The following is a 45,359-nucleotide window of genomic DNA, read 5'->3' on the forward strand; positions in this document are numbered from 1 at the left end:
CGAGCCCCAGGATCAGCGCCCCACCGCGGCCATTCCCCAACTACGGGAGATGGCGCCGCAGCGCCGCCGGGACCCCTCGGCGCTGCCGCAGACGGGAGCGGACCCCTTCGCGCCCTCGACCGATGCCGCCCGAGCGCCGGCGCCTGCGCCGGTGCCCGACCCGGCGCCCGACCCAGCGCCCGCAGCCGCGCCACAGCGTCCCGCCGAGACGCCCCTTCGCGTGGAGAAGCGCAGCCCATGAGCCGAACAGGCGGCCGCACAGGCGCGTCGACGGCGATCCCCCAGGCTCGGGCGGGCTGAGATGCCGGAGCTGCCGGAAGTCGAGACCAGTCTGCGCGGCATCGCCCCCCACCTGCGGGGCCGGCGCATCGTGCGCCTCCTGGCGCGGGAGCGGCGGCTGCGCTGGCCAGTGCCCGAGAGCGTGGACGCCGCCGTCGCGGGCCAGCCCATCGAGGCGGTCTCCCGCCGCGCCAAGTACCTGCTGCTGCACCTCCCGCGCGGCGCCGTCATTCTGCATCTGGGCATGTCCGGCAGCCTGCGGGTGCTGCCGGCGGCCACGCCGCCGGCGCTGCACGATCACATCGACCTGGTACTGGACGACGGCCGCTGCCTGCGGCTGCGCGACCCGCGGCGCTTCGGCAGCCTGCATTGGGCGGCCCCGCCCGTGGAAGCCCATCCACTGCTGGCGCAGCTGGGGCCCGAGCCCCTGTCGCCCGGCTTCGACGGCGCCCACCTGTATCGGCTGAGCCGCGGCCGCCGGGCGCCTGTCAAGACCTTCATCATGGACAGCCATGTGGTCGTCGGCGTCGGCAACATCTATGCGAGCGAGGCCCTGCACCGCGCCGGTATCCATCCGCACCGCCCGGCCGGGCGGATCGCGCTGCCGCGCTACGAGCGCCTGGCGGCGAGCATCAAGACGGTGCTCGCCGCGGCCATCGCCGAAGGCGGCACCAGCCTGCGGGATTTCGTGCAGGAGGACGGCAGCCCGGGCTACTTCGCCCGTGCGCTCCAGGTCTACGGGCGCGCGGGCCTGCCCTGCCCCGGCTGCGGCGAGCCCGTGCGCCAGCGCCGTATCGGTCAGCGCTCCAGCTTCTACTGCCCGCGCTGCCAGCGCTGAGCCGGGTGCGGCTCTGCGAGCAGCCAGGCCGCGGTGGACGCGCTCTTAGTCGAACAACTCCCGCACCGCCAAGGCCAATCCCGGCAGGACGCCCGGCTCCTCGATCACGTCGTCCTGCCCGTAGATTCGGGCCTCGTCCGGGGAGCGATAGCAGGTCACGCGCCGGTTGCGCGGGTCGATGATCCAGACGGCTTCGACGCCGCAGGCGAGGTACTCGCTGACCTTCTCATCGATCTCGGCCCAACGGTCGTTGGGCGAGACGACTTCGATGGTCAGCTCCGGGGGGACGTCGAGATAGCCGTCGGGCTGGGCTTGGGCCAGGCGCTCGTTGGAGATGTAGACGACATCGGCACCGCGGACCGTGTCGGGGTCATGCTGGGTGATGATGCCGACCTCGCCGGGCATGACCTTGCCGAGCGCTTGGCGCTTCACGAAGCTCCCGAGCTCCCTTGCGATGTTCCCTTCGACGCTGGCGTGCGGATGGCCGGTGGGCGGCCTCTCGATGAATCTCCCTCTGACGAGCTCTCCCGGCGCAGTGGGGCCATGCCGCCAGAGGTCTTCAGCCGTGAGCATGGGGTCGGCATGCGGGGGGCTTGGGGCCGCGATGGACATTGCGAAGCCTCGGCTTGCCGGTTGCGATGGGATCAGCTTAGGGGATGACGGCGATTGCGGGTAGGGCCTCGGGTGCGGGATCGTCTCCGCACGCAGCCCGTCAGGGCGGCGTCGCCGCCCTCAGCTCCGCGGCCAGCGCATCCAGGTCCCGCGCGAGCCGGGCGATGGCCGCCTCCGGTTGGCGTCCGCCCGCCACCGCAGGACCTCGCGCTGCGCGGCGTGATTGAGATATTCCTCCGTGAAGCGGCTGCGGTAGTCATTGCCGGTGCAGAGAAAGGGGCTGCGGCTCGTGGGTGGCCTGCCCGGGATGGCAAGCGCTGCCGGGTGCCGAGCGGGCGCTCCGAGTGCCCCCCCGGATGCGCTCTGCAGGCACCGGACGCTGGTCATTGCGGCTGCTGGATGCCCGTGATCAGCCAGTCCCCATCCGGGCTCGCCCAGTCGTGGGCGACGTGCCAGATCTCGTCCAGCGGCTTCGCCGGGGCCTGCTCGTCCTCGCGGATGAGACCGGTGAAGCGCACGCTCGCCACCACCTGGTCGCCGTCGCGCTGAACGCCGAGGAGCTCGGCGTTCAGGGTGACCACCTCGGTGTAGCTCGGCGCATCGCCCAGTGACTCGCGCTCGCGCTTCAGCTCGGCGAAGAGCTGGGGCGCGGTGTACTCGCGAATGTCGCGGAAGTCCGCCTGGTCCCAGGCGGCCTGCAGGCGGATGAAATGGGTCTTGGCGCCCTGCGCGAAGCCGTCGGCGTCGAGCCAGGCGGGGGCCTCTGCGGCGCCGGGCTCGGCCACCGCGTTGGTGGGGCTGCCCTGCTGCGACTCCGAGCTGCCGCCGCCAAAGAGGCCGCCGAAGGACGGCGCCTCACCGGGCTGGGTGCCCGCCTGTGCACCCCCGTGACCGCCTGGCGTGAAGCCGGCGGGCGCCGGCCTCGGCCCGGGTGCGCGCTGCTGGCGCAGCATCCGGAACAGGAAGATGCCGCCGATGACCAGCGCCGCGATGATCAGGAAGTCGAAGGGTTGGAAGCCCTCGAAGGCGCCGCCGAAGAACAGCGACGCCAACAGCCCGCCGGCGGCGAGCCCGGCGAGGGGACCGAGGAAGCCCATGCCGCCGCGCGAGCGCTGGCCGGCCGCCCCGGCCTGGTTGGCGCGTTGATCCGCCGCCTGCTGGCGCTGCGGCGTCTGCGGTCGCTGCGCTTGCCGCGGCATGCTGTATTGCTTGCCGAGGCTGCGGCCGCCGCCGAAGCGCCGCGCATCGGCATCCTGCGGCAGCACCGTGGCGCCGACGACGAAGAGGCTCAGCATGGCAACAATGAAGGTCTTCATGGTGTCGTTCTCAGTGGCTGTGTCTGTGGTTGTGACCAATGGTTGGACGCGCCGGCGACGGGGATGGTTTCGATCAGCGCCGCGGCGCCGATGCCGCGCGGGTCGCTGGCAGCCTCGACCCTGTCCTGCGCGCGCTGCCAGTGCACCAGCTGCATGTTGCCGTAGCGCCGGTCCGCGGTGGTCAGTGCATGGCCGCGGCGCTCGAGGCTTTGGCGCACCGCTGGTGACAGGGCCTGCGGCTCCACCACCACCTCGTCGGGCAGATATTGATGATGGAAGCGCGGCGCTGCCACCCAGTCTGCCGCGCTGCTCCCGGCGGCCGGCTCCAGCCCGGTGGCGGCGAGGATGCCGTGCAGGACCATGGTGATGATGCGGCTGCCGCCGGGGGTGCCGAGGATCACCACCTGCTCGTCGGACTCGACGAAGGTCGGGCTCATGCTGGAGAGCATGCGCTTGCCGGGGGCGATGGCGTTGGCCGCCCCGCCGATCAAGCCGTAGGCGTTGGGCACGCCGGGCTGCGCGGCGAAGTCGTCCATCTCGTCGTTCAGCAGCACCCCGGTGCCCGGCGGCACGAAGCCGGAGCCGAAGGGATAGTTGATGCTGAGCGTCGCGGCTACCCGGTTGCCGTGCGTGTCCAGGATGGAGAAATGCGTGGTGTCGGCGCCCGCGGGCCGCGCGAGGTCGGGCGGGCGGCTCGCGGTCGCACGGTCCATGCGAAAGTCCCGCATCAGCCCGGCGGCGTAGAAGGGATGGGTCAGGCGCTCCACCGGCACATCCACCTGATCCGGATCGCCCAGAAATACCGCCCGGTCGCGGTAGGCGCGGCGCATGGCCTCGATGATCACATGGGCGCGGTCGGCCGGATCCAGAGCCGCAAGGTCGAAGCCGCCGAGCATGTTCAGCATCTGCGCCAGGGCTACGCCGCCGGAGGACGGCGGTGCGGCGCTGACCAGGCGCCAATGGCCGGTTGGGGTATCGAAGCGGGCGGTGACCGGGGCGCGCTCCACCACGCGGTACTCGGCGAGGTCGCGCAGGCGCCAGATACCGCCGGCTTCGCGCACGCCAGCCACCAGCTTGCGGGCCAGGGCGCCGCCGTAGAAGCCGTCATGGCCCTCCCGGGCGAGGCGCAGCAGGGTCGCGGCGAGGTCGGGCTGGCGCAGTCGGGTGCCGGGCGCCGGTACGGCGCCGTCCGCCAGAAACAGCGCGGCCGCCGCCGGCGAGGCGGCGATGACGTCGCGGCGCCAGCGGGCGAGCCGGGTGTAGACCGGGTCGATCTCGAAGCCGTCCCGGGCGAGCTCGATGGCCGGCACCAGGCTCGCCGCCAGCGGCAGCCGTCCATAGCGCTCGGCGATGTGCACCAGCGCCGCCGGCGCCCCCGGGATGCCCGCCGCGAGCGGGCCGTTCAGGGAGCGCTCGGGCACGAAATCGCCGTCGGCGTCCAGGTACATGTCGGCGGTGGCGGCGAGCGGTGCGCGCTCGCGGCCGTCCACCATCACATCCCGACCGGTGTCCGCGACATGCAGCAGCCAGAAGCCGCCACCGCCGAGCCCGGAGCTGTAGGGCTCCACGACGGCCAGTGCGGCGCTGACGGCCACGGCGGCATCGAAGGCGTTGCCGCCGGCGCGCAGGATGTCGCTGCCTGCCGCAGTGGCCAGGGGATGGGCGCTGGCGATGGCCGCAGCCGGCGGCCGGGGTGGCGCCGCTTGTGCCGCCGCAGCCGAGAAGGCGAGCGTGAAGGCCAGCGACACAGCCATGAGCGCCATTGCGTACATCGGCTTGCCGCCGGGCGCTTCAGCGGCGCGCAGGACGAGCCGCCGGCGGTTGGGCATCGACATCACAGAAAAAAGGCTCCGCGCGGGAGCCTCGATGCGAGTGGGCTTGAGGCGTCGCCCCCGGCGATCAGCCACCGGTGTCGCCGGTGATCCGCTCATACTTGGCGCGCAGCTCTTCTTCGGTCTCGGTGTTGTCCGGGTCGACGATGATGCAGTCCACCGGGCAAACCTCCACGCACTGCGAGGTCTCGTAGTGGCCGACGCACTCGGTGCAGAGATCCGGCTCGATGACGTAGATCTCTTCGCCCTGCGAGATGGCACCGTTGGGGCACTCGGGCTCGCAGACGTCGCAGTTGATGCACTCGTCGGTAATGATCAGGGCCATGGCGATACTCCTGGAGGTAGCTTGGCTGTTCGAGCGTGGCTCTCGCGCCGGCACATTGGGATTGCCGGGAGTTTATCCAAACCGCTTTCGCAATGCAGCATGGACGGCCGGCGGGACGAAGGTGGAGACATCCCCGCCCAGGCGGGCGATCTCCTTGACCAAGGACGAGGAAATATAGGCGTACTGCTCGGCGGGGGTCAGGAACAGGGTCTCGATATCCGGGGCCATGCGGCGGTTCATGCCGGCGAGCTGGAACTCGTACTCGAAGTCCGACACGGCCCGCAGGCCGCGCATGATCACGTGCACCTGCATGTGGCGCGCGAAGTCCACCAAAAGCCCGGAGAAGGCCACCACCTCCACGTTGCCGAGCCCGTTGCAGACGTGCTCGGCCAGGGCGACGCGCTGTTCGATCGTGAAGGTCGTCTCCTTGCCCGTATCACGGGCAACCGCGACCACCACGCGGTCGCACAGGTGAGCGGCCCGCGCCACCAGATCGGTATGCCCGTTGGTGATGGGGTCGAAGGTACCAGGGTAGACGACGCTGCGCATCATGGACGGGTCGGGCTCCGCGTAAGCGACCGGCGACGGCTGCATGGTACCGGCGCCGCGGGAGCGCAGAGCATAGCAGAGTCGCCGCCGCCGACAGGCGGCGAATGGCAGATGCGCGGTATAGGCGTCAGGCCGGCGTCAATCGCACCAGGGCATAGCACACTTGGCCTGCGGTGCGCTCGCGGGCGATGTGCCAGTGCTCGGGCAGCGCCGGCATCGGCGTGGAGGCCGGGGTCTCCAGATAGACGGCGGCGGCGGGCGCGAGCCAGCCCTGCGCCAAGCGCTGACAGGTCTCCGCCAGTACGGCATCGTCGAAGGGTGGATCGAGAAATACGATGTCGAAGGGCCTCGGCGGCCGGGCCGCCAGCCATTGCAAGGCGTGCGCCTGCACCACCTGCAAGCGCGCCTGCGCCAACATATCATCCCTGGCAGCGGCTGCCCGCAGGGTCTGCGCATTGGCGCTGAGACCGGCGGCTACCCGCGCGGCGCGCTCGATAAGCACGACCTCCGCGGCGCCGCGTGAGAAGGCCTCGAAGCCCAGGGCGCCGGCGCCGGCGAAGCAATCGAGACAGCGGCTGCCGGGGATGTCCGCCGCCAGCCAGTTGAACAGGGTCTCGCGCACCCGGTCGGTGGTGGGCCTGAGCCCCGCCTGCTGCGGAACCGGCAGCCGGCGCCCGCGCAAGCGCCCACCGATGATGCGGATGTGCCCGATGCCGCCGCGGGCCGGTGGCGTGCGCGCGGCCTTGTGCCCGGGCTTGCGGCCGGCGGCGCCCTTGCCGCCGGCGGAGCGCTTACCGCCGCGACCCGTCGCCACCGGCAGGCGCGGCTGCGGTCGTCGGATCGGCGGCTGCGGCATTGGATGCCGCCTCCGCGGCGGCCCCGGCGTCCTTGCGGCTGCCGGTTTCGGTCGAGGCGCTCGCCGCGGCGTCGATCTCGGCCACGGACCCGCTGCCGGCGTCGCCGCCCACCATCACCACCGCCAGTCGCTGCGGATGCACACGGCGGCGGTAGGCGTCGCGGATCTGCTCGGCGCTCACCGCACGCACCCGCTCGGTGAAGCGGTCCAGGTAGTCGAGGGGCAGATCGTAGAACCCGATGATGGAGAGGTATTGGACAATCTTGCCGTTGCTCGCGATGCGCAGCGGGAAGCCGCCGGTGATGTTCTTGATGGCCGCCTCCAGCTCGTCCGCCGTCGGCCCCTCCTGCACGAAGCGCTCCAGGGTGTCCAGCATCACCTGCCGAGCCTCGTCCACCTGGGCGTTCTTGGTCTGAAGGCCCATGATCATCGGGCCGCGCTCCGCCATGGGCGCAAAGTAGCTGTAGGCGGAGTAGGACAGGCCGCGGCGCTCGCGCACCTCGTCCATCAGGATGGACACCAACCCGCTGCCGCCGAGGATGTGGTTGCCGACGTAGAGCGGGAAGTAGTCCGGGTCGCCGCGGCGCATGCCGGGCTGGCCCATGTAGAGATGCGTCTGACTGGACGGGAAGGCGATGCGCTCCACGGCGCCGGTGTCCAGGTCCGCCACAGGCGGCAGGGGTGCCGGCGGCTCCGCCTCGGGCAGGCCCGCCGTGAGCACCTCCGCGAGCACCTCCGCCTGGGCCCGGTCCACGGCGCCGACAATGGCGACGGTGGCATTGGACGCGGTGTAGTAGCGCTGGTGGAAGCGCACCAGGTCCTCGCGGGCCATCGCCGCCACGCTGTCGCGGTTGCCGTCGGGGTCCGTCGCATAGGGGTGCTTGCCGTAGACGGCGTGGTAGAGGGCGCGGCTTGCAACGCTGCCCGGGTCCTGCTCCTGCTGGCGCAGCCCCACCAGGGTGTTGGCCCGTACCCGCTCGAAGTCCGACTGCGGAAATTCCGGGGCCGCGAGCACCTTGGCGAGGATCTCCACGGCGGTGCCCAGGGTCTCGGGCTCGGTCAGGCTGCGCAGGCTGGCGTAGGCCATGTCGCGGCCGGCGCCGGTGCCGAACTCGGCGCCGACGGACTCCACGCGCTCGGCGATGGTGTCCGCGTCCAGGCCGCCGGCGCCCTCGGTGAGCATGTTGGCGGTCATGCTCGCGAGGCCCGGCTGATCGCCGTCGCGGGCGCTGCCGGCGTCGAAGGCGATGCGCACATCCACCATGGGCAGGTCGGGCGCCGCGGCGTAGAGCACCTCGGCGCCGGAATCCGTCCGCCAGGTCTCGATGTTGGGTGTCGCCGTCACCGGCGCGCTGAGTCCGAGCGCCAGGCAGGCAGCGCTCAGCAGGGCGGCGGGGAGCAGTCTCGTCGGCTTAGCGTGCATCGGCCAGGGCTCCGGTTGCGTTGCTGTTGTCGGCGCGGCGCTGTTCGCCGTTGCCGTCACCGTCCAGGGGCTGCGGGTCGAGCCGGGCGACGGTGCGCACCTCCGGCACCAGGTATTTGCGCGCGACGCTGCGGATCTGCTCCGGCGTCACGGCTGACAGTGCGTCCACGTAGCTGTCCACCAGCTCCCAGCCGAGGCCGACGGTCTCGAGCTGCCCCAGCTGCATGGCCTGGTAGAAGACGCTGTCCTTCTCGTAGACCTTACCGGCGATGAGCTGGGTGCGGATGCGCTCCAGCTCGTCATCGGCGACCAGCTCCGTGCGCACGCGCTCGATCTGCTCGAGCAGCGCCGCCTCCAGCTCCTCGACGCTGTGGTCCTTCGCCGGTGTGCCGCTCAGACGAAAGAGTCCGGGCAGCCGCGAGAAGGCGTTGTAGCCCGCGCCGGCACTGGCGGCGATGCGCTCGCCGCGCACCAGCTCGCGGCTGAAGCGGGCGCTGGCGCCGCCGTCCAGCACGGAGGCGAGCATCTCCAGCGCATAGGGCTCCCAGTCCTGCTCGGCATTGGCGAGCACGGGCACCTTGTAGCCCATGATCAAGTACGGCTCTTTGGCCGGCGCCTTGACCACCAGCCGCCGCTCGCCGCGCTGCTCGGGCTCGCTGCGGGGTTTGGGCGGGGCCACGGGCTCCGCCTCCAGGGGGCCGAAGTGCTCCTCGGCGAGGGCGAAGACGGCTTGGGGGTCCACGTCACCCACCACCACGACGGTGGCGTTGTTCGGTGCGTACCACTTTTGATACCACTCGCGCAGGTCGTCAACCTGCATGGCCTCCAGGTCGCTGGGCCAGCCGATGATCGGGTTGCGGTAGGGCGAGGCCTGGTAAGCGACGGCCTGGAACTGCTCGTAGGTGAGAGATTGCGGGTCGTCGTCGGTGCGCAGGCGACGCTCTTCCTTGACCACTTCCAGCTCCTTGACGAACTCTTCCTCCGGGAGGGTGAGGCGGCGCATGCGCTCGGCCTCCAGCTCGAAGGAGACCGCCAGCCGGTCGGCGGCCAGCGTCTGGAAATAGGCCGTGTAGTCGGTGCCGGTGAAGGCGTTCTCGTCGCCGCCGTTGTCGGCGATGATCTGCGAGAACTCGCCGGGCTCCAGATTCTCGGTGCCCTTGAACATCATGTGCTCCAGCACGTGGGAGACCCCGGTGATGCCCCCCGGCTCATAGCTGGAGCCCACCTTGTACCAGACCTGGGAGGTGACGATGGGCGCGCGCCGGTCCGGCTTCACCAGCACCTTGAGCCCGTTGTCGAGGACGCGCTCGTAGACTTCGGCCGCAGCGGGGCCGCTTATCCCCAGCAGCAGCACGAGCGCGAAAGGAAGCAATGGCATAGTTGGAACACCCCTGTTGATCGCTGCCGCACCACGTGGCGGCCCTTGTCTATTGATACAATGCAGCGTTCCCCCGGCAGCGGCAACCTGACAGCTTGGTAACTTGCCGGCGTGCGTGGCGGCTGCATGCTGGCCCGCACGCCACGCTCGCGCCTGCATCGTCCCGTAGCTTGCCGCTGCAATGCCGCAAGCCCCGGCTCTCCCGCTGATCTACAGATTCACACCATGTTCGGATTCGGAAAGAAAAAGCCCCGGCCTCCTGCGCAGTCCGAGGCCGACGCGGCCCCGGGCGAAGCCGCGCCGTCCGCGCAGACACCGCCAGCACCGCAGCCGCCGTCGGCCCCTGAGACTGCAGCCCCGGCCGAGGCATCGACGTGGGCACCCGCTACCGAAGACGGCGGCGATTCCGGCCGCCTCGCACAGGCCATCGCCGAGCGTGCGAGCCGCCAGCAAGAGACCGAGTCGGGGCGGAGCTTCTTTCGCGGCCTGCGCAACGGCCTGGCCCGCACCCGCGAGGTGCTGAACGCCGACATCTCGGAGCTGGTGACCGGGCGCAAGGAGATCGACGAGGACCTGCTGGAGGAGCTGGAGATGCTGCTGGTGGCCGCCGACGTGGGCGTGCCCGCCACGACGCGCATCATCGAAGACCTGGCCTATCGCGTGAAGCTCCGGGAGGTTTCAGACCCCCAGGGCCTGCTGGACGCCGTGCGCCGCCAGCTGGCGGACATCCTGCACCGCGCCGACTCGCCGGTGCGCCAGCCGGCCCCCGGCAGGCCGCAGGTGATCCTGATGGTGGGCGTCAACGGTGTCGGCAAAACCACGACCATCGGCAAGCTCACCAAGCAGCTGCAGGCGGAGGGCAACAAGGTCATGCTCGCCGCCGGCGACACCTTCCGCGCCGCGGCGGTGGAGCAGCTCCAGGCCTGGGGCGAGCGCAACGACGTGCCCGTCATCGCCCAGCATGCCGGCGCCGATCCCGCCTCGGTGGTCTACGACGCACTGCAGGCTGCCACCGCGCGCGGCTTCGACGTGCTCATCGCCGACACCGCCGGACGGCTCCACACCAAAACCAACCTGATGGAGGAGCTGAAAAAGATCGTGCGGGTGATGCAGAAGATCGACCCGGACGCCCCGCACGAAGTCATGCTGGTGGTGGACGCCACCACGGGCCAGAATGCCCTGCACCAGGCCGTACAATTCAACGAGGCCGTGCCGATTACCGGCATCACCCTGACCAAGCTCGACGGCACCGCCAAGGGCGGTATTCTCTTCGCCATCGCCGAGCGACTCCAGGTGCCCTTCCGCTTCGTCGGCGTCGGCGAGAAGATCGAAGACCTGAAGCCCTTCGAGGCGGATATGTTCCTCGATGCGCTGATGTCACCTTGAGGATGAGGGGCGAGTAACGAGTAGCGAGGCTCGAGGCGAGACAGCCGACCATCCGCACATACCTACATCCATCCTCACTGGCTCCTCGTTACTCGCCACTCGTTACTCGTTACTCACCACTAGCCACTCGTTACTCGCATTAGCCACTCGCCCCTCCCCCACCGTGATCGAATTCGAGCACGTCAGCAAACGCTACCCGGAGCGGGGCGACGCGCTCAAGGACCTGACCTTCCGGCTCGAGGCCGGCGAGATGGCCTTCCTGACGGGCCACTCCGGCGCCGGCAAGAGCACCCTGCTCAAGCTCATCGGCCTGCTGGAGCGCCCGAGCCGCGGCAGCGTGCGCGTCGGCGACGACGACCTCGCGCGCCTGCCCCGGCGGCGCATCCCGGCCCACCGGCGGCGCATCGGCATGGTCTTCCAGGACCACCGGCTGCTCGCCGAGCGCAGCGTCTTCGACAACGTCGCTCTGCCGCTGGTGACCGCCGGCATGACCCGGGACGACATCGGCAAGCGCGTGCGCGCCGCACTGGACCAGGTCGGCCTGCTGAAGCTGGAGCGGGCCCTGCCACTGACGCTCTCCAGCGGCGAGCAGCAGCGCGTGGGCATTGCCCGCGCCGTGGTCGGGCGCCCGGAGGTCATCCTCGCCGACGAGCCCACCGGCAACCTGGACCCGGAGCTGTCCCAGGAGATCTTCCGGCTGTTCGAGCGCTTCCACCAGCTCGGCGTGAGCCTGCTCATCGCCACCCATGACCTGGACCTCATCCAGTCCCTGGGCCATCGCACCCTGGTGCTGAAGCAGGGCCGCCTGGTGGCCGATGCCATTCCCAGACCGGCGGCGCCGGAGCCAGGGCCGGAGTCCGACCCGGCGCCGGCGCCTTGAGCCGGCGCACGCCCCCAAGGTACCCGTGAGCAACCGCACACCCCGCTGGCTGCGCCGCGTCGGCACCTGGGCCGGCAACCACCGGCGCGCGGCCACCGAGACCCTGGACCGACTCATCCGCGCTCCGCTCGGCACGCTGATGACGGTCGCCGCCATCGCCATCGCCCTGGCATTGCCCGCGACCTTGCTGGTGAGCACCGACAACCTGGAGGGCCTCGCCGGCGACTGGCGCCGCGGGGCGGCCCTGTCGCTGTTCCTGTCGCCTGAGCTGGACGAGGCCGCCGGCGAGCGGCTGGCGGCGGCCCTTCGCAGCCGCATCGACATCGAGCGCGTGGCGGTCGTCTCTCGCGCCGACGGCCTCGCTGAATTCCGCGAGTACAGCGGCCTCGGCGGCGCCATCGACCAGCTGCCTGGCAACCCGCTGCCCGTGGTGCTCGCCGTCTACCCGGCGGCGGACCTGAGCCCCGGCGAGGACGTGGACGCCCTGCTGGCGGGCCTCGCCGCCCTCCCCGGCGTGGACTTCGCACAAGCCGATGCGCAATGGGTCAAGCGCCTGCAGGCCATCCTGTCGCTGCTGCGCGAGGGCACCTGGCTGCTCGGCGGCATGCTGGCGCTGGGCGTCGTGCTGGTGGTGGGCAATACCATTCGGCTGGAGATCGAAAACCGCCGCGACGAGATCCTGGTCATGGACCTGGTGGGCGCAACCGGCACCTTCATCCGCCGCCCCTTCATCTACGCCGGGGCCTGGTACGGCATGCTCGGCGGCATGCTCGCCTGGGCGCTGGTGGACACGGCCATTTGGCTGCTGCAGCGGCCCGTGGACCGGGTCGCTGCCCTCTACGAGGCCGAGCTGCGGCTGGTCGGCCTCGACCTGCATCAGTCCCTCGCGCTGCTCGCCCTCGGCACCCTGCTGGGCATGGTCGGCAGCCGCATCGCCGCGGGCCGCCACCTTCAGCGACTGCGGCCGGTGTGAGGCGGCCCGGAGCGCACCTGGAACCGACGTCCATGGTGGCCGAGCCAGCGCGCCAGCGCTGCATCGTCCGGGGCGGCGACCGCCAGCACCGGCGTCACGCCCGGCACGACCTGCGCCGGCGCGCCGGCCACGCGATTGCGCGGGATGACGGTGACGCTGCCCCAGCGCGGCAGCGTGGCGTAGTCGATGAACGCGGCCGGGGTCTCCAGCCACACATGCGGCCTAATGGGGTGGGCAGCGACGCCGCGCGGGCGATACACCACCTGTCCCACCCGCAGCCGCGCCGCAATGCCCTGCTCCGCCAGCAGCGCCTGCCCCGCGAAGGCGTCGTAGAGACAGGCGCGCTTCCTGGGCCAGTGCTGCGGGCAGGTGACCGCCACCCGCGCTTCGACGGCCGGCGCCAGGCTGTTCACGAGGGCCATCAGCGGCAGCTCGTCCGCCGGCGCGGCGGCGGTGAACACGGCATGGCAGCGGCCGGCGTCCATGGCATAGGCGATCAATGCCCGCTCCTCGGGCGCGACGATCCAATAAAACGGCACGCTTCCACCCGGCCCGACTAGGCCAGACCATGCTCGAAGCGACTCAGGGCTGCATCAACCTTAAGCCAACAGTCAGCCCCGAAGCATCAGCATGTCCAAAGGTGTCGTCAGCGCTCTACTGCGGCAACGCGCTGGACATCTCCCGCAGCATCACGTCGATATAGCCCGCCCCGTCCATCGTCAGCACATGGCGCTTGCGCAGCTCGGCGCGCTTGCGCTGGTCGGTGCCGTTGAGCCACTTTACCTGCTTGAGGGCGGTGTCGGTCACGATGAAGGCCAAGACGGGAAAGCCCAGCTTCTGCGCGAGGGCGCCGCGGATGAAGTTCAGCAGGTCGAGCTTGTCCTGCTCCTGGTGGACGACCCCATGCGGTTCGACGAAGGCGAGGGTCTGCGCATCGCCGCGCTGCATCCAGAGCATGAAGTCGGGATAGAAGCCGCCGGTCTGGAAGAAGCCGATGCCCCGCTTCGGCAGGTTGCGCAGCAGGAACAGCTCGATGCCATCCCAAGCCGGGTCTTCCCAGGCGTCGTACCAGTAGCCGCGCAGGTCTTCCACGAAGCGTCGCTCGCTGCCGACGAGCCCTGTCGGTACCGACTTGACGACCTCGGCGCCCTCCGGCGGGTCCTCAGTTGCCAGCAGCAGCGGCGCATACAGGTGCTCGTCCAGGTGCAGGCGTGGCAGGGGTTCCTGGGTCTCTTCGTCCAGGCGCTTGCGGCGGTCGTCGAGGATGGCCTGAACAGCCGCCACCAGCTTTAGCGGCACATGCAGTTCATACGCGGGTGCCGGCGGTTCGCCGGTGCGCGGGATATTGGCGTGAGCGTTATCGAACAACCCCAGTTGGGCGTTCTGCGTCTCCTCGGCCCGCTGGCGGCGCAGATAGAAGCGGTCGATGCCCTGCTCGATCAGGGTTCGCGCGGCGTTGGTCAGCCGGTCCACGTCCTTTGGTGAGCGCGGCGCCAGGACCTCGGGCGGCGCGGCAAGATGGGCGCTTTGGGTCAGGAAGGCGTCGATGTCCTCGCGGGCAATGAACAGGTTGCCCCATTCCTTGCGGGCCTTGTGGGTGAGGGCGTGGCGGTACAGCGATTCCATGGGCAGGAGCCCGCACACACCGGCGAGCGTCTGATACCTTACGGGCTGCGCGGCGGCCGTGAACCCGTCCTTGTCGCCGATGCCGAGTGTCGGCATCAGGTTCAACTGTGCCGTCACAGCCGTCGGGTCGAAGCGGATGCTCAGGTCCATGAAGCGGAAATCGTCGCGCACCTTCGGGTACTGCAGGCGTGCGCCGCCGAGCCCCGGCTCCACCTCGATGGGCAGCCGCAAGACAACCGAAGGCTCCAGGTCTTCGCGTTGCAGCGTGTTCAGGAAGGTGGCGAGGTACTTCGCGCGCAGGCCGAAGATGTTCAGCGTCTCCAGCAGCGGCAGGTGGGCCGGGTGCTCGCGGGCGAGTGCACCATCCAGCGCGGTGGAGCGGCGCATGGAAAACTGCAGGCCCTTGAGCCGGATGCCGCGCCCGAACAGTTGCAGCACTTGCGCGCCGGCGTTCTGGCCCACCTTCAGCAGCCCCATGGTCGACACGCGCCAACTGCTCCAGCCTTCCAGAAACTTCTTGGAGCCCACCAGGAAGGACAGGTTGCTGTCGCCACTGTCGAGCCCCTTGAACAGCGACGGGCTGATGCTATCGTCCTCGTCGGTCGGGACTTCGGTCTGCTCCGCAACCCGCTTCAACAGGTTGCTTGCGTCGCCTACGTTGATGACACCGCAGTAGGCATCGGCGGCACCGGCACGGGCACGGATGCCGATCTCGCCGTCGGCGCCCTTGATCAGGTGCAGGCTCAGGCCGCTGTCGGCATCAGCGTCGGCCAGAAACAGGTCCCGGCGCAGGTCCGCGACCACGCGCGCGGGGCTCAGGTTCAGCGACGCCAGGTACGGGAAGCGGTCCGCGAACAGGTCGGCGCCGTCCGGACGGGTCAGCCCGGACTCGGCGCCGAGCACGCGCGCGGCGAGGCCCACGGCCCATGGCGTGTCCCGGCAGACCCGATCCAGAAAGCGGACGACCTCCAGCACCTCGGGCGCCTTGCCGGCGCTCACCTTGTCGCCGATGAACACCATCAGCGGCGGCTCGATCAGGTAGTGACTGCGCGCTTCGGGCTCGGCGTCGAAGTACCGGCGCTGCTGGTAGAAGGCCAAGAGTCCGCCCATCAGCAGCAGATCCTCGTGGGTGTTGCCCTGGTCACCTTGCAGGTTGGCAACCCAATAGTCCTTGCCGTAGCCGTCCAGGTAGAAGCTGCGGTAGGCGTAATCGAACAGGATGCAGCGGGCGTACTCGGCGTGCAGCGCGTCGTCCTTCTCGGCCACTTGGGCGAAGGTGGCGCTGTATTCGATGGTGAAGCCGCCGTGCGCGGCCAATGCCTCCCGGATGCTCCGCCAGGCGCGCTCCTGCTCGGCGTCCACCTTGCTTTCGGTGCCCTTGTGGCCCTCGTCCACCAGCAGCAGATTCGGCCCCTCGAAGTGGTCCGTCGGCAGGCTCTCGCCGGAGCGCGGGCTGTCCATGCCCGGCCTTGGCACGTAGAGCTTGGTGATCTCCAGGACCTGGATGCCGGCGTAGCCGGCGCAACTCTCCAGCGCGTGGCAGGCGGGGATGCCGCTTTGCTCCAGGTCGGACAGGTGTTGCTCTGCCAGCCCGCGGTTCGGTGCCAGCAACAGGACATTCGCGGGCCTGAACAGCCCGTAATGCTGGAACTGCAACACGTTCAGGTGCAGCAGCAGGGTCTTGCCGGCGCCCGTGGCCATCCAGAAGGCGAGCTTCAGCAGGTCCTTGGGTGTCAGGGGTGTCTGGTGGGCGAAGCGGGCCTTGCGGAACGCCTCCAGGTCCAGCAGCAGTTGTCCGGCGTCGCTGGTCAGTCGGTCGAGAAAGACCTCCGCATAGAGCAACGCCAGGTATTGGAAGAACTTGAGCCGGAAGCCGCCGCGGCGCTGGGCGAGGCGCGCCTCGTGGGTCAGGATGTTCAGGTCATAGCGGCGCAGGGCGTCCAGGTCGAGCGCGGGTGTCAAAGGCCCCGCGGCGAGCTTGGACGCGCGCCCCTCCAGGATGCCGTACCAATGGCTCTGACCGTCCGCGCGGCGACCGTGGTCGGCGCCCCTGCAGGCGGCGGACAGGGCCGGGAAGTCCCCGCCGAGCGCCGCGGAGACGAGCTCGAACAGCAGCAGGTCGCGATGCAGCTTCATCGGCTGGCCATCAGCAGACGGGGAGCGGGTACGCGCGCACTGCCGGATCGACGGTGGCGAGTGTCAAGCCATGCTCCAGGGCTTGGCAGACGAGCATGCGGTCGAACGGATCGCGATGTAGATCCGGCAAGCCGGACAGCCGGGCGACACTCGGCTCGTCGAGGGGCAAGGTCTCGATGCGGTGCCGCCGCCGTTGCTCGGGGAGATAGATCTCGGGTGACGCCGGCAGGGCCAACTTGCCGAGCCGGTACTTGACCAGCGCCTCCCAGATCGACACCGGGCTCAGGTAGACCTCGTTTGCCGGGTCTCGAATTGCGTCCCGCAAGTGCGCCGGGAGCGCCTTCGCGCCGGTGAGATGCCACAGGAAGATGTGCGTATCCAGCAGCAGTCTCATTGCTCGAAGGTGCTCAGGACGTCGTCGGGCAGCGGGGCGTCGAAATCGTCCGGCACCTCGAACTCCCCGGCACAGAGGCCGAAGGGGCGTGGCTCCTCGCCCCGCGCCGGGGCGCGTTGCTTGATGAAGGCGGCGAAATCCAAGACCTCGCGTTGCTGCGACATCGGCAACTCGCGCAGGGTGGCGAGCAGCTCATGTTCCAAGGGTGTGGCTGGGACTGACATCGAGGGTACCTCGGGGCGTCATCGAATGGGGTACTTCATGATAGCGACCAGCTCCGGACAGTCAGCCGAGCGCGTGCTCGTCGCGCTCGTTCATGCGGCGGTGAAATTCGCCGTCCAGGCTGCGGCCGTTCGGGATGCTGCTGTCGCCGTTCACATACACCGTCGCGTATTCGGCGAGCCTGGGGTATTCGCCCGCGACGAAAGCACGGTCCCGAGCATGGTCGAAGCCGGCCATGTCGCGCCAGACCACCAGCACCGGCCGGCCGTCCTCCAGCGCCTCGACGATGCGGTAGGGGCGCTTGCCGTCCGCCAGGGCGCGGATGCGCTGCACGTGGAAGCCCATCAGCAGGTTGAAGGTCTCGATCAGGTCCACCGCGACCTCGCGCAGGCCGTCGTTGCCGTGCACCCGCAGCTTGTAGTCGAAGGGGTGCTCAAGGGCGCGGGTGTTGAGCCGAACGGGGGCACCCTCGGTCTCGGCGTCGAGCATGTACTTCAGCAGGTAGTCGTCGCCGAAGATGTCCTGCTGGCCAGCCAGGCGGGCGTTGCGCTCCTCGGGCAGTTCCAGCGCGTTCAGCGAGTTCTCGAAGGATTCCAGGCGCAGGACCTTGACCAGGCGGGGGGAGCGTTCGACCCAAGCGTGCTCGTCGGTGTCATCTTCTTGCGTTCCGTTCTTCCATGTGGGCCATGACATCACCTTCGCCGTTCGCTTGCACAGCGTGGAGTGGAAATAGGTGCCGTAATCTACTGCTAGGAATCGGCGCCTCGCTCCGTCACCGCGATTCTGCTCGATTACTGCCTGAACGGTAGCGCCGGAGCCGGCAAAGAAGTCGGCTACAAGATCCGAGTCGGCGGTGACGAAGCTGATCAGCTTCTCGATTAGCGCCACCGGTTTCGGATTCTTGAATATCTCCCGCGAACCGAACAGACTCTCTAGTGCATTTGCACCGACCCTGCCATCTAGCTCTATAACACCCTTGAGAGAGCCGCGATAATCTCGCAGATACTCTTTGATCTGAAGTTTCAGGGTTCCGCCGCAGTCAGACGTAGCGCGGGCTAGGGCTTCAGGATTTTCGGCGGGGTTTGCGCGAAACCCCGCAAACCCTGCCAAAACTCCCCCTACCTGCTCGCGCAGGCCCCCGAAAACCGCGAAACTCCAGTCTTTGATCTGCACGATCTGTTTTTCATCGTCGCCAAAAAGAAACTTATCGGCCGCCCTCAGCTTCGCCGCCGTCTCAGACGGAAACCTATAACCGCGAGCCGGTTGAACGCACGGTTTTCCGTTCGGGTGAAGAATGTTGTAACGGTATCCTTCTTTGCCGGGATTATGCACCTTACGACTCCCGGTATAGGGTCCAACATCGTCAACCCGGTCATAATGCGTGAGCGGGTTGAGAAGTTGCTTGTTGTTCTTGATGAACAGACGGAATGCAGTCTGTATTTCCTCCGGGCTCCCCAATGTCTCCTTCAATCGCTCATACTCAGCCAACATTAGGTCTCGTGCGTCAATGTCGGTGCTGGACCAAACAGGAGCGTTGGTTTCCGCGTCCCGTACGAAACACTCGATGTACTCATGCTCAAATTGGACTCGCGTCGGATTATTGTCAGTCGCCCCCTTCCAAACGATTGTGCCCACTGAGTTTGCCTTACCGAAAATCCGCATAAGAAGTTCGTGCAAGACGGCATATTCGTTGGAGTCGATGCTGCAAAAGAAAACTCCCTCGGAAGTGAGCGCTTCGCGGATTGTCGGCAACCGCTCCTCCATCATCGTCAACCAGGTCGAATGCCGCGAAAAATCGTCCTTGTACAGAAACTCGTCACTGCCGGTGTTGTACGGTGGGTCAATGTAGATGCACTTGACCCGCCCGCGGTAGCGGTACTCCAGCGTGCGCAGCGCGGCATAGTTCTCGGCGTGCACCAGGAGGCCGTCCAGGGCCGCGTCGATGTCGTCGTAGCAGGCCAGCAGGCGGAGCTTGAAGGGCTCGTCGAAGTGGCGGGTGTCCACGACCAGGGTCGGGTACTGCTCCAGTGTCTTTTTGGTGATGGTGCCTTTCAGGCCGAACAGGTCGCGCCAGGCGTCGATCTGTGCCGGGTTCTTGAGGATTTCGGGCCAGAGCGCCCGGTCCAGCAGCCGCACGGGGGCCAGGTAGTCGGCGCGCAGCACGAACTTGCGCTTCTCGAACAGCGCGGCCTGAAAGGTCTCGATCTGGTCCAGGAAGCCGATGATGAGCCCACCGATGGTGCGCAGGGCCTTGAGCTTGATGAGCCGGTCGGACAGCACTGCGGGGTCGGTGCTGCCGGCGATGGCGTCGAGGTCCAGAAACTCGTTCTTTAGGTACCAGTCCAGCTCGGCACGCAGGAAGGCACCGAGATTGGGGTGCACGAGGTAGTCGGTGCGGTGCTTGCGGGCATAGCGGCGGATGTGGCGCTCCAGGGTGGCGCCGTCGAGCCCCGGCTTCAGGCGTGTCTTGAGCGGCGCCAATAGGCCGTCGATGATCTGTTCCTGTGCGCTGCCGTTGCCTTTGAAACGCTCTTCTTCCTGCTTGGTGAGCGGGCGGAAGACGAAGGGCAGGCAGGCGGTGTGCTTGTCCGCGTCCACGTCGAATCCCGCGGGCTGCGGGAAGAAGTAGCGGGTCTTGCCCTTGACGTTGTCCTGTTCCTGACTGGCCTCGGCGAGCTGGAGCTCGACGGTCCAGTCGCCGTCGCGGTAGCGGTAGCTGGTCAGCTCCTCGGTGGTCTTGACGTAGTGGCTGCCGCGTCCGCGCCAGTGGAAGTGCACGTCCTCGCCGTTGTAGGCGACGCTGTAGCGGCCGTCGCGCCCGCGGCGGGGTTGGCGCACGAAATCGCCGTCGGCGTAGTAGCGCGAGAAGAACAGGTACAGATGGTTGTAAAGCCGGTCTTCTTCAGACTCGGAAAAACCGGCGGCTGCGGCAAGGTGCTCGCGCTCGGCGGTCAGCTCCAGCCAGCGCCTGCCGGCGGGCATCTCGGCGACGCGCGGGTCCAGCTCGCCGCCGGGCGTGAAGGGCGCGGCAATGCCCCACATGCCCGCCGCCTTGTCCAGCTCGCCGCGGACGGTCTCCAACGCGTTGTCCACCTCGGCGAGCCGGTCCGCCGCCTGCCCCTCCAGGGCCTTGCCCATGATCTCCGGCAGCTTGGTGTCGAAGAAGGCCCGCACCTCGTCGCGACGATACTTGAGGATGCGGTAGAAGCCGAAGTCCAGATCGGCAAGATCCACCTTGAGCAGATCCTGGTACAGGAGGCGGAGGAACTTCTCCTTGCTGGACGACGCTGAGCTGGTCGGCATGTCGGGCGCGCGGCGGGTTGGTCCTGGTGGGCGATCTCCGGGAGCGCATAGGATACCGGTTGGCCGGCGCACCGCGCTCGGGTATACCGCCGACGGTCACGCCGGAGCGGCTTGGGACCTGAGGGAGCCCAAGTTTGAGGGTCGAGAAAGCCATGACCAAGTGATGGTTCAGAAAGAACCGGCACACGCACGGGATGGCGCGAGCGCAGCGAAACCCGACATCAAGGGCATCGACATCGCCGTCGGGATCGGCATCGGGGTCAGGATCGGAATCGAAATCAGGCCTCGGTCACGACTCCATCCCTGCGCGGGCGCACCCTGCGTGGCCCGGGCTTCCAGCCCTGATTGTGTCAGGCCAGAATGATCTGACTACGCAGTAAGCGGCCAAGTCGTTCGGAGTGATGATCACTGCCCGAAATCGTCTTCGGGATCGACGCGATGTGATACTGGCTACGGCGATGAGAGGTGCGATTTCGATCCCGATTTGGCGGGCATCGCCGGCTTTCCAGCCGACTCGGCGTTAGCGCGGCTCGATGCCGCGCCGGTGCCGTCGGGGCTGATACGAGGGCAGATGCGCGGTCGCCCGTCCAGCGGTGCGGCATGGGCGGTCCCCCGGCTCCAGCACCGCAGGTTCCGCGCCGGGGGCATTACGCCCCCCGGCGGGCGAGGCCGGCCGAAAGCCGGTACCACGCCTCAGTTGTTCTGGATGACGATGCGCGGGAACTTGGCGGCGTAGTCCTTGGCCTGGAGCGAGAGCTTGGCTGCGGTCTTGCGGGCGATCTCGCGGTACATCTGGGCGACGCGGCCTTCGGAATCGGCGACCACGCTCGGCTTGCCGGAGTCGGTCTCCTCGCGGATGTGGATGTCCAGCGGCAAGGAGCCCAACAGCTGGATGCCGTACTGCTCGGCCATGGACGTACCGCCGCCTTCGCCGAAGATGTGCTCCTCATGGCCGCACTTGGAGCAGATGTGGATGGACATGTTCTCGACGACGCCGAGCACCGGCACCTCCACCTTCTGGAACATCTTCAGGCCCTTGCGGGCGTCCAGCAGGGCGATGTCCTGGGGCGTGGTGACAATGACCGCGCCGGACACCGGCACCTTCTGCGCCAGGGTCAGCTGGGTGTCGCCGGTGCCCGGGGGCAGGTCGATGACCAGATAGTCCAGCTCGGACCAGTTGGTGTCGTTCAGCAGCTGCTCCAGGGCCTGGGTGACCATGGGGCCGCGCCAGATCATCGGCGTCTCCTCTTCGATGAGGAAGCCGATGGACATGGCCTGCAGGTCGTAAGCGGTCATGGGCTCCAGACGGTTGCCGTCCTTGGACTCGGGCTTGCCGGAGATCCCGAGCATGCGCGGCTGCGACGGGCCGTAGATGTCCGCGTCCAGAATGCCGACGGTCGCGCCCTCGGCGGACAGCGCCAGCGCCAGGTTCACGGCGGTGGTGGACTTGCCGACACCGCCCTTGCCGGACGCCACGGCGATGATGTTCTTGATATTGTCAATGGGCTTCAGGGATTTTTGCACGGAGTGCGAGCGCACTTCCCAGTCCACGTCCACCTGGGCCGCGGATACGCCCTCCACCCCTTCCACCGTCTGCTTCACCGCCTCGGCGATGGCGTCGGCGGCACCCTTGGCCGGGAAGCCCAGGGTGACCTTGACCTTGACCTGATCCCCTTCGATGTCTATGGACTTGATGGACTTGCTGCTGACGAGGTCGCGGCCGAGATGGGGCTCGACATAGTCTTTGAGGGCGGCCTCGACGGTCTCGTTGGTGGGTGCGGACATGGGAAACTCCGTTGTCTGGGTGGCCGCCCGGCGCCGGGCGGGCCTCAGTCTGTATCTATAGCCCTGTAGCTGGGGCGCGATGCCTGGGGCGCCTGACGCCGCTGGGTGGCGCCTACGGTGCCCGCTCAACTGGTATCAGTGCTTGCTAATTCAAGGCGGCGGCCGTGCGCCGAGCACCGCCAGCCGGCGCGGCGCGCTCAGGGCTGATCCGTATCGGCGATGATCACGCGGTTGCGTCCCGCGGCCTTAGCACGATAGAGCGCGGCGTCGGCGGCTCGCAGCAAGTCATCGCCATCCGCCCCAGCGCGGCTATAGGCGACGCCGAAGCTCGCACTCAGCCGGCCGTCCACGCCCTCGATCTCGGTGCGCTCGAAGGCGGCGCGGATACGCTCGGCCACGGCGACGGCGTCATCGAGGTCGCCTTGGGTGAGCAGCACGCAAAACTCCTCGCCCCCCAGGCGGGCCACCAGGTCGTCGTTGCGAGTGTTGGCGCGCATGACCGCCGCGAAGGTCACCAGCGCCTTATCGCCCACGGCATGGCCATAGGTGTCGTTGACGGACTTGAAGTGATCGATATCCGCGACGACGGCACCCAGTCCTACGGCAGCCTTGCCGTCGGCAGAGACCTCCCGAAAGCGCTCATCGAGGGCGCGCCGGTTGGCCACCCCCGTGAGCGGGTCTGCGAGCATCAGCCGGCGGATCTCCTCCTTGTCGCGCCGCAGCCTGCGATTGGCCCGCACCAGCTCGCGCTGCGCCTCGGCCAACTGCTCGTTCAATTGGGTCACGGCCGCGCTGAGTCGCTCCAGGTCGGCGATGTCGTGCTCGGCAAGCAAGAGCAGGCGCCCACCGCGCCGCCACACCTCCCCACGAACCGTGCGCGCGAAGCGGGCGCCGTCGCCGACGCTGAGATTGCCGGCATAGGCCGCGCCGTCCGCGGTGGCCGCGAGCAAGGCACCGAAGCCGGGCTGCTGAAACCAAGGCGCAATGGACGCCGACGGCGGCGGCGGGCCGTCTGACTCCAGCAGATAGGCGAAGCCGCGATTCGCGTCCAGGCAGCGGCCGTCCAGATCCATCACCGCCGCCACGACCGCGGTCAGGTTACGGAGAATGCTCGGGATGCGCTCGGCCTCCAGGCCGGCTTCGGCCAGCATGTCATAATCCGCGCCTTCGCGCCGGCTCGCGGACGCGTCGCCCGCGAGCCCATCATCAACGCTGCCGTAGCTCAGGGCATCGACCCGCTCGCGCTCAGACATCAGCGATCAGGTCGACGCAGCGGCCATGGCCTCCCGTACATCCCGGAACCAGGCGTCCGCGCCCAGGGTGTGCGCTGCGGCCTCGAGCTGACTCACCAACAAGCCGCCCACAACCACCTGCGGCGCGGCGTTGCCCAGCTCGGCGCGCAGGCGCTCGATCAGCGCCCGCAGCAGCGGCAGCTGCGGCGGCATGCTGACCGACAGCCCCAGCAGCTCCGGGCGCTCTGCATCGCAGAAGTCCACCAAGTCGCGATTGGGGACATCAGCCCCCAGAAAGCTCACGTCCCAGCCGGCCAGCTCGAAGGCGTCGCTGACCATCCGCAGGCCCAGCGTATGCAGATTGTCTTGAACGCAAGCGAATGCCGCCGTACGGCCGTTGGGGGGCGCCATATCGGCGGCGGCGAAGCCCGTCACCATCGCGGTCTGAGCGATGCTGGTGGCCAAATGCTCCTGTGCCACTGTGATACGGTTCTGTTGCCACAAGGCACCGACGTGGTAGAGCGCGGGCTGTAACAAGTCCACAGACACGTCCACCAGCGCCGCGCCCTCGCGCATCGCCGCCAATACCTGCGCCTCGGCGCCGGCGCGCTCTCCGGCCAGCAGTGACTGACTCATGGCGAGCGCCGGCGCCCCTGGCTCCGCCAGCACCAGCCCGACCCCGGATTCCGCCGCCGACAAGGCTGCGATGCCGTGCTCCAGCAGCGCGAGCACATCGGCAACCCCGGCGTCCTGGATGTGGACTTCGATCCAGTCACGAGCCACCTTTAGCGCATCGGCGGTATGCGCAACCGCCAAGCAACGGCTGGCGAGGACACTTTGCAGCCAGCGCAGATAGGCAGCGAACACCTCGGCATCCCCCAGCTGCAGGGCCGCCGCGAGCTGAGCCAGGTGGCTGCTCAGGTCTTCCCGGCAGCGCTCTGCCACCCGTAGCCGCTCCGCCTCGGAGGCCGGGGGATGACGCTCAAAATAGTCCGCGATCACGGCGGCATGAAGCGGCTCCCGAGCGGCGTGCAGCCGCTGCAAGAGGCGCGTCGGCGCCGGCGCGAGCCGTGGAGGCGAGTGTGTCTGCATGGCTGCGTCCTGATGGGACCAGTGCGGGCTTTGATGGCGCGCTGCTTTCGGCGGCTCGTCTGACAAGGGGCGGCGCAGCCCCGTCAACGGGGCCGAGCGGGATCTCCCTCGTGTCAGTATAGGAGGAATGCCGATGCACCATGCGCTCGGGCGCGGATTTCCGCTATTCGGTCGCAGCGTCGCCGCCGGCAGCGATGTTGGGCGCAGCGACGGCGATCGCCTGTACAATCGCCCCAGCACCGCCGGGGCAACCTTGCAGCCAAGCCCCGACCCGCTCCGGGAATCGCCGCGCGACAGGCATGATCAAGCTACGGACGTACATCTACATCGACTCCCTGCAACCTCAGCTGGCCGAGTACATGGCCACGGTTTCCCAGGGCTTTCTGCCCATCCCGGGCGATGCCTGCTTGTGGGTGGAAGTCTCTCCGGGTATGGCCATCCACCGCCTGACGGATACGGCGCTGAAGGCCACCCGCGTGCACCTGGCGCAACAGGTGGTGGAGCGCGCCTTCGGCTCCATGGTGATCCACCAGCGCGATCAGAGCGACGTGCTGGAGGCCGGCCGGATTCTGCTGGAGAACCTCGGCGCCGAGCAGGACGACCGGCAGAAGTGCCGGGTGGCCTGGAAGGAGATCATCCGCGCCATGACGCCGGACCACACGGTGCTCATCAACCGCCAGAACCGCCGCGGCTCCATGATCCTGCCCGGACAGAGCATGTTCATCCTGGAGACCGAGCCTGCGGGCTACATCGTCTACGCCGCGAATCAGGCGGAGAAGGCGGCCAACATCACCATCATCGACGTGCGGGCGGTGGGCGCCTTCGGCCGCCTGACGCTGTCCGGCACCGAAGCCGATGTCGACGAGGCCGGCGCCGCTGCGGTCAAGGCCGTCGAAGTCCTCTCCGGTCAGGAGCGGCCGGTGATCTCCCACCAGCACTGACCGCAGCACCGGACAAGCAGCCAGCGGCCAGGCCGCGAGCCGGCGACGGCCGTCGCATCATCAGGTCGCATCATCAGATTGTCAGGGACGCCGGCGATACTGCCTCAGTCTCCCAGCCATCGCCGACAGATCGACACGCCACGCCGCTCAGCACGCCTCGCAGAGCTCGATCTCGGCGGCCACCGGCCTGTCATCGCTTTGGGCCCACTCCATCATGGAGCCGTCGTAGAGCTTGGCCTCTTCGTTGCCGAGCACGGCATAGGCCGCAAACCAGGTCAGGGCGGCGCGGTTGCCGCTGTGGCAAAAATGCACCTGTGCTTGGCTCGGGTCGATGCCGCGGGCCTCGAACAGCTGCGCCAGGGCACCGGCGCTGCGCAGCTTGGCCCCGCCGTCGGCGGCCACCCAATCGTAGGGCAGGTGCCTGGCGCCGGGGATGGTGCCCGGGCGCTCGTCGCTGTCGCCGGTGTAGATGCCGACGAACTCACCCTCGCTGCGGGCGTCCACCAGCTGGGCGTCGGCGGCGCGGGCTGCCTCCACCGCGGCGGCGTCCGGGATCAGCTCCGGGCGCAGCGCCGGCTCGAAGGTGCTCGCCGCTCGGCGCTCCGGCCCCTTCACGAGGCGGCCGCCGGCATCGGCATAGGCCACGAGCCCGCCGTCGAGCACGCTCACTGCATCGTGGCCCAGCACGTTGAAGGTCCAGAAGACGCGTGCCGCAGCGGCCAGATCGCCGGCGCCGCGGCCGGTGGCGACAATGACCACGTGGTCGTCGTTGCCGACGCCGGACTCGCCGAGCATGGCCGCCAGCGCCGCCACGTCCGGCAGCATGGACTCGAGCAGCGCCGGGTTTTTGTTGCCCTTGGGCGCACTGGTGCGCCAGCGATCATAGGGCAGGCTCACGGCGCCCGGAATGTGGAAGCGCTGGAAGGCCTTCGGCTCCTGCAGGTCGACGACGACAATGTCGTCGGCGTGGGCCTTGAGCCAGGCGGCGTCGACGAGTGCCGGCGCTGTCTCGGCGGCGGCGATGGGCAGGGCGAGGGTCAGCGCCGCTGCGAGCAGCCAGTGTCTGAGCCAGTTTCTGAGCCAGTGTTTGAGCATGGTGGGCTCCCGGCCGGATAGGCCAACGCGTGGAAGACGCCGCGAGATGGTGGCCGCAGCCACGGCGATTCAAGCGACACCGACATGGTGCCGCGCCGGCGCCACGCGGGCGCCGCCGCCGGGGTGGCGGCGCTCATTCGGCGTCGCCGCCCTTGCCGGTGCCGCCGGTGCTCCCGCTCAGGCCGGCGGCGAAGAGCTTCTGCATCATGTCCATGCCGGCAAGGCTGCTCGCCATGTACGGTTGGAAGAGCTTGAGCGGGTCATAGCCCTCGGCGCCCGCCTGCATGCGCGCGCGGATGTCATCCAGCAGCTGTTGCTGGAAGGCCTCCACGTCCGGCAGGCCCATGAGCTTGCGCATTTCTTCGGGGGTGATGTCCAGGTCGACGTGGATCTTCATGCGGTGGCTCGCAGCTGTGTGTGTTGGGGGGAATGGACTTGCGCGGTGCCGGCAGCCATGCGCACTCCGACGCCGGGCGGCGCGCAGCAAACGCGGCTGCCGGCGGCCTCCGGCATCGCCCGGGCCGACATCGCCCGAGCCCACCGGCTCAGTGACGGCTCGCGCGCGGCGGCAGCTCCTGCGGTAGGGGCTCCTCCACGGCGAGCCCCCGGCGGACGCGGCGGCCGAGCAGCACGCAGGCGCGCTCGAAGGTGCGCTCGGCCTCGCGCAGATGCCAGTTCCAGTCCAGCGGCGGCGCATTGGTGCGCACGGAGAAATGCCCCGTGGTGATGACGCGACCGATGCGCACCTCCACCGCCCAGTCGTGCCAGACCGCCTCCGGCTCCGCCTCGTCGGCGAATTCCTGCTCCACCAAGCGCACGGCGGCGCCGCCGGTATCGTCCATCACCACCAGCTCCGAGAGCAGGGTGGACTCATCGACGCAGCTTTCCCAACCGGTGTGCACGCCGGAGGCGTTCTCCATCAGGGCGTGCACCAGCAGTGCGGGCGTGATGCGCAGGCTGAGCGGCATGTCCCAGTCGGGGTCCGCGGTCTCTGAATAGGCGGCTGGATCGTCGTTGGTCATGGGGTGCTGCGGTGGTCTGGAAGCTCAATGGTCGGCACTCGGCACTCGGCACTCGGCACTCGGCACTCGGCACTCGGCACTCGGCACTCGGAATGCTAGCTTAAACCGCGAACGCCGCCGCTGTCGTCAAGCGCAGACCGCCCCAGTACGCTCCGCTTTCGCGTAAAGTGCGCACCATGGCGGCGATGGCCGCCCGCCGGCGGTCCGCACAGACCGCCCAGACCCCGCCCACAGCCACCCCCAGCGACTCGAGCTGAGCCCGGTGTCGGGCATGTCCAATTGCACATCCATGGAGTAGTCCACATGAAGGTCGCGGTGTTCTCCGACGTCCAGGCGGTGCTTCCGGCACTGGAAGCCGTCATCGAGCACATCGAGGCCTGGCATCCCGACATGGTGGTGATGGCAGGCGATCTCGTGAACCGCGGCCCGGACAGCGGCGGCTGCCTGGCCCTGTTCGACGCCATGCGCCGCGAGCAAGGCTGGCTGCCCGTCTATGGCAACCACGAGGTCTGGGTCCTGCGCTGCGGTGAGGAGGCACCGGCCTCCGAGGGCGAGCGCGACATTCGCCGCTTCACGGACTTGGCCTGGCAACAGGTGGCAGACCAGGCAGAGCGCCTGCATGGCTGGCCCGATCACCTCTGCCTGCATCCGCCGGACGCCGACGCCTGGCTGCACGTCACCCATGGCACCATGGCCGGCAACCGCGACGGCATCACCCCGGGGCGCTCCGATGAATCCCTGGCGGGCAAGCTGCCGCAAGGCGTGGCGCTGTTCGTGTCCGGGCACACCCACCGCGCCCACCAGCGCCGGACCCAGGGCATGGACGTGGTCAACGTGGGCTCCGTCGGCTCCCCCTTCGACGGCGATGTCCGCGGCAGCTACGGGCGCTTCACCTGGCGCGGCGGGCGCTGGCACACCGAGCTGGTGCGCTTCCCCTACGACCGGGAGCGGGCCGCACGGGACTTCGAGACCTCGGGCTTTCTGGACCAGGGCGGTCCCTTGGCGCGGATCGTCTACCTGGAATGGGAGCGCGCCGAGCTGCTGATCGCCGGCTGGCGCGAGCGCTACCAGGATGCCGTGCTGCGCGGCGAGATCACCCTGGAGAGCTCCGTGGAGCGCTATCTGCGCACCATCACCTGAGCACGACCGCCTCGGCGGCTGCGCCCACCCCCGCCCGGGCGCCGCCGAGACCGCGGCGGCGTCAGTTCCAGCCCACCACGTCGTAGCCGCGCTCGCGCAGGCAGCGATTCACATAACGCTTGAAGGTGCTGCTCGGCTCGCTGCTGCGGCTGGCGCCCCGCAGGAGCCCCACCGCTGCGCCCGCGGCGGCACCGGCGGCGGTGCGATTGCCGACGTCGTCGGCACCGCGCACGGCACCGTAGATGCCGGTGGCCGCACCGCCGGCAGCGGCCCCTAAGGCCGTATCCCGAGCGATGCGCCCGCCGTCGGCACCGCCGGCACCGGCCTCCCGGGCCAGGCGTCGGCACTCCTCGATATCCGCCTGGGCCACTGGGCCGCCGCCGTAGATCACGGGCTGTGACGTGCATCCGGCGAGTGCGAGCGCGAGCACGAGCCCCAACGCCAGCGCCCCAGCCGGCCAGCGCCGGAGCCAGGCCGCCGGCGCAGGCGCGCGCCGGCATCGCGGCAGCCCCGCCGCCGCAGCCAGGCTGCGGCGCTTCGCCACTGTGTCGATTTGCATCTGCTCTGTCCCTCCCGGGCATGGCGCGCGGCAAGCGCCCGGCGGCTGCCGCTTCGTCGCCAATGATACTGTCATCACAGGCCACGCAGGCACAGCGCCCGCCCCGACATCACCCGCAACGCCGACGAGCGGGCCCTGCTCCGGACCGCGCGCTGTTGCACCGGCGCAGCCGATGCATTGTCATCCAACCCGATGCAAAATAGGCTAATGGGCGCGGCGGCTGCGTGTCCCGCGTCAGCGCCCGACACCAAGAACCAGTGGCTGGTCGGGCTCGACCCGGCGGGAGTCTCTAGCCCATGGCAACGGCACAGAGTCACCATTCGCAGGCGTCTTCTTCAACACGGTCGCTGCATGCCGCCGAGCGACGAGCAAGGTCGTCGACGGCGCCGCCGCCCGTGATCCAAAGCCTGTTGGAGCCCACCGACGTGCGCATCAACGGCAATCGCCCCTGGGATATGCAAATCCACGACCCGAGCGTCTATCAGCGCACGCTGCGCGACGGCTCGCTCGGCCTCGGCGAGGCTTACATGGAAGGCGCCTGGGACAGCGAGCAGCTAGACGAGACCTTCGCCCGGCTCTTGCGCCACGACCTCGACGGCGCGCTCAACAACGCGGCCAAGCTGCATTTCGCCTTCCAGTGGGTCAAGGACCGGGTCATCAACCGCCAATCGCGCTCGCGCGCCTTCACCGTCGGCGAGCGCCACTATGACATCGGCAACGATGTCTATCGGGCGATGCTGGACCCCACCATGAGCTACAGCTGCGGCTACTGGCGCGATGCCGCTACCCTGGAGGAGGCACAGCTCGCCAAGCTGGACCTCATCTGCCGCAAGCTGGCGCTCACTCCGGGGCAGCGGCTGCTGGACATCGGCTGCGGCTGGGGCGGGCTCGCCGCCCATGCCGCCGAGCACTTCGGCGTCCAGGTGGTCGGGGTGACGGTCTCCCGCGACCAGGCCGAGCTGGCCGCCGAGCGCTGCCGGGACCTGCCCGTCGACATCCGGCTCCTGGACTATCGCGACCTACCCAAGACCGTGGGCGGGCGCTTCGAGCGCATCGTCTCCATCGGTATGTTCGAGCATGTAGGCGTGCGCAATTATCCCGCCTACTTCGATGTCGCCCGCCGCCTGCTCAGCGACGACGGACTCTTCCTGTTGCATACCATCGGCAACAGCACGACCTCCCCAGTCACCGATGCCTGGACCGACGCCTACATCTTCCCGAACGGCAAGATCCCTTCGGCGCTGGAGATCACCCGGGCGCTGGAGGGTCGCTTTTTGGTCGAGGACTGGCACAATTTCGGCCCCGATTACGACCCCACACTGATGGCCTGGTGGCAGCGCTTCGATGCGGCCTGGCCGGAGCTGCGCGCCCACTACGATCATGCCTTCTACCGCATGTGGAAATACTACCTGCACGTCTCGGCGGGCTTCTTTCGCTCGCGCCAGGGACAGCTTTGGCAAATCGTCCTGGCCAAGCGCAGCCGCGCGGGCGCCTATCGCTCAGTGCGCTGAATCCGGGAGCGCTGAATCCGGCAGGGCCGAGTCCGGCAGCGCTGGCTCGGCACTTCGGGGCCGCGCGGGGGCGCCGGCATGAGCGCCGCCCGCAGCGACCCGGCCACGGGCGTGCCGCAGCCCGACACCCTGCACCGCTTCCTGTTCGAGCAGCTCGGGGTGCGCGGCCAGCTGGTATGCCTGGACGCCGCCTACCAGGCCGTGCTCTCGCGCCACTCGTATCCAGCGCCGGTGCAGAGTCTGCTCGGCGAAGCACTGGCGTCGGTGCTGCTGCTCACCGCCACCCTCAAATTCGAAGGCTCCCTGACCCTCCAGGCCCAGGGCAGCGGCCCGATCCGCACCCTGGTCGTCCAGGGCAGCCACAATGGCAAGGTACGCGGCCTTGCCCACTGGGACGGCGACGTACCCGCGGGCACGCTTGAAGAGCGCTTCGGCACCGGCCACCTGGCGCTGACCTTGCAGCCGACTCGGGGTGAGCACTACCAGGGGATCGTGCCGCTGGAAGGCCCGGGGCTCGGCGCCGCCATCGATGCCTATTTCGGCCACTCCGAGCAGCTGCCCACGCGCTTGTGGCTCGCCGTGGACGGCAGCCGGGCGGTGGGCCTCATGCTCCAGCGCATGCCGGGCACCGTCGAGGACGCCGACGGCTGGGAGCGCACCGTCACCCTGGCAGGCACGGTGGAGGCGCGCGAGCTGCTGACCCTGCCGGTGCAGAGCCTGCTGCGCCGGCTGTTCCACCAAGAAGACGTGCGCCTGTTCGAGCCCGAGCCGGTTGCCTTCCGCTGCGGCTGCTCGCGCGGGCGCATCGAAGAGACCCTGCGGGCGCTGGGCCGGGCCGAGGTGGACGCCATTGTGGCGGAGCAGGGGGATATCGCTGTCACCTGCGAGTTCTGCAACCGCGACTACCGCTTCGACGCCGTGGACGCCCGCGAGCTCTTCAGCGACAGCGTCGTCCCCACGGGCGTGGGCGACTCCAAGCACTGATTCGCCGCGGCCGTCGTCCGCGCCCAGCCCAGGCCAATCCGGCCCAGCCCAGCCGGTCCGCTGCGATACGGGCCGCCGCCTGCGCGGACGCGCACGCCGCAATCGCATCGAGCAGCCGGCACAGGGCGGCGGTATCCTGTGCGCCGGCGGCAGCCTTCTGCCCCATCCCCGGCAGCAACCAACCCGGAAGAGCGCATGTCAGCAGCCAAGCCCTTTGTCCTCGTCCTCTATTACAGCCGATTCGGCGCCACCGCCGAGATGGCCCACCAAGTCGCGCGCGGCGTCGAGGAGGCCGGCATGGAAGCCCGCCTGCGCACGGTGCCGGCGGTCTCCACCGTCTGCGAGGCCGTCGAGGACAGTATCCCGGACGCCGGCGCCCCCTACGCCGAGCTGGACGACCTGCGCGACTGCGCAGCGCTGGCGCTGGGCAGCCCAACACGCTTTGGCAACATGGCCGCGGCGGTGAAGTACTTCCTGGACGGCACCTCGCCGCTATGGCTCGCCGGTGAGCTGGTCGGCAAGCCCGCCGGCGTGTTCACCTCCACGTCTAGCCTGCACGGCGGCCAGGAGACGACCCTCACGTCCATGATGCTGCCGCTGCTGCACCACGGCATGCTGCTCCTCGGCCTGCCCTACAGCGAGACGGACCTGCTGCACACCGACGCCGGCGGCACACCGTACGGCCCGTCCCACGTGGCGGGCATCGACAACGACAACCCCGTCACCGACGCCGAGAAGCGCCTCTGCCAGGCCCTGGGACGGCGGCTCGCCGCCACCGCCGCGGCGCTGGCGGACTGATGCACCGCAGCTCGGCTCGGCTCCTTGTCGAGCGGCGCGCGCGCAGGCGGCCATGAGCACCGCGCCGGAGCAGCTGTGCCTGGCGCTGCGGCTGCCGGAGGCCGGCGGCTTCGAGCGCTTCGTCGCCGACGGCAACACCGCCGTGGTCACGGCGCTGCGCCACTGGGCGGCGGACCCGGCGGCCGGCCATGTCCTGCTCCACGGTGAGGCGGGCACCGGTAAGAGCCACTTGTTGCATGCGGCCTGCGAAGGTGCCACCGCCGCGGGCGCCAAGGCGCGCTTCGTGCCGCTGGACCTCGAGGGGCTCGCGCCCTCGGTGCTCGAGGGCCTGGAGGACTGCGACGCCGTGGTGCTGGACGCCGTGCAGGCCGTCGTCGGGCAGCGGGACTGGGAGCTCGGGCTGTTCAACCTCTACAACGCCCTCGGCCAGCACGGCGGGCGGCTGCTGCTGGCGGCGCGCGCGCCGGCGCCGGCCCTGGGTCTGACGCTCCCGGACCTCGCCTCCCGGCTCGCCGCCTGCGCCACCTATGCCGTGCAGCCCTTGGACGACGCGGGCCGCGCCCGGCTGCTGGAGCGCGAGGCCACCGCCCGCGGCCTGACGCTGAGCGAGGAGACCCTGCGCTACATCCTCACCTACAGCCCGCGGGACACGGCCTCGCTGCTGGCGCTGGTGGCGGCGGTGGATGCCGCCTCCCTGCGCCTGCGCCGGGCGCCGACGCCGCGCTTGGTGGGCCAGCTGCTGCAATGCCGCCTGGACGCCGCGACACCCGCCGGCGGCCCCTGAGGGGAACCGGCGGCAGGCCTTGCGCCGCCGCGCGGCTGCGCGACAATGGCGCCCTGCCGTCGCCGTCCGCCGCCAGCCCGAACACCGCCCAACGCACAGGACCGCACCCATGGTGCTGATGATCGACAACTACGACTCCTTCACCTACAACCTGGTGCAATACCTTGGCGAGCTGGGCGCCGAGGTCCGCGTGCTGCGCAACGACGAGGCGAGCGTCGAGGAGGCGCTGGCGCTGGCCCCGGAGCGCATCGTCATCTCCCCCGGCCCCTGCACGCCGGACGAGGCCGGCATCTCCGTGGCGCTGGTCCGCGCCGCCGCCGGCCGCGTGCCCGTGCTCGGCGTCTGCCTGGGCCACCAGTCCATCGGCCGAGCCTTCGGCGGCGAGGTGATCAAGGCGCGAGCGGTCATGCACGGCAAGACCTCGCCCATCCAGCACCAGGGCGAGGGCGTATTCGCCGGGCTGGAGACACCCTTCGAGGCCACCCGCTATCATTCGCTCATCATCGACGCCCAACACCTGCCGGCGGATCTGGAAGTGACGGCCTGGACCTGCCGCGACGACGGCAGCCGCGACGAGATCATGGGCGTACGCCACCGCGAGCTGCCGGTGCAGGGGGTGCAGTTCCACCCCGAGTCCATCCTCACCCGTCACGGCCACGATATTCTCAAGAACTTCTTGAACGACCGAGCCTGATCGGACCCGCCCTCAGCCCTCAGCCCTCAGCCCTGACGCGAAAGGGCTGAGGGCTGAGGGGGGCCGTGATCGAGTGAACAACGCAAGCAAGCCGCATCCCCATGGACATCAAACAAGCCCTCGCCCGCGTCATCGACGGGCACGACCTCACCGGCGACGAGATGACCGGCTGTATGCGCGCCATCATGACCGGCGGCACGACCCCGGCCCAGATCGCGGCCTTCCTGGTGGCGCTGCGGCTCAAGGGCGAGACGGTGGACGAGATCGCCGCCGCGGCCGCGGTGATGCGCGAGCTCGCCACCGGCGTCGACATCGGCGACCTGCCCCATGCCCTCGACATCGTCGGCACCGGCGGTGACTCCGCAGGCACTTTCAACATCTCCACGGCGAGCATGTTCGTCGCCGCCGCCGCCGGCTGCCACGTGGCCAAGCACGGCAACCGCTCGGTGTCGTCCAAGTCCGGCAGTGCGGACCTGCTGGAGGCCGCCGGCGTCAACCTGAGCCTGACCCCGGCACAGGTGGCCCAATGCGTGCGGGAGCTGGGCGTGGGCTTCATGTTCGCCCCCGCCCACCACGGCGCCATGAAGCACGCCATCGGGCCGCGCCGGGAGCTCGGCGTGCGCACGCTGTTCAATGTGCTCGGGCCGCTCACCAACCCGGCCGGAGTGCGCCGGCAGGTGCTCGGCGTCTTCGCCGAGCCGCTGCTGGAGCCGCTGGCGGCGGTGCTGGCCAACCTCGGCGCCGAGCAGGTGCTGGTGGTGCACGCCGCCGACGGCCTCGATGAGATCAGCATCGCCGCCCCGACGGACATCGCCGAGCTCAAGGACGGCGCGATTCGGCGCTACCGCATCGAGCCCGCGGACTTTGGCCTGGAGGCGGCGCCCCTGGATGCGGTGCGCGTGGACGGCCCGGCCGCGAGCCTGCGGCTGGTGCGCGCGGCGCTCTCCGGCGAGCCCGGCCCCGCACACGACATCGTGCTGCTGAACGCCGGCGCCGCCGTCTATGCCGCCGGCGTCGCCGACAGCCTGGAAGACGGCGTGGAAGCCGCGCGCTCAGCCATCGAGCAGGGGGCGGCCATGGAGCGACTCGAGCGCCTTGCGGCACTCACCCAAGGCTTCGGGGCGCCGGCGCCATGAGCGACACCCCGGATATCTTGAAGCGCATCGTCGCGCACAAGGCGGAGGAAGTCGCCGCCTGCAAGCGCCAGCGCCCGCTTGCCGACCTTGCCGATGCCGTCGGCGCGGCCGGCCCCACCCGCGGCTTCGCCGACGCCCTCGCCGCGCACATTCGCGACGGCGCGGCGGGCGTCATCGCCGAGATCAAGCGCGCGAGCCCGAGCCGCGGCCTGCTGCGGGCCGATTTCCGCCCGGCGGACATCGCCGTGTCCTATGCACGCGGCGGGGCCGCCTGTCTGTCGGTGCTAACGGACCGGGACTTCTTCCAAGGCGACCCGCAGCACCTAATGGACGCCCGCGGCGCCTGCGCACTGCCCGTGATCCGCAAGGACTTCGTCATCGACCCCTATCAGATCCACGAGGCCAGGGCCATGGGGGCCGACTGCATCCTGCTCATCGCCGCCTGCCTGGAGGATGCCGCGCTGAGCGATTTCACGGGCATCGCCCGCGAGCTCGGCATGGACGTGCTGCTGGAGGTCCACGACGGCGACGAGCTGACGCGGGCGCTGGCGGTGCCCGCCCGCCTCATCGGCATCAACAACCGCAACCTGCGCACCTTCGACGTGAGCCTCGGCATCACACTGGATCTGTTGGCGCAGGTGCCCGCGGACCGCCTGCTGGTCACCGAGAGCGGTATCCACACCCGCGACGATGTGGCCCTGATGCGAGCCCACGGCGTACACGCCTTTCTGGTCGGTGAATCCTTCATGCGCGCCGAGGACCCGGGCGCGAAGCTGGCGGAGATGTTTTAGGGCGAGTATCTAGGGGCGAGTATCGGGGGGCGAGTATCGAGGGGCGAGTATCGAGTGTCGAGGGGCGAGTAGCGAGGGGGCGGCAGGACGATGACGGCGAACATCATCTATCGCTGCTCGTCCCTCGTCACTCGCCACTCGTCACTCGAAACTCGTCACTCGAAACTCACCGGGTTCCATAGACCACGATGGTCTTGCCACTGACGCTGATTTGCTCCTGCTCCTCCAGCGCCTTTAGCACCCGCCCGGCCATCTCGCGCGAGCAGCCCACCATACGCCCGAGATCCTGACGGGTAATGCGGATCTGCATGCCGTCCGGATGCGTCATGGCGTCCGGCTGCTTGCACAGCTCCAACAGGGTCCCGGCGATGCGGCCGGTGACGTCGACGAAGGCGAGATCGCCCACCTTGCGGCTGGTGCGCTGCAGGCGCGTCGAGAGCTGGCGCCCGATGGCATGGAGGATGGCCAGCGCGTGGTCGCGCAGCTCGCGCTCGAGCGCCTGCTCCAATCGGCGGTAGCTGATCTCCGCCACGCGGCACTTGGTGCGGGTGCGCACGATGACGCTGCGGGTCTGCTGCGGCAAGAAAAGGCCCATCTCGCCGATGAACTCACCGGCATTGATGTGCGCCAGGGTGAGCTCGCGATGATCCTCGTCCTCGATGAGCGCGGCCACCGAGCCGTCCACCAGATAGTACAGCGTCTCGGCGGGCTCGCCGGCATGGATGAAGTCCACGCGCTTGTCGTATTGCTTGGTGTGACACTGGCTCAGGAAAGGCTCCAGCCAGTCCGGATCGGTTTGGGGCACGATTCTCTGCATCATGCGGGGGTCGCTCGGTTGCGTTCTGGGGGCTGCCGCACCGCCCGTGGCGACGCGGCTGCCGTGATAGCCTGTGGACACTGTCCAAGGTGGCCCTGGACACCGTCCGCACGGCACCGGGCCGCCGGTTACCACGGATGCCGACATGCAAGCATTGACAAGATACGCGAAAAACGCCGATACCGCAGCGATGAGAACGCCCGATACCGTCATACAAATTCCCCCCCAGTATTCTCCCCAGTGTTCCCCCCATCTTGGCGCCCGGCCATGAAAGCGCGGGTCAAATGGGTGGAGGGTACGGCCATGGTCGGCGAGTCCGGCAGCGGCCACGCCGTGGTCATGGACGGCCCGCCGGAGGCAGGCGGCCGCAACCTGGGCGTGCGGCCCATGGAGATGCTGCTGCTCGGGCTCGGCGGCTGCACCGAGTTTGATGTGCTCCTGATCCTGCGCCGCGGACGCGCCGAGGTGACCGATTGCGTCGTCGAGATCACCGCCGAGCGCGCGGCGACGGACCCGAAGGTCTTCACCCGGATCCATGTGCATTTCATCGTCACCGGCCGCGACCTGAAGCCCAAGCAGGTGGAGCGCGCCATCGACCTCAGCGCAGAGAAGTATTGCTCGGCGTCCATCATGCTCGGGGCCGCCGCCAAAGTGACCCACGACTTCGAGATCCGCGATGCCTGAAACGGCGGCGTTCGACGGCCTCGCGCGCAAGTTTTTCTCCGGCTGGCTCCGCGTCCACCCGCAGCCGGCACTCACCACCGGCATCGGCGACTACGGCGGTCTGCCCGCACCCAATCGGATGACGATCAGGCCGCCTTGGGCAGCCTGCCGGAGAGCTTGATCGTCGCCCTGCGGAAGCTCGACCACGGCGCTCTGGACCCGGCCCGGCGCCTCGATTCCGTCCTCGCCGCTTTGCTGCGCAACCCGGGCGATGCGCTGGCCGCCGCCCGCGGCCAAGCGCATGTCCGCACCCTGGCGGCCGCGCTTTGCGCAGCGGACCAGGCACCGGCCTGAGGCGCGCCGCGGATACTCATCGGCCGATCCCAAGCACTCCCGCGAAGTCCCTTGCAATGCACCCCAGGGCGGGCGTAGCTTGCGCGCCTTCGCGGGTGCCGGCGCCCCGCGTGCCCGCGTCGGGCAGCCGGCTCGCAGCGGCGCGCGGCCAGCGCACGACCTGCCGCCGTCGGCGTTCCGTCGCGCGCGCCCAGAGATCGGCAGGGCCGCCTGCCCACACGGAAACCCAGCGGCCGGGAGCAGCACAGCACCATGCCCAAGACCTCAAGAAAGCTCCAGCTGCACGGCTTCAACAACCTCACGAAGTCGCTCAGCTTCAATATCTACGACATCTGCTATACGGACTCCGACGAGCAGCGGGCCGCCTACATCGCCTATATCGACGAGGCCTACAACGCCGAGCGCCTCACCGGCATCCTCACCGATGTCGCCAACATCATCGGCGCCAACATTCTGAATATTGCCCGTCAGGACTACGAGCCCCAGGGTGCCTCCGTGACCATGCTCATCGCCGAGGAGCACACGCCGGAAGAAGGGCTCACCAACTCGGCAACGCCGGGCCCGCTGCCGGAGGCCGTGGTCGGCCACCTGGACAAGAGCCACATCACCGTCCACACCTACCCGGAGAGCCATCCGCACAACGGCATCAGTACCTTCCGGGCGGACATCGATGTGTCCACCTGCGGGCTGATTTCACCCTTGAAGGCGCTGAATTATCTGATCCACGCCCTGGAGTCGGACATCGTGATCATGGACTACCGGGTGCGCGGCTTCACCCGCGACGTGCGCGGGCGCAAGCACTTCATCGACCACAACATGAGCTCCATCCAGAACTATCTGACGCGCAGCACCAAGAGCCGCTATCAGATGATGGACGTGAACGTCTACCAGGAGAACATGTTCCACACCAAGATGGTCGTCAACCGCTTCCAGCTCGACGACTATCTATTCTGCATCGACGTCAAGGATCTGTCGGACAAGGAGTACAAGCGCATCCAGCGCCTGGTGCGGCGCGAGATGATGGAGATCTTCTACGGGCGCAATCTAAAGCGCGATATCGAGGGCTGGAACGAAGCCCGACCCTGAAAAAGCTTCAAGGACGAAGCTGGATAAAGGGGCGAGGGGCGAGTAGCGAGTGGCGAGTAGCGAGTAGCGAGTAGCGAGTGACTAGTTTCGAGGGGCGAGGGCTGGCTCCTGCTCGCTCCTCGTCACTCGAAACTCGTCACTCGAAACTCGAAACTCGCCCCCAAGCTCAGACCCAGTAAGCGCCGCGGGTCATCACCTTCGACACCGTCTTCATGGCAAACCTCACCGGACCCGGCAGCTCGGCGCCGCCGGCTGCGTGGGCAACGTCGGCGTGGTGGATCTCGTCCGCTTTCATCTGCTCCAGGATGGCGCGGGTGCGCTGATCGTCCCCCGGCACCTGGCTGAGGTGGTCGTCCAGGTGATCCTCCACCTGCCGCTCGGTCTCCACCACAAAGCCAAGGCTCCACTTGTCGCCGGCGAGGCCGGCGGCGGCGCCCATGGCAAAAGAGCCGGCGTACCACAGCGGGTTCAGCACACTCTTGCCTGCGCCGAGCTCGTCGAGGCGCTGCTCGCACCAAGCCAGGTGGTCGTTCTCCTCCAGGGCGGAGCGCTCCAGACTATCGCGCACCTCGGCGAGCCTGGCCGTCAGCGACTGCCCCTGGTACAGCGCCTGGGCGCATACCTCGCCCGTGTGGTTGACGCGCATCAGCCCGCCGATGTGGCGTCGCTCGTCCTCGCCCAGGTCCACATCGGCGTGCTGTTCCGCCGGATTGGCGCGCTCGGTCACGCGCGGTCGGCCGAACACCGTGCGGATGGCCTGATCGAGGCCCATCAGGGCTTGGTCAACGTGGGTGTAGTCTCTGGTGCTCATGTGGGTCATCGTTAGAGGCTTGGTGATCGAAGATGCCGCCGACGTGCTGGCGGCCCTGCCGAAGGCAAGGGTCCCAGGGCGGCAGCATAAAAGAATCGCCGGCTTGCGCAACAGCTCCTCACTCGCACCCGAGCGAGCGCGCCAGCAACACCACGGGATGCAGCACTTCCAGCTCCAATCCGGCGTCGCGGGCCGCCGCCGCCAGGTGCGCGGCGCAGCCGGTGTTGGTGGTCACGAGCCAGCGCGGGGCGAGCCGGCTCAGCGCAGCCACCTTGTCCGCCGCCAGGGCCAGGGCCGTTTGCGGCTGATCGAGCAGATAAGTGCCGGCGGCGCCGCAGCAGGACTCGTTGCCGGGCAAGGCCACCACCCGCAGCCCGGGAATGCGCCGCAGCAGCTCATAGACGGCAGCCGTATCGCGCAGCTGGTTGCGGTGCGAGCAGGGCTCGTGCACGGCGACGGTCCCGTGGAGCGATGCCAGCTCGAGCCCTGCCGGCCAGGGGCGCTCCAGAACAGCCCGACACAGCTCCGAGGCCGCGAGCGCCGGGCGCAGCTCGGCGACACAGGCGCTGGCACCACCGATGACCGCCGCATCACCAAAGGCTGCCCGGTTGCGCGCCAAGAGTCCATCGGCGCGCTCCGGAAAGCCGTTGTGGCGATGCATCGCACCGCAGCAGCCCTGGCCGTCCGGCACCTGCACCTGTATGCCGAGCCGGTGGAGCACCCGGAGCGCGGACTGGGCGACATCCGGCTCCAGCGCGCGGGCCACGCAGCCGCGAAAGAGCGCCACCGGCGGTGGGCCGGCGTCGGGGTCTGCGTCTGCCGCCGCCGTCGCCATTCGCAGCGCCCGCGGCGGCACGGGACGGCGCAGGCGCAGCGCAAGCCCATGCAGCACCCGCAGCCGCGGCCATCGCAGGAGACCCGCCCGATGCACGAGCGCCGCTAGGCCAAAGCGCCGGTAGGCACCCGCGAGCAACCCCAGCAGCGCCAGCAGGCGGGTCCCGCTCAGCAGATCCAGGCGCAGCCGCCGCCACCAACGTCGCCACCACGGGAGCTTGGCCACGCGCGCCGCTCGCGCCGCATCCATGAGCGCACCGAACTGCACCAGCGATGGACAAGCCACTTCGCAGGCCCGGCATTCGAGACACCCGTCCAAGTGTGTGCCGAGACGGGCATTGTCACTGAGCTGGCCGGTGATGAGCCCCTGGATGAGCGCGACGCGCCCGCGTGGCGAGTCCGCCTCGTTGTGCTGCAGTCGGAACGTGGGACAATGCGGCAGGCACAGACCGCACTTGACGCACTGGTCCGCGAGACGCAGCAATTCGCGGTCGTTCAAGGTGTTCTGCGCAGAATGGCACGGGATGGGTGTGGGGGACTGCACGGGCGCCGACAGATGCGCTGCCAGGCGTGAACAAGGCCGTACGCTCAAGGCGTGAGTCCGCGGACAAGGGCCGGCGCGACGATCGCATACGCTTGCAATGCCCCGGCCCGCTAGGGACCAGGCGCGCGCCGCGCGAGGACTCGGCCCTCCAGCTTGGCCCGACGCCCGACTGGCGCCACCTCTCGCAGCTGCGCCGGTCGGGCCCCGGCCCGACTGGCCGGACTGCCTGCCCCCCATCTTAATGACTCGCGCCGAGGGAGCGCCAGACCATGACCACACCGACGCCCTATTACAAGTATCACGTCTTCTTCTGCACCAACCTGCGTGCCGACGGCAGCCAGTGCTGCGAGCAATGCGGCGCCCAGGCCTCCCGCGACTACCTCAAAAAGCGCACCAAGGAGCTCGGACTCACCGGCCCCGGCGGCATTCGCGTCAACAACGCCGGCTGTCTGGACCGCTGCAGCGAGGGGCCGGTGGCCGTGGTCTACCCCGAGGGTATCTGGTACACCTATGTCGACACCGAAGACCTGGAGGAGATCCTGCAAGCCCACCTCCTGGGCGGTGAGCCTGTGGCGCGCCTGCGCCTGGCAGGCTGAAGTCGCAGGGCCCGGCCAGCAATGCCGGGCTCACCAGGGCCCCGGCGCCGGCTCGGCCCAGCCCCCGTGGCACCCGCCGGCGTGGCGAGCCTGAATGGAGCCCGCATCAGGGTGTTGCGCTGAGTCCATCCAGACTCCTATAATGCACGGCTTTCTCGGGCCCGCACGCATCCCCGCGCGCCCGGACCTTGCCTTTCGCAGCGACGGGCGGAGTGATGGATATGAGCACAGAAAGCGCAAAGCCGGCAGAGGTGCGGCGGGCCTGGTATCTCGTCGACGCCGAGGGCAAAACGCTCGGGCGCCTGGCGAGCGAGATCGCCAGCCGCCTGCGCGGCAAGCACAAGCCGCAATACACCCCACACGTGGATACGGGCGACTACCTCGTGGTGGTCAACGCCGAGAAGATCCGCGTCACGGGCAACAAGCGCCAAGACAAGATGTACTATCACCACACCGGCTGGATTGGCCATCTGCGCTCGCGCTCGCTGCAGCAAATGCTGGACGATCACCCGGAGCGGGTGCTCGAAGCCGCCGTGAAAGGCATGCTGCCGCACAACCCGCTCGGCCGCGCCATGTTCAAGAAGCTCAAGGTCTACGCGGGCCCGGAGCATCGCCACCAGGCGCAGCAGCCCCAACCCCTCGAGCTCTAGGCTGCGCGCCCGATGCCCAAATGGCCCCACGAGCTGGCCCCACGAGAGGGCCCCACGAGCGGGCCCCAATAGCGAGCGAGCAGTATGAGCACGCGCTGAGCATGAACAACGTTGCGGGCATGATACAAGCCACTTCCCAGCGGGCCGCTCCCGAGCGCCTCGAGGGTCTGCGGGCACGTCATCCCAGCCATCCGCCAAACAGCCATCCGTCAACCAGCGGATCGACCTCCACCACGGACAACTGAGCTATGCCGGAGTACCATTACGCCACCGGGCGCCGCAAGAACGCTGCCGCGCGGGTCTTCCTGAGCCTTGGCAGCGGCCGAATCACGGTGAACAACCGCGACCTCGACCATTTCTTCGGACGTGAGACCGCCCGTATGGTCGTCAGGCAAGCGCTCGAGGCCGCCGAGCTCGGCGACCGCATCGACGTGCGCGCCACGGTCAGCGGCGGCGGCGCCTCCGGCCAGGCCGGCGCCATCCGCCACGGCATCGCCCGCGCCCTAGTGGACTACGACGAAAACCTGCGCATGCCCATGCGCCGCGCCGGCTTCCTCACCCGCGACGCCCGCGAGGTGGAGCGCAAAAAGATCGGCCTGCACAAGGCGCGCAAGCGCCCGCAGTACTCGAAGCGATAGTAGCGAGTATCGAGGGTCGAGTGTCGAGGTGGAGGCGCTGCGCAACCTGGAGGTCTGGCAGCGAGGGTGCCGGCTTGCGGTAAGCACATACCACCTTAGCAGGGACTGCCGAGACTTTGGGTTTAGAGATCAGTTGACCCGCTCAGCATTGTCGATTCCGTCGAACATCGCCGAGGGTTACGAGCGGGAAAGCAATCGAGAGCGTGTGCGCTTCCTGAGGATCTCGAAAGGCTCCTGCGGTGAATTCTGGACCCAGCTTCTGATTGGTATAGAAGCCGGGCTGATCCCCAAGGACCAAGCTCAGCCCCTGCGCACGGAAAGCGCGGAGATTGCGAAAATGCTGAGCGGTTTGATCAAACACTTTGAAGTTCGTGACGAAGACGGCATTCCTCGATACTCGTAACTCGCAACTCGTAACCCGCCTCTTGGGGGATCGTCTAGCGGCAGGACAGCGGACTCTGACTCCGTTAACCTAGGTTCGAATCCTAGTCCCCCAGCCATTTGATGTCGCGAGAACAAACGCCCGCCCGGACCCAGTCCGGGCGGGCGTTTTTCGTGCAAGCGCGAGCTTGGTCCGAGCACCAACGCTTTGGCAATCTTCCCGCTCAGCCACCCCAGCGCGGATATGTTTCTGCCGAATCGGTTGCGCATCAGCGCTCGACACTGTGGACTGAGCGCGCTAGGCTCACGTCTTACTAAGATCTTACCGAGGTAGCCAATGGAGATCACACGATTGTCGTCCAAGGGCCAAGTCGTGCTGCCGAAGACGATCCGGGATGCCCACGGCTGGGTGCCCGGTACCGAGCTGCTGATCGAGGATGGGCCCAACGGCGTGCTGTTGCGCCCTCGCACGCACTCGGAGCCGAGCAGTCTGGAGACCGTGGCCGGCTGCCTTCACGATGTTACAAGTCCGGCGCGAACAGTCGATGAGATGGACGCCGCCATTCGAGCGGAGCTACGCCGGCGCCATGATCGCGGTCGATACTAACGTCCTGGTGCGGCTCTTAACCTGGGATGATCCGGAGCAGGCCGCCGAGGCCAAGGCCCTGTTCAACGCGAACGAAATCTTTGTCGCAAAGACCGTGTTGCTGGAGACCGAGTGGGTGCTGCGCAGCCTTTACGCGCTGGACACTGGGCGCATCGCAGCGGCTCTGCGCGGCCTGCTCGGGCTGCCCCGGCTGCGTTGCGAGGACCGCAACGCCGTGGAGATGGCGCTGCGGTGTTATGAGCAGGGTCTGGATTTCGCCGATGCACTGCATCTGACCAGCAGTGTCGGGGCAGGCAAGCTCGTCACCTTCGACCAACGCTTCCGCAAACGCGGCCGCGGCGTCTGCCCCATCGAGATCTTCACGGTCGCGGCGGTTCTGGATGGAACATGACAGCGCGGCCGGAGCATTGGTGATGGTCCAGCGCGTTGCACCTGGACCTGATCGAGGGGAAGAACCGCAAGGCTGGCTCACCGGCGCAGATGGTCGAGTTACACATACAAGGCGCTCCCTGAGCATTTTGTGGCCACAGCGACAGGCTCAGCGTTGAAGGACCGAAGCCCCGACATCGAGGGCTTCCCATCGGGCGCGAACCGAGTGGACGGCAAGGGCTGAGGGCTGAGGGCTGAGGGCAAAGGATCGAGAGGCTCTCGGTCTCCTCGGGAAGGGCTCAACGGCAACTGACGCAGTGAGCACCTGGGGGCGGGCAAGCAAGCGCATGCATCAGGAGCCGGGGGTGGCGGATGCGCTTCGCTTATCCGCCCTCCCATGCAGGAGTCACTGAGTCCCAGCAGCTCGCAGGCGTTCGGCCTCCTCGCCCCTCGCCCCTCGATCCAAATCATTCAACGACCTGCTCAACCGTCAGCCCCATCGCCTCCGCAAGCCGCTGGAGGGTCGCCTTGCGTGGCTGGTTGGCGCCGGATTCCAGGCGCGCCAGCGCCGACTGCTGCATCCCCGCCGCCTCCGCGACCTGCTGCTGTGTCATCCCAAGATGTTCCCGCCAGGCGCGCAGCAAGGGCACGTCGTGCAGCACATGCGCCTCGACCACCGCTTGCGGTATGCCGAGACCACGTCGCTCGCGCTCCAGCAGCGGGCGCACCCGCTCCCAGTCTTCGATGGGGACCAGCACATAAACCGGCTGCCCGTCGCGGACTACGGTCTGGTAGTCGGTAGGCTGATAGTCAGTAGGTTCGTTCATCACGTTTCTTGACTGCTTCGATACTCACGATGCGCACCGAGTGCCGCACGTCGAAGAAGACCCGATAGTCGCCGACGCGCAGGCGATAGCCGAACCGATGCTCGGTGAGCTGCCTGACGCCGGCCACGTCAGGGAAGGCCGAAAGCCCAGCGGTGGCTCTCAAGATGCGCGACTGCAACCCGCGGTCGCCCAGCTTCTTGAGCTGCTTGAGCGCCCTCGGCTGCCATTCCACCTGCATCATGCCGAAAATATAACACGATATAACAAGTGAAAGGGGCGAGGGGCGAGGG

General features: G+C 68.6%; 47 protein-coding genes, 1 tRNA gene and 1 pseudogene. 24 read left to right on the top strand and 25 right to left on the bottom strand.

Translation table 11 applies throughout. The features are described from left to right. Together CKO31_RS26520 and mutM are read left to right on the top strand one after the other, a co-directional pair. A pseudogene (locus tag CKO31_RS26520) lies at nt 1-241 on the top strand (hypothetical protein); the annotation flags it as partial. A gap of 60 nt (nt 242-301) precedes the next feature. Next, nucleotides 302-1,117: a bifunctional DNA-formamidopyrimidine glycosylase/DNA-(apurinic or apyrimidinic site) lyase gene (gene mutM / locus CKO31_RS16390; RefSeq protein WP_200239634.1), complete on the top strand. Its 816-nt coding sequence runs from the start codon at nt 302-304 to the stop codon at nt 1,115-1,117. A gap of 45 nt (nt 1,118-1,162) precedes the next feature. Here the strand turns inward: mutM and CKO31_RS16395 are convergent, their stop codons facing one another. From CKO31_RS16395 to CKO31_RS16430, 8 genes are all read right to left on the bottom strand, one after another. Further along, the gene (locus tag CKO31_RS16395) at nt 1,163-1,729 is read right to left on the bottom strand and encodes a Uma2 family endonuclease (RefSeq protein WP_200239636.1); all 567 of its coding nucleotides are present in this window, start codon (nt 1,727-1,729) and stop codon (nt 1,163-1,165) included. A gap of 383 nt (nt 1,730-2,112) precedes the next feature. Next, entirely contained in the window at nt 2,113-3,045 is a 933-nt protein-coding gene (locus CKO31_RS16400) for a Tim44 domain-containing protein (RefSeq protein WP_200239638.1), read from the bottom strand. After that, a complete protein-coding gene (gene ggt, locus CKO31_RS16405) occupies nt 3,042-4,808 on the bottom strand; it encodes a gamma-glutamyltransferase (protein ID WP_200239713.1) in 1,767 nt (588 codons plus the stop codon). Before ggt ends, CKO31_RS16400 begins: the two co-directional genes overlap by 4 nt. A gap of 136 nt (nt 4,809-4,944) precedes the next feature. Beyond that, nucleotides 4,945-5,202, bottom strand: a complete 258-nt coding sequence (locus tag CKO31_RS16410; protein WP_200239640.1) for a YfhL family 4Fe-4S dicluster ferredoxin — start codon at nt 5,200-5,202, stop codon at nt 4,945-4,947. 72 nt (nt 5,203-5,274) lie between these two features. Beyond that, on the bottom strand, nt 5,275-5,751 hold the full coding sequence (coaD, locus tag CKO31_RS16415) for a pantetheine-phosphate adenylyltransferase (RefSeq protein ID WP_200239715.1): 477 nt from the start codon (nt 5,749-5,751) through the stop codon (nt 5,275-5,277). A 127-nt stretch (nt 5,752-5,878) separates the two neighbouring features. After that, nucleotides 5,879-6,607: a 16S rRNA (guanine(966)-N(2))-methyltransferase RsmD gene (rsmD, locus tag CKO31_RS16420; protein ID WP_200239642.1), complete on the bottom strand. Its 729-nt coding sequence runs from the start codon at nt 6,605-6,607 to the stop codon at nt 5,879-5,881. Beyond that, nucleotides 6,543-8,030 (bottom strand): M16 family metallopeptidase, encoded by a 1,488-nt coding sequence (locus CKO31_RS16425; RefSeq protein ID WP_200239644.1) that lies wholly within the window; start codon nt 8,028-8,030, stop codon nt 6,543-6,545. The genes rsmD and CKO31_RS16425 overlap by 65 nt, the downstream gene beginning before the upstream one ends. After that, nucleotides 8,020-9,408 (bottom strand): M16 family metallopeptidase, encoded by a 1,389-nt coding sequence (locus CKO31_RS16430; protein ID WP_200239646.1) that lies wholly within the window; start codon nt 9,406-9,408, stop codon nt 8,020-8,022. Before CKO31_RS16430 ends, CKO31_RS16425 begins: the two co-directional genes overlap by 11 nt. Before the next feature lie 225 nt (nt 9,409-9,633). On the opposite strand from CKO31_RS16430, the gene ftsY reads away from it, so the two are divergent. The 3 genes from ftsY to ftsX all read left to right on the top strand — a co-directional run bounded on the left by ftsY (nt 9,634) and on the right by ftsX (nt 12,647). Then, nucleotides 9,634-10,794 (top strand): signal recognition particle-docking protein FtsY, encoded by a 1,161-nt coding sequence (gene ftsY, locus CKO31_RS16435; protein ID WP_200239648.1) that lies wholly within the window; start codon nt 9,634-9,636, stop codon nt 10,792-10,794. A gap of 163 nt (nt 10,795-10,957) precedes the next feature. Continuing rightward, entirely contained in the window at nt 10,958-11,674 is a 717-nt protein-coding gene (ftsE, locus tag CKO31_RS16440; protein WP_200239650.1) for a cell division ATP-binding protein FtsE, read from the top strand. A 25-nt stretch (nt 11,675-11,699) separates the two neighbouring features. Further along, complete coding sequence (ftsX, locus tag CKO31_RS16445; RefSeq protein ID WP_322789161.1) at nt 11,700-12,647, top strand: permease-like cell division protein FtsX; 948 nt, start codon at nt 11,700-11,702, stop codon at nt 12,645-12,647. Here the strand turns inward: ftsX and CKO31_RS16450 are convergent. The 8 genes from CKO31_RS16450 to CKO31_RS16485 all read right to left on the bottom strand — a co-directional run bounded on the left by CKO31_RS16450 (nt 12,626) and on the right by CKO31_RS16485 (nt 24,437). After that, nucleotides 12,626-13,186 carry a lasso peptide biosynthesis protein gene (locus tag CKO31_RS16450; protein WP_200239654.1) on the bottom strand — a complete coding sequence of 187 codons (561 nt, stop codon included), beginning with the start codon at nt 13,184-13,186 and terminating at the stop codon, nt 12,626-12,628. The genes ftsX and CKO31_RS16450 overlap by 22 nt on opposite strands. A gap of 115 nt (nt 13,187-13,301) precedes the next feature. After that, nucleotides 13,302-16,409 carry a DEAD/DEAH box helicase family protein gene (locus CKO31_RS16455; protein WP_200239655.1) on the bottom strand — a complete coding sequence of 1,036 codons (3,108 nt, stop codon included), beginning with the start codon at nt 16,407-16,409 and terminating at the stop codon, nt 13,302-13,304. A 10-nt stretch (nt 16,410-16,419) separates the two neighbouring features. Then, nucleotides 16,420-16,803: a type II toxin-antitoxin system VapC family toxin gene (locus CKO31_RS16460; protein ID WP_200239657.1), complete on the bottom strand. Its 384-nt coding sequence runs from the start codon at nt 16,801-16,803 to the stop codon at nt 16,420-16,422. After that, nucleotides 16,800-17,027, bottom strand: coding sequence for a DUF2281 domain-containing protein (locus CKO31_RS16465; RefSeq protein WP_200239659.1), 228 nt, complete (start codon nt 17,025-17,027; stop codon nt 16,800-16,802). The genes CKO31_RS16460 and CKO31_RS16465 overlap by 4 nt, the downstream gene beginning before the upstream one ends. A gap of 61 nt (nt 17,028-17,088) precedes the next feature. Next, nucleotides 17,089-20,328: a site-specific DNA-methyltransferase gene (locus CKO31_RS16470; protein WP_200239661.1), complete on the bottom strand. Its 3,240-nt coding sequence runs from the start codon at nt 20,326-20,328 to the stop codon at nt 17,089-17,091. A gap of 693 nt (nt 20,329-21,021) precedes the next feature. Beyond that, the gene (gene apbC, locus CKO31_RS16475) at nt 21,022-22,113 is read right to left on the bottom strand and encodes an iron-sulfur cluster carrier protein ApbC (RefSeq protein ID WP_200239663.1); all 1,092 of its coding nucleotides are present in this window, start codon (nt 22,111-22,113) and stop codon (nt 21,022-21,024) included. 197 nt (nt 22,114-22,310) lie between these two features. Next, a complete protein-coding gene (locus tag CKO31_RS16480; RefSeq protein WP_200239665.1) occupies nt 22,311-23,366 on the bottom strand; it encodes a GGDEF domain-containing protein in 1,056 nt (351 codons plus the stop codon). 6 nt (nt 23,367-23,372) lie between these two features. After that, complete coding sequence (locus CKO31_RS16485) at nt 23,373-24,437, bottom strand: cobalamin B12-binding domain-containing protein (protein WP_200239667.1); 1,065 nt, start codon at nt 24,435-24,437, stop codon at nt 23,373-23,375. A gap of 299 nt (nt 24,438-24,736) precedes the next feature. On the opposite strand from CKO31_RS16485, the gene CKO31_RS16490 reads away from it, so the two are divergent. Next, a complete protein-coding gene (locus tag CKO31_RS16490; RefSeq protein WP_200239669.1) occupies nt 24,737-25,378 on the top strand; it encodes a BMC domain-containing protein in 642 nt (213 codons plus the stop codon). Between the two features lie 147 nt (nt 25,379-25,525). On the opposite strand, the gene CKO31_RS16495 is transcribed toward CKO31_RS16490, so the two are convergent. The 3 genes from CKO31_RS16495 to CKO31_RS16505 all read right to left on the bottom strand — a co-directional run bounded on the left by CKO31_RS16495 (nt 25,526) and on the right by CKO31_RS16505 (nt 27,495). Beyond that, nucleotides 25,526-26,473 carry a sulfurtransferase gene (locus CKO31_RS16495; protein ID WP_200239671.1) on the bottom strand — a complete coding sequence of 316 codons (948 nt, stop codon included), beginning with the start codon at nt 26,471-26,473 and terminating at the stop codon, nt 25,526-25,528. A 133-nt stretch (nt 26,474-26,606) separates the two neighbouring features. Continuing rightward, complete coding sequence (locus tag CKO31_RS16500) at nt 26,607-26,870, bottom strand: DUF6489 family protein (RefSeq protein WP_200239673.1); 264 nt, start codon at nt 26,868-26,870, stop codon at nt 26,607-26,609. Between the two features lie 148 nt (nt 26,871-27,018). Then, the gene (locus tag CKO31_RS16505; RefSeq protein ID WP_200239675.1) at nt 27,019-27,495 is read right to left on the bottom strand and encodes a hypothetical protein; all 477 of its coding nucleotides are present in this window, start codon (nt 27,493-27,495) and stop codon (nt 27,019-27,021) included. A gap of 303 nt (nt 27,496-27,798) precedes the next feature. On the opposite strand from CKO31_RS16505, the gene CKO31_RS16510 reads away from it, so the two are divergent. Next, nucleotides 27,799-28,635: a metallophosphoesterase family protein gene (locus tag CKO31_RS16510; protein ID WP_200239676.1), complete on the top strand. Its 837-nt coding sequence runs from the start codon at nt 27,799-27,801 to the stop codon at nt 28,633-28,635. 61 nt (nt 28,636-28,696) lie between these two features. On the opposite strand, the gene CKO31_RS16515 is transcribed toward CKO31_RS16510, so the two are convergent. Continuing rightward, nucleotides 28,697-29,194 carry a hypothetical protein gene (locus CKO31_RS16515; protein WP_200239678.1) on the bottom strand — a complete coding sequence of 166 codons (498 nt, stop codon included), beginning with the start codon at nt 29,192-29,194 and terminating at the stop codon, nt 28,697-28,699. 296 nt (nt 29,195-29,490) lie between these two features. Here CKO31_RS16515 and cfa point away from each other — a divergent pair, with 296 nt between their 5' ends. The 7 genes from cfa (at nt 29,491) to trpC (ending at nt 35,892) form a co-directional block, all read left to right on the top strand. Beyond that, a complete protein-coding gene (gene cfa / locus CKO31_RS16520; protein WP_200239680.1) occupies nt 29,491-30,705 on the top strand; it encodes a cyclopropane fatty acyl phospholipid synthase in 1,215 nt (404 codons plus the stop codon). 78 nt (nt 30,706-30,783) lie between these two features. After that, on the top strand, nt 30,784-31,689 hold the full coding sequence (gene hslO / locus CKO31_RS16525; RefSeq protein ID WP_207148039.1) for an Hsp33 family molecular chaperone HslO: 906 nt from the start codon (nt 30,784-30,786) through the stop codon (nt 31,687-31,689). 195 nt (nt 31,690-31,884) lie between these two features. Beyond that, nucleotides 31,885-32,487, top strand: a complete 603-nt coding sequence (gene wrbA / locus CKO31_RS16530; protein WP_200239681.1) for an NAD(P)H:quinone oxidoreductase — start codon at nt 31,885-31,887, stop codon at nt 32,485-32,487. Nucleotides 32,488-32,539: 52 nt separating this feature from the next. Next, on the top strand, nt 32,540-33,271 hold the full coding sequence (gene hda, locus CKO31_RS16535) for a DnaA regulatory inactivator Hda (RefSeq protein WP_200239683.1): 732 nt from the start codon (nt 32,540-32,542) through the stop codon (nt 33,269-33,271). A gap of 109 nt (nt 33,272-33,380) precedes the next feature. Next, nucleotides 33,381-33,965 carry an anthranilate synthase component II gene (locus CKO31_RS16540; protein ID WP_200239684.1) on the top strand — a complete coding sequence of 195 codons (585 nt, stop codon included), beginning with the start codon at nt 33,381-33,383 and terminating at the stop codon, nt 33,963-33,965. Between the two features lie 101 nt (nt 33,966-34,066). After that, nucleotides 34,067-35,101, top strand: a complete 1,035-nt coding sequence (trpD, locus tag CKO31_RS16545) for an anthranilate phosphoribosyltransferase (protein ID WP_200239686.1) — start codon at nt 34,067-34,069, stop codon at nt 35,099-35,101. Beyond that, a complete protein-coding gene (gene trpC / locus CKO31_RS16550) occupies nt 35,098-35,892 on the top strand; it encodes an indole-3-glycerol phosphate synthase TrpC (protein ID WP_200239687.1) in 795 nt (264 codons plus the stop codon). The genes trpD and trpC overlap by 4 nt, the downstream gene beginning before the upstream one ends. A gap of 166 nt (nt 35,893-36,058) precedes the next feature. Here the strand turns inward: trpC and crp are convergent, their stop codons facing one another. Beyond that, complete coding sequence (gene crp, locus CKO31_RS16555) at nt 36,059-36,709, bottom strand: cAMP-activated global transcriptional regulator CRP (protein WP_242475439.1); 651 nt, start codon at nt 36,707-36,709, stop codon at nt 36,059-36,061. Nucleotides 36,710-36,976: 267 nt separating this feature from the next. Here crp and CKO31_RS16560 point away from each other — a divergent pair, with 267 nt between their 5' ends. The 3 genes from CKO31_RS16560 (at nt 36,977) to speD (ending at nt 38,812) form a co-directional block, all read left to right on the top strand. After that, on the top strand, nt 36,977-37,393 hold the full coding sequence (locus CKO31_RS16560; RefSeq protein WP_200239691.1) for an OsmC family protein: 417 nt from the start codon (nt 36,977-36,979) through the stop codon (nt 37,391-37,393). 156 nt (nt 37,394-37,549) lie between these two features. Beyond that, nucleotides 37,550-37,726: a hypothetical protein gene (locus tag CKO31_RS16565; protein ID WP_200239692.1), complete on the top strand. Its 177-nt coding sequence runs from the start codon at nt 37,550-37,552 to the stop codon at nt 37,724-37,726. Nucleotides 37,727-37,978: 252 nt separating this feature from the next. After that, entirely contained in the window at nt 37,979-38,812 is an 834-nt protein-coding gene (gene speD, locus CKO31_RS16570) for an adenosylmethionine decarboxylase (protein WP_200239694.1), read from the top strand. A gap of 166 nt (nt 38,813-38,978) precedes the next feature. On the opposite strand, the gene coq7 is transcribed toward speD, so the two are convergent. Together coq7 and CKO31_RS16580 are read right to left on the bottom strand one after the other, a co-directional pair. Beyond that, the gene (coq7, locus tag CKO31_RS16575) at nt 38,979-39,623 is read right to left on the bottom strand and encodes a 2-polyprenyl-3-methyl-6-methoxy-1,4-benzoquinone monooxygenase (RefSeq protein WP_200239696.1); all 645 of its coding nucleotides are present in this window, start codon (nt 39,621-39,623) and stop codon (nt 38,979-38,981) included. A gap of 118 nt (nt 39,624-39,741) precedes the next feature. Continuing rightward, nucleotides 39,742-40,956, bottom strand: coding sequence for a (Fe-S)-binding protein (locus CKO31_RS16580; protein ID WP_242475432.1), 1,215 nt, complete (start codon nt 40,954-40,956; stop codon nt 39,742-39,744). A gap of 314 nt (nt 40,957-41,270) precedes the next feature. Between CKO31_RS16580 and CKO31_RS16585 the strand changes: the two genes are divergently transcribed. From CKO31_RS16585 to CKO31_RS16615, 7 genes are all read left to right on the top strand, one after another. Next, nucleotides 41,271-41,597, top strand: coding sequence for a (2Fe-2S) ferredoxin domain-containing protein (locus CKO31_RS16585; protein ID WP_200239699.1), 327 nt, complete (start codon nt 41,271-41,273; stop codon nt 41,595-41,597). 221 nt (nt 41,598-41,818) lie between these two features. After that, nucleotides 41,819-42,247 carry a 50S ribosomal protein L13 gene (gene rplM / locus CKO31_RS16590; protein WP_200239700.1) on the top strand — a complete coding sequence of 143 codons (429 nt, stop codon included), beginning with the start codon at nt 41,819-41,821 and terminating at the stop codon, nt 42,245-42,247. A gap of 248 nt (nt 42,248-42,495) precedes the next feature. Beyond that, nucleotides 42,496-42,885, top strand: a complete 390-nt coding sequence (gene rpsI, locus CKO31_RS16595; protein WP_200239702.1) for a 30S ribosomal protein S9 — start codon at nt 42,496-42,498, stop codon at nt 42,883-42,885. 28 nt (nt 42,886-42,913) lie between these two features. Further along, nucleotides 42,914-43,288: a four helix bundle protein gene (locus CKO31_RS16600; protein WP_200239704.1), complete on the top strand. Its 375-nt coding sequence runs from the start codon at nt 42,914-42,916 to the stop codon at nt 43,286-43,288. 23 nt (nt 43,289-43,311) lie between these two features. Continuing rightward, nucleotides 43,312-43,385: transfer RNA gene (locus CKO31_RS16605), tRNA-Gln, on the top strand. Between the two features lie 218 nt (nt 43,386-43,603). After that, nucleotides 43,604-43,873 carry an AbrB/MazE/SpoVT family DNA-binding domain-containing protein gene (locus CKO31_RS16610; protein WP_200239706.1) on the top strand — a complete coding sequence of 90 codons (270 nt, stop codon included), beginning with the start codon at nt 43,604-43,606 and terminating at the stop codon, nt 43,871-43,873. Next, nucleotides 43,854-44,264: a type II toxin-antitoxin system VapC family toxin gene (locus CKO31_RS16615; protein WP_200239708.1), complete on the top strand. Its 411-nt coding sequence runs from the start codon at nt 43,854-43,856 to the stop codon at nt 44,262-44,264. The genes CKO31_RS16610 and CKO31_RS16615 overlap by 20 nt, the downstream gene beginning before the upstream one ends. Nucleotides 44,265-44,709: 445 nt before the next feature. Here CKO31_RS16615 and CKO31_RS16620 read toward each other — a convergent pair whose 3' ends face one another. Together CKO31_RS16620 and CKO31_RS16625 are read right to left on the bottom strand one after the other, a co-directional pair. After that, the gene (locus CKO31_RS16620) at nt 44,710-45,069 is read right to left on the bottom strand and encodes a helix-turn-helix domain-containing protein (RefSeq protein WP_200239710.1); all 360 of its coding nucleotides are present in this window, start codon (nt 45,067-45,069) and stop codon (nt 44,710-44,712) included. Then, nucleotides 45,053-45,359: type II toxin-antitoxin system RelE family toxin (locus tag CKO31_RS16625; protein ID WP_242475433.1), on the bottom strand; the 307-nt coding region annotated here is incomplete at its 5' end. The genes CKO31_RS16620 and CKO31_RS16625, both read right to left, overlap by 17 nt.

It is taken from the genome of Thiohalocapsa halophila, assembly GCF_016583825.1.
Classification (GTDB): Bacteria; Pseudomonadota; Gammaproteobacteria; order Chromatiales; family Chromatiaceae; genus Thiohalocapsa; species Thiohalocapsa halophila.

Bases quoted from the DNA above. Each gene is read 5' to 3' on its own strand.
- CKO31_RS16395 (WP_200239636.1), bottom strand. From the start codon at position 1,729: ATGTCCATCGCGGCCCCAAGCCCCCCGCATGCCGACCCCATGCTCACG.
- CKO31_RS16540 (WP_200239684.1), top strand. From the start codon at position 33,381: ATGGTGCTGATGATCGACAACTACGACTCCTTCACCTACAACCTGGTG.
- hda (WP_200239683.1), top strand. From the start codon at position 32,540: ATGAGCACCGCGCCGGAGCAGCTGTGCCTGGCGCTGCGGCTGCCGGAG.
- apbC (WP_200239663.1), bottom strand. From the start codon at position 22,113: ATGTCCGCACCCACCAACGAGACCGTCGAGGCCGCCCTCAAAGACTAT.
- CKO31_RS16585 (WP_200239699.1), top strand. From the start codon at position 41,271: ATGACCACACCGACGCCCTATTACAAGTATCACGTCTTCTTCTGCACC.
- rpsI (WP_200239702.1), top strand. From the start codon at position 42,496: ATGCCGGAGTACCATTACGCCACCGGGCGCCGCAAGAACGCTGCCGCG.
- CKO31_RS16480 (WP_200239665.1), bottom strand. From the start codon at position 23,366: ATGTCTGAGCGCGAGCGGGTCGATGCCCTGAGCTACGGCAGCGTTGAT.
- CKO31_RS16455 (WP_200239655.1), bottom strand. From the start codon at position 16,409: ATGAAGCTGCATCGCGACCTGCTGCTGTTCGAGCTCGTCTCCGCGGCG.
- CKO31_RS16400 (WP_200239638.1), bottom strand. From the start codon at position 3,045: ATGAAGACCTTCATTGTTGCCATGCTGAGCCTCTTCGTCGTCGGCGCC.
- wrbA (WP_200239681.1), top strand. From the start codon at position 31,885: ATGTCAGCAGCCAAGCCCTTTGTCCTCGTCCTCTATTACAGCCGATTC.
- CKO31_RS16410 (WP_200239640.1), bottom strand. From the start codon at position 5,202: ATGGCCCTGATCATTACCGACGAGTGCATCAACTGCGACGTCTGCGAG.
- rsmD (WP_200239642.1), bottom strand. From the start codon at position 6,607: ATGCCGCAGCCGCCGATCCGACGACCGCAGCCGCGCCTGCCGGTGGCG.
- trpC (WP_200239687.1), top strand. From the start codon at position 35,098: ATGAGCGACACCCCGGATATCTTGAAGCGCATCGTCGCGCACAAGGCG.
- CKO31_RS16620 (WP_200239710.1), bottom strand. From the start codon at position 45,069: ATGAACGAACCTACTGACTATCAGCCTACCGACTACCAGACCGTAGTC.
- mutM (WP_200239634.1), top strand. From the start codon at position 302: ATGCCGGAGCTGCCGGAAGTCGAGACCAGTCTGCGCGGCATCGCCCCC.
- CKO31_RS16610 (WP_200239706.1), top strand. From the start codon at position 43,604: ATGGAGATCACACGATTGTCGTCCAAGGGCCAAGTCGTGCTGCCGAAG.
- CKO31_RS16510 (WP_200239676.1), top strand. From the start codon at position 27,799: ATGAAGGTCGCGGTGTTCTCCGACGTCCAGGCGGTGCTTCCGGCACTG.
- CKO31_RS16490 (WP_200239669.1), top strand. From the start codon at position 24,737: ATGATCAAGCTACGGACGTACATCTACATCGACTCCCTGCAACCTCAG.
- CKO31_RS16615 (WP_200239708.1), top strand. From the start codon at position 43,854: ATGATCGCGGTCGATACTAACGTCCTGGTGCGGCTCTTAACCTGGGAT.
- crp (WP_242475439.1), bottom strand. From the start codon at position 36,709: ATGCAGAGAATCGTGCCCCAAACCGATCCGGACTGGCTGGAGCCTTTC.
- rplM (WP_200239700.1), top strand. From the start codon at position 41,819: ATGAGCACAGAAAGCGCAAAGCCGGCAGAGGTGCGGCGGGCCTGGTAT.
- cfa (WP_200239680.1), top strand. From the start codon at position 29,491: ATGGCAACGGCACAGAGTCACCATTCGCAGGCGTCTTCTTCAACACGG.
- ggt (WP_200239713.1), bottom strand. From the start codon at position 4,808: ATGGCGCTCATGGCTGTGTCGCTGGCCTTCACGCTCGCCTTCTCGGCT.
- CKO31_RS16470 (WP_200239661.1), bottom strand. From the start codon at position 20,328: ATGCCGACCAGCTCAGCGTCGTCCAGCAAGGAGAAGTTCCTCCGCCTC.
- CKO31_RS16515 (WP_200239678.1), bottom strand. From the start codon at position 29,194: ATGCAAATCGACACAGTGGCGAAGCGCCGCAGCCTGGCTGCGGCGGCG.
- hslO (WP_207148039.1), top strand. From the start codon at position 30,784: ATGAGCGCCGCCCGCAGCGACCCGGCCACGGGCGTGCCGCAGCCCGAC.
- trpD (WP_200239686.1), top strand. From the start codon at position 34,067: ATGGACATCAAACAAGCCCTCGCCCGCGTCATCGACGGGCACGACCTC.
- CKO31_RS16495 (WP_200239671.1), bottom strand. From the start codon at position 26,473: ATGCTCAAACACTGGCTCAGAAACTGGCTCAGACACTGGCTGCTCGCA.
- coq7 (WP_200239696.1), bottom strand. From the start codon at position 39,623: ATGAGCACCAGAGACTACACCCACGTTGACCAAGCCCTGATGGGCCTC.
- CKO31_RS16460 (WP_200239657.1), bottom strand. From the start codon at position 16,803: ATGAGACTGCTGCTGGATACGCACATCTTCCTGTGGCATCTCACCGGC.
- CKO31_RS16430 (WP_200239646.1), bottom strand. From the start codon at position 9,408: ATGCCATTGCTTCCTTTCGCGCTCGTGCTGCTGCTGGGGATAAGCGGC.
- coaD (WP_200239715.1), bottom strand. From the start codon at position 5,751: ATGCGCAGCGTCGTCTACCCTGGTACCTTCGACCCCATCACCAACGGG.
- CKO31_RS16425 (WP_200239644.1), bottom strand. From the start codon at position 8,030: ATGCACGCTAAGCCGACGAGACTGCTCCCCGCCGCCCTGCTGAGCGCT.
- CKO31_RS16505 (WP_200239675.1), bottom strand. From the start codon at position 27,495: ATGACCAACGACGATCCAGCCGCCTATTCAGAGACCGCGGACCCCGAC.
- CKO31_RS16500 (WP_200239673.1), bottom strand. From the start codon at position 26,870: ATGAAGATCCACGTCGACCTGGACATCACCCCCGAAGAAATGCGCAAG.
- CKO31_RS16485 (WP_200239667.1), bottom strand. From the start codon at position 24,437: ATGCAGACACACTCGCCTCCACGGCTCGCGCCGGCGCCGACGCGCCTC.
- ftsY (WP_200239648.1), top strand. From the start codon at position 9,634: ATGTTCGGATTCGGAAAGAAAAAGCCCCGGCCTCCTGCGCAGTCCGAG.
- speD (WP_200239694.1), top strand. From the start codon at position 37,979: ATGCCCAAGACCTCAAGAAAGCTCCAGCTGCACGGCTTCAACAACCTC.
- CKO31_RS16560 (WP_200239691.1), top strand. From the start codon at position 36,977: ATGAAAGCGCGGGTCAAATGGGTGGAGGGTACGGCCATGGTCGGCGAG.
- CKO31_RS16465 (WP_200239659.1), bottom strand. From the start codon at position 17,027: ATGTCAGTCCCAGCCACACCCTTGGAACATGAGCTGCTCGCCACCCTG.